The organism is Citrobacter sp. W9, from assembly GCF_026719375.1.
GTDB lineage: Bacteria > Pseudomonadota > Gammaproteobacteria > Enterobacterales > Enterobacteriaceae > Citrobacter > Citrobacter werkmanii.
Map to the genome: position 1 here is coordinate 1 of NZ_JAPPTE010000012.1, position 53654 is coordinate 53654.

Genomic DNA, 53654 nt, shown 5'->3' on the forward strand with positions numbered 1-53654 from the left:
TGCAGGACTTTAATTTCCATACGAATCTCAAAAGTGATCATAAGCTCCCCTGTATTCAGAGGAGCAGATTAACCCCTGGATCAATTTTCAACCGCTGGGGTGGATCAGTTTTGCACCGTTGGTAACACTCAGCGGCCTCTCGGGTTAGGTGTGCGTTAACGTGCTGCCATTCCTTGCGAGTTCCGCACACAGTGTGATTATCGAGGTCTGCAAGAAAGTCCCACTGCTCACTCTCTTCGCAGTCAAGAAAATCCTTCTCCCACATGTCATTCGCCATGCAGTTGAGTTCATCGCGCTTATCGTCTTCGGCGTCATCCCAATATTCCTTCGGGGAGTTCCATTCGCATTCATCGAAATGGACTATCTTCGCTTCGCCGTACTCTTCGGCCAGGCCATAAATGGTTACCTGCTTCTGAACCATGAAAATAGGATCGGCGGTGGCATGACGATTTACGCCATCACCGCGATGGTGATACTTCAAGCGCTCAACAAAATCAGCGAATGTTTCAGTCGTAAGTTTTGCTCCATCTGCGATTGATTTGCTCATAGCACGGCTCCTTTGCACAAGTCGTGCATTTCCTGAAGTGTCTGCATATCAACGAGGTCACGGTCTGGCATCTGCGTGTCGTTGTACTTGCTGTAAACCAGGCTTGCTTCGCATACCAGTTCCATTGCTTTTGATGACAGCTCCCTGCACTTGCTCTCGGTGTTAGCGAGCTGTACTGCAAGGTCTGTGAGCTTTTTCTCGAGTTCTATATTTTTCTCTTCTGCCTCAACTGCTTTCGTAAACAATTTTTTCAGTTCTCCAGCAGATGCCAGAATCCCATTGTGCTTAATGGTTTCTACTAATTGCTTAGTGATCATAATCCTACCCTCATAAAAAAGGCCCGCATTCGGACCTGTTAATCGATTATTTGTGATTCGAACTTTCCGCAGTGAGCGCATTGCAGTCGCAAAATAAACTTAATTTTGTATGGCCTCGTACTGGATGAATATTCGTAGTAGTGCTGCTCTTGCTTCTCTTTTAGCTGCCATTGGTGCATGCCGAAGAAGCATTTCCAGTTTCGTGTATCGCTCACAATTTTCTCCAGCCATAAAAAAGGCCGACTATCACGGCCACGCTTGCAGATAGCTCTGCTATGTAAGGTTCAGTCATGCTCGTCTCCCGTAAACCATCATCAGCCGCTTGTGTGCATCGCTCTGCATAAACTCAGCGACAACTCCGTTATTCGCCGGGTTGTACGGTTCGAACATCTTCGGATCGTCGCGGTTACGCGGCTTTTTCATCCCCTTCGCTTCCTGGCTGCTCAGATTAACCTCGACAGCACGACGCCGAATTTCTTCGTATCCGCCACTTTTCAGCCAGCGCTGATAGTCATCTTCACCAGTGAATACGCCGATGCCCGGTACACTGCGCAACTTGCCCATAAAGCGGAGTTGCTTAGCCTCTTCGTAATACCGGTTACGACAGATACCAAGCTCCTTGTAAATCAGATCAACTTTGGCGGGCTGGTTAGCTGATACGTAGTCGAGAATGCGTTGCTTTAAGCTGTCCATCGTTTTCACCTGATAAGGCCAGCGGCCTTCCCTTTGAGGTATTCATCCCATAGCCACTGCGCTGGAGTAAGCGCACCAAGAGTTGCAGCATTAGGCATGCAGCCAAATGTTTTTCCTTCAGGGTGGTAACCGATGCTTCTGCTCTCATGGGTTACTGGAATGACGTCGGAGTTACATTCAATAGCCATAACTGGTGATGGAATCTGCTCACCGCCAGCTACTTTTAACGCCCACTCTTCCAGCTTTTTAGCTGCAAACTTTTCAGTCTCAACCTCACTAAGTTGCCGTTGGTACATGGCCCGGCGCGTATCTGTGATAATCCAGTACATGACGGGATGAGACCATGGGAACCTTTCTGCACCGCCTGTGTGGACGCCTTTTTCTCTGCTGTAGCGATGAAACTCATTCATCACATCTGCCAGGTTAATACCAAGAACGGTGCTACTGTCCTTGCACCACTTGATGAATTGCCCAGGAGAAGGCCAGAAAGGCGACTCACTGGCTCTGGCATGTCTTACTCCTGCAGAAAGCTGTTCTCTGCTGCGTATCCCGTTTTCAGAAAATGCAGCGATCCATTGTCGCTTTGCGGTTTTTTCATCAGAGTCAGTCTTGAGATTTGTTTGGGTTGCCGCAGGAAAGATTTGCTTTAGCTGGCGAAATAGTGAGTCGACCAAGCTCTCGGCTTCGATGTTGATTACGTTTTTCGGATCGTGGCTTCCGGACATCCGGGCCATTGCTTCGCCATCACGGTTCTGAATGGCTGTCATCAGTTTCATTGTCACAGGAAGTCCTCCCAGCCCTCGCGGCTGTTCCAGTGTGGAGTTTCAGGCTCACTACGCTGCTTTCTGGTGAGCGGGTTAACACGCGCGTTTCTGATCCAGACGCGGAAAGCTGAATTCCAGTCAAGAAGCATGGTGCCTCTCGCAGTGTGGTAATCCTTGAAGTTGAGCAGTTCAGTTTCAATGCTCACCCCCTTCTCTCTCGCCATCGCTATGTGTTCTTCATTTGGCTTGAACATCTGAGGAAGAGGAATTTCTCCTCCAGGTGATATCCCAATACGACGCTTTGCAGCTTCGCTAATAAATCCCTCGCGCCCAGAGAGAGAGTTAGGTTCATTGACTGGTTCAAAAGAGTGACTGATTCTGGGTGCAGCTCCTGCACTACCCCCTAGTGAATCTCCTGCACTAGGTAGTGAATCTCCTGCACTAGGTAAGGTGAGGATGTAGATATTTGTAGAATTGCCTTTCGTCCCCTTCCTGAAGACTTTTTTCAGCAATCCTGACTGACAAAGATCATCAATGTGGCTCATTACTGATCGCTTGCTAATTTCGCACTGGTCAGCGATATATTGGTAGCTAGGCCAGCACTCACCCTGATCGCTCGCGTTATCAGCAAGCTTCAGGAGAACGAGCTTGCGTAATGGGTTGCCGACCTTAATTTGCATGGCTTTCACCATTAACATCATGCTCACTATGAGTTCTCCTGTTCTGCTTGAAGATAATTTCCACACACAAACAAACGCACTCATCACAGATGCATACGCCATCTCCTGTGATGAGAGTTGCAACGTCGTTATTGGTTTTCCCGCAAAATGAGCATTTGTGAGTGGGATGTGGATTTGCTTTTCCTAGTTGGTTTGGCATAATTAACCCCGCAAATAGTTGTTAAAAATCCATCGTGATTTGGTCTGATCGCTCGGTTGCCGCCGGGCGATTTTTCTTTGTAAGTACCGCAGCAACTTCTCTTGCCAGCCGAGCCATATCGTCATCAACGACACCCCATTCCAGAACTGCCAGCAGCATTGCCATCTTCGGCAGCCAGCTTTCTTTCCAGCGGGTTATCTGCGCTTTATCGACGCCGATCTCTTTAGCTACGTTGTTGCCACCTTTCATGGCGATACGGTTTAGCAACCAGGACTCAATGCGACGGGCATTGACCTTGTTGCGGTTAATTGTGTTGATTTCCATATATATTTTCCTTGGTGTTTAAATAGTGAATTGATAAATCTTTTGTTCTTTTTATCGTGCACCATTGACAGTCATCCATGACCACGCCGGGCACCCGACCATATACCGGGCCGTTCGGTACTAAAAGTACATTTTTATTACATGACTAATTGCTGCTTACCGATACGGCGAATCTGTGCTGCTGAATACTTGCCGCCTGATGCTTTGGCGATCTTGTCCGCGTACTCGGTTTCTCCTGTAAACTCGGTACGCGGCAGAGAACCTCGCTCAATCCATTTGTAAATGGCCTTGGGCGTAAGTCCGCAAACCTCAGCCACAACAGATACACGAACGGATTTAATGACGTGTCCAAACGTAACTTCGTTCATTTGCATCTCCAGTGGTGAACTTGTAGTTCATATTATGACGGAACTGATAGTACAGTCAAGTACAGATATAGTTGAACTGATGGTTCAACAAAATGAGCGTGAAAAATTCTCGCTAAGGCTTGCGCTGGCCTGTGATAAGGCGGGACTTCCACAACATGGCAGGCAGGCTGATCTAGCTGCTAGAATGAAACTTACACCGAAGGCCGTAAGTAAGTGGTTCAATGGCGAAGCGGTGCCGAGAAAGGAGAAAATGGAGTTGCTGGCGTCAGTGCTGGGGACTACAGCTGCATACCTGCATGGATATGCTTCAGAGGACGGTATAACACCTAACCACGCCTCTAAGGTGTCCGACTCTTATCGAGTGGACGTATTAGATGTTCAAGCGAGTGCTGGGCCGGGGACTATGATTTCCAATGAGTTCATTGAGAAAGTCAGGGCTATTGAGTACACAAATGAGCATGCCAGAACGCTATTTAATGGCAGACCTCAAGACCATATAAAAGTCATCACGGTTAGTGGAGACAGTATGGAGGGAACAATCAATCCTGGTGATGAGATCTTCGTTGATGTCTCGGTTAACCATTTTGATGCTGACGGAATTTATGTTTTTGTCTATGGCAGAACCCTTCATGTTAAACGCCTACAGATGCAAAAAGACAAGCTCGTTGTCATCTCTGACAATCCAATATACGAGCGCTGGCACATCGAAGAGGCTGATGAAGACCAGCTTCACGTGGTAGCCAAAGTCTTACTCCGCCAGTCGATAGATTATCGTCGATTCGGATAAAAATAAATTACCTTAAAGTTCATTATGTTATGACAAAATGGACTTTTTTTACCTTAAATATGTACTATTGGTACTTTACATGAATGAACTTTCAGTACATTATAAGTCCATCGAAACAACACAGCGTTTCGGTCAGTCGAACGGCGCGACAGTAAACCATGCGTCGGACGCCCGGCGGGCTCAGGGAGAGCGGCAATGGTGCGTAACTGGAATGTTTTTGGGTGTGGTGGCGGTGTCCTCAAGCGAGGTGCAACGCTAGCAGTGTGATAAGACCTGAAAACCGGCTGGGCAGATTGTTGTTTGCCAATACAGAAACAGGGCGCTCAGGAAGTAAGTGAGAGTGGCGACTCAGTGCCAGTCCACCACACCGACCAAAGCATTTCTCCCGCATCAGCGGGTAACTTAATGGAGAGTACGTATGCACAAGTGTCAATTCTGTGGGTACTTTCTGGCATCTGAACAGATGCAGAGAATATCTCTAAACATGGTTGGCAGGCCTTACAACATCTGCATTCCATGCTCAGAAAAGTACAAAAGAAAAGGTCTGTGGGATTCTGCAAAGAACGATATCGACTGGAAATCTCTTCCATGCGTCGATGAGACATAACCGCATCAGCGGGTAACGACAGAGGAAAATTTCATGTCTTACATCACCGAAAACATCCACCTACTTTCAAACTTCAACCCTGACCCGGCAACTATCGCAAACATTAAATCGCTGGTGCTGCCATGGGCTAAAAAGCGCTTAAGTGAGTATCAAGAACTATACGCATTGTGCCCAGAAGCAATATTCAGCGACGAAATTGAAACGCTAAAAGCTGGCATAACAGTTTGCGAACAGAGATTACAAGCCGCCTAACCAGCGGCTTTTTTATCGGCCACATAAAACAGGAGGATCGGTATGGGCTCGGCAGCTACCGACATCATTCTTGAGAGCAAGAGAAGCCGAAAGAAAAATAAGGGGCCTGTCCACGGAGTTGGGATTATTGATGTTCCATTCAGTGTGCGCGGAACAGTAGATGGGAAAAAGATATACCACCGAGCCTTTAAGGTTTGGAACAGCATTTTGCAGCGATGCTATTACCCACCTATTCAAGCCAAGTATCCATCATACATAGGCTGCTCTGTTTCCCCTGAATGGCTGCTCTTCTCTGGTTTCCTTAAGTGGTGGAAAGCGAATTTTCATGAGGGCTGGGAAATCGATAAAGACCTCCTATTTCCTGGCAACAAGATCTACTCACCAGATAAATGCCTTTTCGTTCCATGCGATCTGAATAGTTTTGTAATCAGCCGAGAAGCAAAGCGCGGACCTTCTCCTATCGGAAGTACGTTTGATGCTCGTTATGGCGTTTATAGGACAACTATCAGTCTTGGGAAAGGCCAAAAGCATTACTTGGGGTCGTTCGTTTGTCCAGACGAGGCATACGCCGCCTGGCTCAGTGCAAAGTTGAAGCTTGCTGAGCGATTCAAACCAATCTGCGACGAGATACACCCTCAACTTTACGACAGCCTACTCACGAAAATTCGCTCGATTAAATGAATTGCTAAACCGACACATGTGGTCGGTTTTTTTATGACAACCGGCGGCCATCCACCGCCCATTGAAACACTGAATAAATGCGTTGAAGTCTTGTATTAACCGTTCCGTTCGCCGCGATAAGGCCAAGAGGATTTATGACAATTGATTTTGAAGTGAAAGCTACAGGTATTGATGTTTCAACAAGTGGTTACCGCGACCACGTCAATTTAGAAGTTCGTGGTGTGGAACTCTCAGACCTTGTCTCTGAAATTGAAGGCAAGGCGCTCTTTCAGGAAATTGATCTTGATGACTACATAGACTGGGCTGAGGCCGCTGGTCACATCGAAGACATCCTTGAACGGCTTGATGTAGATGAAGTTATCGCATGGTTGCGCAGCAACGGACACCTGGAGACTGAATCATGACAGTCACCCACAACGGCAAGCAGTACATCGCCAAAAAGCTCAACGATAACGAGTGGCAACTGACGTCGGTATCGGCACCGCGTGAAAAACTGGTGCTTAACCGCTGGCAGATGCATGTTGCTGGCCTCCTGAAACAGGTTGAGGTGAAGGCATGATCAACCACTACGGCACCACGCCGCTCATTCGCCAGTGCGTTACGCCCGGCATGATGGCAATGCATGAAGGCCGCACCTATCGCGTCTCAGCAGTCATTCAAGAGCGTAAATGGGTCTACCTGCACACCGATGCAGAAATAATCCGCCTCAGTGACTGCGTGATTGACGTCCTTCTCGATGGCACAGGTCTTCCAATTCAGCGCGGAGGTGAGCATGCAATGGGTTAAATACTCTGAACGCAAGCCAGATGCCGCCGGTGTTTATATGTGGCGGATGGGCAGCCGAAAAGTAAAAGGGCTTGTCGTTATAGCCCGAGCTAAGTTTCGCCTTCGTGGCGCTGGTTACGAAGATGTTCTTTCACCTGAATTTGATCGTTGGGACGGATATTCGGTTATTGTGCCAGGCGAACTTCAATGGGCTGAAGATGATGGCTCATTGCCGGACACTTCTTTCGAAAATCTCCCTGACGCAACAGAGTGCCCATTTTGCAAACGACAGCCCGTAATTAAGGCGTTCGAATGGGATCGCGGTTGCAGGATAGGTCCAGAGCCATACATCCTCAATCAGTTCCAACTGAAGTGCTGCGGATGGATCGCTCCTGTTACCTTCGACTCACCAATTTCAGCCATAGAGTCCTGGAACTCAAAACTTTCTAAGTAACCACCCTATTCAACCGATCGGCCTGGCTAAAAGCGGGCGGGATCTGCACATCCAAATTTCAGGAGAAACCATGAGCGAAGTAACGGATTTAGTCGTCATTGAGAAACGGAACGCAATGGCGGTATTCACCACCAAAGAGCAGCTCGACCCGATTATTGAGGCGATCGAGAAAGAGGCTCGCAGCCTGGTGCCGGATGTGTCGACCCGTAAAGGCCGCGACGCTATCGCATCCATGGCGCATAAGGTTGCCCGTTCCAAAACCTACATCGACAACGCCGGTAAAGATCTGGTTGCCGAGCTTAAAGCCCTGCCGAAGCAGATCGACGAAAGCCGCCGCATTGTACGTGAGCGGCTGGACGCGCTGAAGGATGAAGTGCGCAAACCTCTCACTGACTGGGAAAACGCCGAGTCGGCAAGAAAGGAAGCACTGCAGCAGAGACTCGTTGATTTGCGGGCCCTTGCTGATGTTATTGATAGCGTGGGTAACTACCTGCCGTCAGTTGAAATCCAGCAGCGCATTGAGTCAGCAAAAGCTGTTGCACTTGATGAAAGCTGGCAGGAAGTAGCAGCTGAAGCTGGCGCGGCTAAAGACACCACCATCCAACAACTCGAAGCTGCCCTAATCGTAGCAAAGCAGCGTGAGCATGAAGCTGCAGAGCTTGAGCGCCTTCGTAATGAAGCGGAAGAAAAATCTCGCCTGGAACGTGAGGAAAATATTCGCCGGGAAGCGGCAGAACAGGCTCGTCGTGATGCAGAGCAAAATGCGAAGGCTGAACTCGAAGCCGCAGCACGCCGCGAAGCTGAGGAGAAAGCGCGTGCTGAAGCTGCGGAGCGCCAGCGCATTGAAACGGAGCAGCGTGCAGCACGTGAGAAGCGGGAAGCGGAAGCTCGGGCAGAACGCGAAAAAGCTGCGGCAGTGGAAGCCGAGCGCCTTAAGGCAAAGCAGGCAGAAGATGCCCGCCTGGCTGAAGAGAAGCGCATCGCCGATGAACAGGCAAAGCGCGAAGCTGACGTTAAGCACCGCAAGACAGTCGGCACCAACATCGTTAACGCGCTCACCAGCCACACCAGCTTAACCCGCGAACAGGCTATCGAAGTGCTTACCGCCCTGAAAGATGACCTGATCCCCTGCGCAAAAATTCATTACTGAGGCAACCATGAACGCATACCTCACTTACGACCGCATCGAAGATCGGCGCTGGGCTGAGCAGCAGATAACCGACGAGAAAGAGAAGTGGATCGACGACCGGGCGCAGCAAATTATCGACATGATGCCAAAAGAGCCGTCCGGCCTCTTCCACTTCACGGTCCCGATCGACACCAGCCCATACGAAGGACTTCGCAGCGATAAAGCTGGCGAGGCCTACAACGATTTCATTTCGGCAGTTGCTTACGCCCAGGCGGAATACGACTGGGAACACCGTACCGGCTGCCCGTTTTAATTTTTGAGGGGATTAACGATGGCAAACGAATTAACAATCACAGCGAGCGCGCTGGCGGAAAAAGGTATCGACGTAGCTACCTGGAGCGCGCTGAAGAACAGCATCTACCCTGGCGCCAAAGACGAATCTGTGATGATGGCGCTCGATTATTGCCGAGCCCGCCAACTTGATCCACTACTGAAGCCTGTCCACCTCGTGCCGATGAGCGTCAAAGACTCGAGAACAGGTAAAAGCGAATGGCGCGATGTGGTCATGCCGGGCATCGGGCTTTACCGCATTCAAGCAGACCGTTCCGGCGATTATGCCGGGGCGCGGGAACCAGAATTCGGTCCCGACGTAACTCAGACGCTTACTGGTGTCGATGTTACCTTCCCTCAGTGGTGCAAATACACCGTTTTCAAGCGCATGCCCAGCGGCGAGATCGTCGAGTTCAGCGCCAAAGAATACTGGATTGAGAACTATGCAACCGGCGGCCGCGACACCACGGCGCCGAACGCGATGTGGAAAAAACGCCCATATGGACAGCTGGCGAAATGCGCTGAGGCTCAGGCGTTGCGTAAGGCATGGCCTGAGATTGGACAGCAGCCTACCGCCGAAGAAATGGAAGGGAAATCTCTGGACGTTGATATGCGGGACGTAACGCCGCGCAGCGCCACAGAAGCTCTTCCACCAGCAGCAAGCGATGAAACTCTACAGGCGATCACCGATCTCTTAACCGCCCTGAATAAAGACTGGGAACAAGACTTCCTCCCTCTGTGTAGTGACATCTTCAAGCGGCAAATTCTTGAGGCGTCAGAGCTTACGGAAGAAGAGGCGCAGAAAGGGTTTGGATTCCTTCAAAAAAGAGCTAAGGCGGCAGCATGACACCTTCCCTCCTTTCATTGTTGCGAAGCGGAAAACACAGCATTCGCGATATGGCAAAGATTTTAGGCATTACAAGGTCTCGCGTTTCATGGTTTATCGCCGAGCTTGAACGGCGTAAATGGATAGAAGTCACCAGGTGCGCGATATGGTTTCACGATGGGACCCGTTCAAATAAGCAGAACGTATACAGGGTAAAACTATGACACCAGAAATTATCCTTTCCCGGACCGGCATTGACGTCACCACTATCCAACAGGGCGATGAGGCGTGGCACCGGCTACGCCTCGGAGTCATCACAGCCTCAGAAGTACACAACGTAATTTCCAAGCCGCGATCCGGCACGAAATGGACGGGAATGAAGATGTCCTACTTCCACACATTGCTCGCCGAGGTGTGTACCGGCGTTGCTCCAGAGGTTAACGCTAAGGCGTTGGCTTGGGGCAAGCAGTACGAGGAAGACGCCCGCACTCTCTTCGAGTTCACCACTGACGTGAAAGTCACGGAGTCTCCGATCTTGTTCCGTGACGAGAGCATGCGTACTGCCTGTTCCCCTGACGGTCTTTGCAGTAACAATTTCGGCCTTGAGCTGAAATGCCCGTTCACCTCCCGCGACTTCATGAAATTCCGCCTCGGCGGTTTCGAAGCCATTAAGTCAGAGTACATGGCCCAGGTGCAGTACAGCATGTGGGTTACCGGAAAAGACGCCTGGTTCTTTGCCAACTACGACCCGCGCATGAAACGCGAAGGCATTCACCATGTCGTCGTTGAGCGGGATCCTCAGTACATGACTGATTTCAACGAAATGGTGCCGGAGTTCATCGAGAAGATGGACGAGGCGCTGGCGGAGATCGGCTTTAAATTCGGAGAGCAATGGAGGTAGCGATGAGCGAACTTTGGCAACCGTGGGAAAACCTATTCCTGCATGAAGTTGGCAGAACTATGCCGGTTCAGGTTATCGCAGAAAAGCTTGAGCGTTCCGAATCTGCAGTCACTCGCCAGGCATCACGTATCGGCGCACCACTTATCAGCAGGATGACCGGTAAGCCATGGACGGCAGCCGAGCTGTATCTGTTCGGTCGATTCTCAGTGGAAGAGATAGCAACGGCAACAGGTCGCTCCATTTACTCAGTCAGAAGCAAGCGTAACTCGCTGGCCCGCTCCGGAGGATTAACTATGCGTGAATGGACCGCATGTGAACTGGCTGCACTCATGCGCTACACCAACGCAGAAGTCGCAAAGATTACCGGTCGGAGTATCGAAGAGGTCGGAGATAAGCGGCTGCAGGTGAATATTGAGCGGAATGGATGGGATGTAAATAACCCGGAGCGGGAGGATTCATGACCGATTATACCGGTAGCAAGACGCCAGCGGATCAGCGTGATTTGTGGCGCACTCCACCTGTATTGTTCGCCGCACTGGATGCTGAGTTCTGCTTTCAACTGGATGCAGCCGCAGCATCGCATAACGCGCTTTGCCGCAAGTTCATCACAGCTGAGCAGAACACGCTGGAAACTCCGTGGGCTGATTACCTCACCATCCCCGGCTATGCCTGGCTCAACCCGCCCTACAGCGACATTACGCCATTCGTGAAGAAAGCCGCGGCTGAGAGCAAGAACCAGATCGGCACCGTCATGCTGGTTCCGGCTGATACGTCCGTCGGCTGGTTCCGTGAGGCAATCCAGACAGCCAGCGAGGTGCGCTTCATCACCGCCGGGCGGCTGGCATTCATTAACCCGGTCACCGGTAAGCCAGTATCTGGAAATAACAAAGGATCGATGCTCATCATTTGGCGCCCGTACCCGCGTACACACTGCCACTTCGCAACTGTGGACCGGGACGAGCTTATGGCTTTCGGGGCAAAACGTCTCGCCCGCAGGGAGGCAGCATGACGCCAGAGCAAGACAACGCTGTACGCGCACAGGGACGTAAATGCGTGGCAGAGATTCAGCAGGCAATGAAATGCAGGCCTAAGCCGAAATGGAATGCAGTAGTGCCGCCAATCATCAAAAAGCATCACCAGAAAATCGCGCCTCTGGGTATTAGCCTGGTGGCATTCGTTAGCAGCATCGGTCGCATGCAAGGCCGATACGGAGTCGAATCATGACGCTAACCAAACGAATCACAAGGTCGCTATGTCGGCCTTTTTTATTGCTGGCGTTCACCTTCAACCGAATTAACCGACAGTTTATGGAGAACTGATGAAGCATTTAACAACCACAATAGCTCTTATCGGCGTATCCATGGCGTCAATAAAATCATGGAGTTTAGCTGAAATATCTCCAGCTTTTCACATGGATGCTAGCTATCCAGTTTGCGGAAGGAAAACGGGTATTGCAGCAGCTCTCCGGGCAGCAAAAAAACGCAGGAGAAGTCGCAAATGACACCAGAAATCATCGATCAGGCCAGCGCTCTCGAAGAGATGATGCGCGAAAACGCTATTCAGGCTCACAGACTCAACCACTCAGCAGTATCAGCAACGCACTGTGAGGAATGCGGTGACAGTTTGCCGGAGGCTCGCCGGAGGCTCGCCGGAAAGCGTATCCGGGATGCACGATGTGCGTGAGCTGTCAGCAGGATGAAGAAAATCGTAATCGGAGGGTGTGATGAATAATCGCAAAGCAAGGCGGTTGCTTGGTGTTCATATCAGAGACACCTATCGAATAAGCAACAGGCGCTGGCTGGTTTGGGGAAGCAATTACCATTTTGTTTGGGAGCACGCAAAACCATCACCTCGGCAAAAGAGAAAAGCTAAAGAGGTTGCTGCATACCGAGAGGAATTAAAGCGCAATCAGGAGCCAGCCAATGTTCCAACTAATTCAACGGGGTCAGATATACGCTGACAATGCCGGGTGGCCGGTAATAATTCATTCCGTCACATCAGATATAGTCCGCTACTGGCGACAGGGCCGGATAAACACCGCTTCAATCGACCGATTTAATTCAGACTTCGAGCACCTCGATCACCGTGAGGCGGCACAGATACGCGCCGAACTGGAGACGAGCGAGCACATCAAATCGCTGCGCGCCCAGCGTGCGGCATGAGGAGATATTATGCGCATTGAAGAGTTACCGAAGCTACCGAAGCTGTTCCGCGTTATCGAGGTTGATCTTGACGTGCTGCGCAACGGGATTGGTTCTGGTTGGGGAGTGATTTTCGACCAAGACGCCGTCGTTAAGCGAAAGGTCCGCCGAGTGAAGCATGACGGAGGCTGGAAGTGGCAACTGGTTCGGGAATGGCACGATCAGGAGTTGTGGGATTACTGCTTCGAGCAGGACCGAGAATGTCTTGAAAACCTCAACTATGACCTGGGGCTGTTGCATTGACGCAACTTATAGCCAGTTATGAGCTGTAAATATCAGTTACATTAACTTTTTGATGGTAGGATTTTATACATGAAACGACATCAATCATTCAAATTTCAGTTAATAACTGGAGTTGGTATCGAGAGAAACCTTAGATCTTTCTCTGGGGCGTGTCGTTTCGTGTACAACAAGGCGCTGTCTATTCAGAATGAAGCTTATTCTTCCGGAGGGAAATACACTTCATACAACAAAATGGCATCTTGGCTGAAGGAGTGGAAATCCAACCCAGAAACGGAATGGCTTAACGATGCGCCATCACAGGCTCTGCAGCAGTCTCTTATCGATTTGGATAAAGCACATAAAAACTTCTTTGAAGGTCGATCCTTGCCACCTAAATTCAAAAAGAGAGGAAGTCATGACTCTTTTCGAGTTCCGCAAAAATTCAAGATAGATCAAGAAAACAATCGCATATCACTACCAAAGCTTGGATGGATACGCTACAGGGGAAGTAGAAAGGTTACTGGTGAAGTTAAAAATGTAACGGTTAGCCAAACTTGCGGGAAATGGTACGTCTGCATCCAGACAGAGGTTGAAGTTGAAATTAATCCGCATCCATCACGCTCAATGGTAGGTCTTGATGTTGGCGTTGCAAGGCTAGTAACTCTATCCGACGGAACATTTTACAGCCCTGTAAATAGCTACAAGAGCCGGATGAAAAATCTAGCACGGCTTCAAAAAACGTTAAGCAGAAAGGTTAAATTCAGTAGCAACTGGAGGAAGCAAAAAAGGAAGATACAGCTACTCCATTTCAAGATATTTAATATACGCAATGACTACCTGAACAAAATAACTACAACGATCAGCAAAAACCACGCAATGATCGTTATAGAAGACTTGCACGTGAAAAACATGTCCAAATCCTCCTCTTGCTCTAAAAGCAATCCAGGGAGGAACATTAATGCCAAGTCAGGACTAAATCGCTCAATATTAGACCAGGGATGGGGAGAGCTTCGCAGAAAACTTGAGTATAAACAGGCTTGGCTTGGCGGTAATTTGCTGGCAATACCTCCAGCATATACAAGCCAGCGATGTGCTTGTTGTGGCTATACATCCAAGGACAATCGAATATCTCAAAGTAAATTCATGTGCAAGGAATGTGGATACGAAGAAAATGCTGACACCAATGGTGCACGCAACATTTTAGCGGCGGGGCACGCCGTTTTAGCCTGTGGAGAGACGGTGCTATAAGACCTCTCGTTGAATCAGGAACCCACCGAGACGACTCATTGAATTAATAGAGCGTTGTAGGATTGCTCGCTTCCTAGCGGGTAGGATGCCAAGAGCTGGCTATTGGGTGTTACAAAATCCCAAAACATCACTGCCACGTTATCCCTTTTGCCCGGCCCCGCGTCGGGCTTCTTTTTGCCTGGAGAAAACCATGATCAGTACACAGATGGCAATCCCGCCAGTCATCATCAATCGCGAAACCGTTCAGCAGATGCTTGGTGGTATCTCGCGTACTACGTTTTATCGCAAGCGTATCCAGTGGGAAGCTGCAGGAACACCATTCCCGCCAAAAGCGCCTGGCACTAACGCGGGTCGAGGCGGTGAGCAGTATCGTTACTGCGACGTGATGCGCTTCATGGAGGCTCAAGGTTTAGTTGAGTCTACGCATGACTGAATATGGGCAGCAAGGATGTCTAGCGCCTCCTGCTGCTCTCTCACGTAGCTGTGCTGGTCATAAATGGCGAGAACCCCTCCGAGTTTGTGACCAAGCACTTTCTCTGATATGTGTGGTGGCACGCCAAGTTCTGCCATTTTCGTCTTTGCCGTCCGGCGCAGGTCGTGAATAGACCAGTGATCGATGGTCATATCCTCACGAATCTGAATAGCAAGGTTGAGTATCACGCTTGCCGCCATTGGCCTGTCTTCTTTCTTTATCGCTGGCGGGAATACCTGCTGGAAGTTTGGGTAAAGGTCAAAAGCCTCTTTCAACAATTCGACAGCCTTAGCCGATAACCCCCTTTCAAAAGGCTCCCTTGTTTTTGAGTTTTCATCAGGGACGCGCCAAACTCTCCCCTCTAAATCAAAATCAGCCTTTTTCGCCAGGCGAAGTTCTACGCCACGGCATCCGGTTAGCAATAGTAATTTTAAAAGCAGCTTGCTCTGGTAAGTAATAGTTGAGGCGTCAACGGCGTGCCAGAACGCTCCGATCTCCTTGTCGTTGAAATTTCTGTGTCCTTTTTTCGGATGCTTACCAACGTCAATAACACGCAAATCCCGAACAGGGTTTCTCTTAATCAATTCTGTACGTATGCAGTATGAGAAGATCGTCTTCATCCTCGACAGAAGTTCTCCGGCATACGTCTCAGCACCGTTATCCCGCATTCTTTTAAAGACAGGCTGCCAGTGAGAAATCGCCATTTCGTCTACTATCATACTCCCGACATAGGGAACCACATGACGATTAAGCGCCCTTTCCCATTCATCTCGCCTTACCAGCTTGTTGGCTCCTGCACTCACAAGCCACGCCTTGATGCAGTCGCTTACCGTTGCTGCTTTAATATTGGCTTCCAGTTCCATGCTCCTGAACGTTATCGGGTCTTTCCCGTTCGCCAGTAGCTTCTTATATTCACCAACCAGTTGTCTAGCCTCTTTCAAAGACATACGGTCATACTGACCAAGCGTCATTCGCCGAGGCTTACCGTCAAAGTTATACCGGTACTGAAATGCGATTACTCCGGTTGGCGTGACACGAATCGACAGTCCGTTAGCATCGGCAATCTCCATTCTCTTCTCGATAGGCTTGCCATTCATTTTGCGAAGTTTGGTGTCAGTAAGCATTTAGTGTACATCCGCCAACTGTGTACACAGGTGTGTACATAATATCAGTGGCACAAAGTGGAATCATGTAAAACAGAGTGAAACACTCAAAGGTGGTTTAGTCAATGCTGGCAATGGGTTGGATAGAGGTGATGAAACGGAGATAAACAGAAGGGAACGGCACTGGCGGCCTACACGTAAGAGCACATACAAAGATTCAATATTTAAAATTATCAAAAAGGTGTGGGCTGATTCCCGCTTCACTCTGCGAAATATGTCACGGGTTGCCTTGGTGGCGACGCTGGACCTACGCCCTTTTTTTGATAACACCGTTGACAGTGTACACGGTGTTACGAGCCGATCAAAGCAGCAATCAACGCGCACTGTATGATGTAAATCAATTCACTGACACCCTGAGGTCTTTGTTACACTTGCCGAAAGTCATCGAATATGAGCGGGAAAGAACTATGCCAACAAATCGCTTTGCGAAGAAACACTGGAAAATAGTTGTGATTCTGCTTGTTATTTGTGCGGCCATGCTGATGCTGCGTTGGGCCGCAATGATCTGGGGTTAAATTATTAGCACCGGCAGTACGGTTCCGTTTATTTATCTATTAAATAGAATTTACCTGAAAAATAGCGCGTTATTGGTACGTGGTAAAAATAAAACGTAGAGTAAATATTAAATAAACTTAACTTTAACTGGGAAAACCGGGCCAATTATTTGACCCGGCTTGTCATTACATACGATAACCGAGCGAAACAGTCGTTCGACGATCGGTATGCTCCGGCGCCGTTGCCGGCGGTTCAGAGTTCCAGGTCACGTTGTAAGCCACCTTTAACCCGAAGTGTTCATTGATGGCAACGTTCAAAGCCGTTTCAGAGTTGAGTGTCGTATCGTCAGCACCGAATACCGATACACCCTGAGTAAATTTGGTGTTATCCGTCATCTGCCACGCATACGCCCCGGACGCATAGCCCAACGGCTGCGTTTCGGTGGTGCCATCAGTGTGCTCGTCATAACGAACACCAGGACCGAATTCAAAACGGAAGCTGTGCACCGGCCCATTAAGGAACTGACGACCGTAACCTGCGGTCAGTACGTCACGCTCGCGATAACCGTTGTAGCGGTCGGTCAACCAGCTTGCCTGCCCAAAGAGATAGTCATAGTCGGTCATGTTGTAACGACTACGGCCCCCTACGGCATATTTCTCTGATGAACGCTCATCATTTGAGGAGGTGTTGCTGGCATTTCCCCACAGAGACCACGCCGTAGTTTGACCATACCAGGTCATGTTGGTGTCTGCAGTTAAAGAAGAACTTTTTGTGTTGCCTGACTGGGCGAGATATCCCGCGTTCAGGTTACCTTCAAAGGGTTTTTTCGCGCTGGAAGGATCATCCATGACAGTAAAAACGGAATCATCGGCGGCAGCATGCATTGACGCAAGCAGGCCTCCCATCAGCATGAATGCTGTGGGCACTGTCTTCAAAAGCTTCATTTATTAAGAGTCCGTACAACAAAAAAAGAGACCATAACGGTCTCGGAAACTTTCATATGGATCAATGACAAAAGACCCTTGAAAGGTAACAAATTATAAAAAGACTCGAATAACATAGCAATAAATTCTTATTTCATTTTTTGAATAAGAGCGTTCTTAAATCGATATTTTATTTATATAACTTTGACCCGATAATTTTAAATAAAGATATGAAAAATCATGTTGTTAATTACTTCACTTTCGGGATGTTAAGTGCCAGACTGAAGGCAGCCTAACAGGAGGTAAAGATGGTACGTATCTATACGTTAACACTTGCGCCCTCTCTCGATAGCGCAACAATTACTCCGCAAATCTACCCTGAGGGTAAACTTCGCTGTACCTCGCCGGTTTTTGAACCCGGTGGCGGCGGCATCAATGTCGCTCGTGCAATAGCACATCTTGGCGGTACTGCGACGGCTATCTTCCCCGCGGGCGGGGCCACGGGAGAGCATCTTGTTGCATTGCTCGCCGACGAAAATGTTCCCGTCTCTACAGTCGAAGCCAAAGACTGGACCCGCCAAAATCTGCACGTCCACGTTGAGTCCAGCGGTGAGCAGTATCGCTTTGTTATGCCCGGGGCTGCGCTGACCGATGATGAGTTCTATCAACTTCAGGATCAGGTGCTGGAAATTGAGTCCGGCGCGCTGCTGGTGATTAGCGGCAGTTTGCCGCCTGGCGTACAACTTGAGAAGCTGACCCGACTCGTTACCTCAGCACAAAAACAGGGTATTCGCTGCATCGTCGATAGCTCAGGCGAGGCGCTAACGGCGGCGTTAGCCATCGGCAATATCGAACTGGTCAAACCCAACCTTAAAGAACTGAGCGCGCTGGTGAACCGCGAACTCACCCAACCTGATGACGTGCGTAAAGCCGCACAGGAGATTGTGCAATCGGGTAAAGCACATCGCGTCGTGGTCTCTCTTGGGCCACAAGGGGCGCTGGGCGTTGATCGCGACACCTGCGTCCAGGTGGTTCCACCACCGGTGAAAAGTCAAAGTACCGTAGGCGCAGGCGACAGCATGGTCGGCGCCATGACGCTTAAACTGGCTGAGAACGCACCTTTTGACGATATTGTTCGTTTCGGGGTTGCCGCCGGTAGCGCAGCAACCCTGAATCAGGGGACGCGTCTGTGCGCTTTGGACGATACGCAAAAAATATATGCATACCTTGCGCAGTAATGCCACCGTCCCCTTCTTACCAGGAAGGGGGATTTTCCGGTAAAACTGTCGGCATGGTTGTTATACGTCTATGATAAAAAATCACGTGATTACAAAGAAGTGAATCATGTGCAAACAGACGTCTCCACAACTGTGCGAGATGAAGAAGAACGACAAACATTAAGTGCCTTTCCAGCGATGACGCGTCCGTGGTGTGCGTCAGTTCGTGTTTTTTAACCGCATTCTTGCGCTAACCTTATGATCTGGCAGACAACATGGGGAGAGACATCATGTGGCAGGCTATCAGTCGTCTTTTAAGCGAGCAATTAGGTGAAGGCGAAATCGAACTGCGTAATGAACTGCCCGGCGGAGAGATCCACGCCGCATGGCATTTACGCTATGCGGGGCGCGATTTTTTCGTCAAATGCGATGAAAGAGAGCTGTTGACCGGCTTTACGGCGGAAGCCGATCAACTGGAGCTACTTTCCCGCAGTCAAACCGTATCTGTACCGAAAGTTTGGGCGGTAGGCGCAGACAGAGATTACAGTTTCCTGGTGATGGACTTCCTCCCTCCCCGTCCGCTTGACGCGCACAATGCATTTATCCTCGGCCAACAGCTTGCGCATTTGCATGAATGGAGCGATCAGCCGCAGTTCGGACTCGACTTCGACAATGCGCTCTCGACCACGCCGCAACCCAATGCCTGGCAACGTCGCTGGTCAACTTTTTTTGCCGAGCAGCGCATTGGCTGGCAACTGGAACTCGCCGCTGAAAAAGGTATTGCGTTTGGCAATATTGACGCCATTGTCGAGCATGTTCAGCGACGCCTCTCGTCCCATCAGCCGCAGCCGTCTCTCCTGCATGGGGATTTGTGGTCGGGAAACTGCGCGCTCGGCCCGAACGGTCCTTACATCTTCGACCCTGCCTGCTACTGGGGAGACAGAGAGTGCGATCTGGCAATGCTGCCGTTACATACCGAGCAGCCGCCGCAAATTTATGATGGTTATCAGTCCGTCTCGCCGCTCCCCCTGGATTTTCTTGACAGACAGCCTGTCTACCAGCTCTATACGCTGCTGAATCGGGCTATTCTGTTCGGAGGGCAGCATCTGGTTGTGGCGCAGAAAGCGATGGATAGGTTACTGGCGGCTTAACAACGCGCTTATCAGGCCTGACGTTACACAATGCGGCAGGCCTGATGTTTCAACGCTTACAAAAAGCCCAGTAATGAGAAGAAGAAGTAGCCGATGACGATAACGATCACCGGCAATATATACAGCGGAAAAATTTGTAAAAAGATCGTATGGTGCGGTACCACGATACGTGATTCAATTTGTGCGCGTGATAACCCTTCACTGCCTTTGGCCTGTTCCAGAATCAGTTGATCCTCAACACCTTCGCGTAAAAAACGCGCCTGACGGCTCATTCTTGCACCTGAATCCTGCAACGCTAAGCCGACAAAAATCAGGATGAAAATCAGCCAAAAAACGAAATTGAGTCCACTTTGAAAATCGGGTGTCGGCGAGTTATACCAAAATACGTTAAGAAAGGGGGTGTTCACCCGCATCATGTCGATCATTACATGGGCAAAATCGAGCATCACCGCATTAATCCCCTCCTGCTTTTCGCTGTGCGCATACATAAACTTCAGTACAGAAACCAGTGTTGAAATCAGCGCGGGAATGAAAATCACCCATCCCACCAGCCTTTTCAAGACGGCAATGCGTCCAGCTTGTTGATACGTCATGAGTTCCCCTTGATAAAGACGTGTCATTTTGGCCTAAGTTTACCCGTTGATAACCGTTTTCGCCTGATCTTTAAAGGCGGTATAATAGAGAATTAGCCATAATGAACGCTCAGAGCCTGTTATGACTGGCTCGAAATCCCTTTTATCACCCTAAAGGAGAGGTTGTGATGTCAACCCCGCGTCAAATTCTTGCTGCAATTTTCGATATGGATGGATTACTGGTCGATTCAGAACCGCTCTGGGATCAGGCCGAACTGGATGTGATGGCAAGTTTAGGCGTTGATATCACTCGCCGCCATGAGCTTCCCGATACCCTTGGCTTACGCATCGACATGGTGGTTGATTTGTGGTTTGCGCAGCAACCGTGGAATGGCCCCACACGTCAGGAAGTGACTGAACGTATCATCACGCGGGCTATTGCGTTAGTTGAAGAAACAAGACCGCTGCTGCCTGGCGTACGTGAAGCCGTGGCGTTGTGCAAATCGCAGGGACTTTTGGTCGGGCTGGCATCCGCATCACCGTTGCATATGCTGGAAAAAGTGCTGACCATGTTTGGTTTACGCGACAGCTTCGATGCACTGGCCTCCGCAGAGAAACTTCCCTACAGCAAACCGCACCCGCAGGTGTATCTCGATTGCGCAGCGAAACTGGGCATTGATCCTTTGAGTTGCGTTGCCCTGGAAGATTCAGTCAACGGCATGATCGCCTCGAAAGCGGCTCGCATGCGCTCTATCGTGGTGCCTGCACATGAAAATCAGGACGATCCTCGCTATGTACTGGCCGACGTAAAACTGTCCTCGCTCACCGAACTTACAGCCGTTCATCTGCGCGGCTAATCCTCTCACGGGCAATGCGAATCATTGTCCGTGACATTGTTTTTTAAAACAGTGTTTCATTTTTATTGTATTTCTGCTCAGCCTCTCCTATTCTTTCCGCATGGTAAAGTGTGAATGGAATGAATAATTGAGGTGAATATGATTCAGGATGCTTTTCGTCTCGCAGGTAAAGTTGCCATCGTCACCGGATGTGATACCGGCCTTGGACAAGGTATGGCACTGGCGCTGGCTGAAGCTGGCTGTGATGTGGTCGGAGTGAATCGTAAAACCCCGCATGATACCGCAGAGAAAATTAACGCGCTCGGTCGACGTTTTATGGCGATTCAGGCCGATCTCAGCCAACAGGACGTACTCGCCAGTATTGTGACACAAACGGTGAAGGCATTTGGTCGGTTCGATATTCTGGTCAATAATGCGGGCACCATACGTCGCCAGGATGCGCTGGACTTCAGCGAAAAAGACTGGGATGACGTGATGAACCTGAATCTCAAATCCGTGTTCTTTCTGTCGCAGGCCGTGGCGCGCCAGTTTGTGGCGCAGGGTAACGGTGGGAAAATAATTAATATTGCCTCAATGCTCTCATTTCAGGGCGGGATCCGCGTTCCTTCCTATACCGCATCGAAAAGCGGTGTACTGGGTATCACCCGCCTGCTGGCTAATGAATGGGCTGCACAAGGTATTAATGTCAACGCTATTGCGCCCGGCTATATGGCGACCAATAACACGCAGCAACTACGTGAAGACAGCGAGCGCAATCAGGAGATTATCGATCGTATTCCAGCCGGACGCTGGGGAAAGCCAGACGATCTGAAAGGCCCGGTCGTTTTCCTCGCAAGTTCAGCCTCTGACTATATTCATGGTTATACGCTGGCCGTGGATGGTGGTTGGCTGGCGCGGTAATGTCGCACTTGTGACAAAGGGTTACAACGTCACCTCTTCCGCCTACTGTATAAAACCCCTATACTGTATGAATCGACAGTTTATTGGGTTTTATCATGACGGCGGAAGGCCACCTTCTTTTTTCTATTGCCTGTGCGGTATTTGCCAAAAATGCCGAGCTAACGCCCGTTCTTGCGCAGGGTGACTGGTGGCATATTGTTCCTTCAGCCATTTTGACATGTCTGCTACCGGATATCGATCATCCAAAATCTCTGCTCGGACAGCGTCTGAAGTGGATATCGAAACCCATTGCCCGCGCATTTGGCCATCGCGGGTTTACGCATAGCCTGCTGGCAGTCTTTGCCCTGCTGGCCACGTTTTACCTGAAAGTCCCTGATACCTGGATAATTCCAGCTGATGCCTTACAGGGCATGGTTCTCGGTTATCTCAGCCACATTCTGGCCGACATGCTGACCCCGGCAGGCGTCCCCCTGCTTTGGCCCTGTCGCTGGCGCTTTCGCCTGCCGATCCTTGTGCCGCAAAAAGGGAATCAACTGGAGCGATTCCTGTGTATGGCGCTGTTTGCCTGGGCGATCTGGATGCCGCAGACCGTACAAGAAAACAGTGCAGTACGCTGGTCATCGCAAATGATAAATACGCTACAAATGCAGTTTAATCGATTCATAACGCACCAGGTTGACTAATAAATCAGCCGAAATGTCATTTTTGGCATAAACAATTCCATTTGAATATAAGAGGCATGTCACAGTTCTGCTAATCTTGCGCCAACTGAATCACCATCGTACGGTGATCCGCATAATAAGATCAGGAGAACGGGGATGAACTTTCCATTAATCGCGAACATTATCGTGTTCGTAGTGCTGCTGTTCGTGCTGGCGCAAGCCCGTCACAAACAGTGGAGTCTGGCAAAAAAAGTACTGGTCGGTCTGGTCATGGGTGTGGTGTTCGGCCTCGCGCTGCACACCATTTATGGCTCCGACAGCCAGGTTCTTAAAGATTCCGTACAGTGGTTCAACATTGTCGGCAACGGTTACGTCCAGTTGCTGCAAATGATTGTTATGCCGCTGGTCTTTGCCTCTATTCTCAGTGCCGTTGCGCGTCTGCACAACGCCTCTCAGTTAGGTAAAATTAGCTTCCTGACCATCGGCACGCTGCTGTTTACCACGCTGATTGCCGCGCTGGTAGGTGTTCTGGTGACCAACCTGTTCGGCCTGACCGCCGAAGGTCTGGTACAAGGCGGGGCTGAAACCGCACGCCTGAATGCCATTGAAACCAATTATGTTGGCAAAGTAGCCGACCTCAGCGTTCCGCAACTGGTGCTGTCGTTCATCCCGAAAAACCCGTTTGCCGATCTGACCGGAGCGAACCCGACGTCAATTATCAGCGTGGTTATCTTCGCAGCATTCCTCGGTGTAGCCGCACTGAAACTGCTGAAAGATGACGCCCCAAAAGGCGAGCGTGTTCTGGTCGCTATCGATACCCTGCAAAGCTGGGTGATGAAGCTGGTTCGTCTGGTTATGCAGTTAACGCCGTACGGTGTTCTGGCGCTGATGACTAAAGTGGTTGCAGGCTCCAACCTGCAGGACATCATCAAGCTTGGCAGCTTCGTCGTCGCTTCGTATCTCGGTCTGGGCATTATGTTTGTGGTACACGGGATCCTGCTGGGAGTTAACGGCGTTAGCCCGCTGAAATACTTCCGCAAAGTCTGGCCTGTCCTGACTTTCGCTTTCACCAGCCGTTCCAGCGCCGCGTCCATCCCGCTGAACGTTGAAGCACAAACCCGTCGTCTGGGCGTACCTGAATCCATTGCCAGTTTTGCCGCCTCTTTTGGCGCCACGATCGGTCAGAACGGCTGTGCCGGCCTGTACCCGGCCATGCTGGCGGTGATGGTCGCCCCAACTGTCGGTATTAACCCGCTGGATCCCATGTGGATTGCCACGCTGGTAGGTATCGTGACCGTGAGTTCCGCAGGCGTTGCAGGTGTGGGCGGTGGCGCGACCTTTGCCGCGCTGATCGTTCTGCCTGCCATGGGTCTGCCGGTAACGCTGGTCGCGCTGCTGATCTCCGTTGAACCGCTGATTGATATGGGTCGTACGGCGCTGAACGTTAGCGGCTCCATGACTGCCGGTACGCTGACCAGCCAGTGGCTGAAGCAGACCGACAAAACGATTCTGGACAGCGACGATAACGCCGAACTGGCGCATCGCTAAGCCTGTTTGCTGATAAAAAAACCGCCGGCGTGTCATGCTCCGGCGGTTTTTTTATATCCAGTTAATCGCTCAGTTCATTTTCCTGGCGAATCTGATTAGCCCAGCGTTGCGCTGATTCCGGAACCGTAAATGCAGGCGAACGCTGAAACGACTCCCCCATTAAGACAAAAGCGACATATTTACCGCGCAGTATCCATACGTCACGAAACGCATCCATTTTAACCGCATGCTCTGGCGGAGCAGGCTCCACACGGGGCACGTAGCTAATAACCGGACGATTTTGTTGGCGAAGAGGTTTCATAATCAGTTGTTTCACTAAAGACAAATTCTAAAAATCAGAAAACCGCTATCTTAGCCGATTTTCCCCTCCCGCGTCCTGCCTTGCGTGCGCGGTTTGCCTGTCTCATGCGCTTTACTTCCCCGGTATATTCCTGCAGGGCTGAGTGAGTGGTCTATAGTTAAAGCTTTTGACAGCAACAACGACCCTTTCAGCGATGAATACAGGAGACGAGTTTAATGTCACAGAAAGATAAGCATCCGCTCCATCACACTGCGCCGGTTCATGATGCCAGCGAGTCCAAACCCGGTCTTGATTCCCTGGCGCCAGCAGACGGTTCACATCGTCCAACGCCTGAACCCACGCCTCCGGGCATGCAACCCACCACGTCCGGCAGCTTAAAAGCGCCTGACATCAGAAGTGACAAACTCAACGCGCTGGACAGTTTTCGCAAAGGAAGCGAAGAATTTGCCCTGACCACCAATCAGGGCGTACGCATTGCAGACGATCAAAACTCGCTGCGCGCCGGAAATCGCGGGCCAACATTACTGGAAGATTTTATCCTGCGAGAAAAAATCACCCATTTTGATCACGAACGTATACCAGAACGTATCGTTCACGCTCGAGGGTCAGCCGCGCACGGTTACTTTCAGTCCTATACCGATTTAAGCGCAACGACAAAAGCCGATTTCTTGTCCGAAGAAAACAAGATAACACCCGTTTTTGTCCGTTTCTCAACAGTCCAGGGCGGCGCAGGCTCAGCGGATACGGTCAGGGATATTCGGGGATTTGCGACAAAATTTTATACTGAAGAGGGCATCTTTGATCTGGTAGGAAATAACACGCCGATCTTTTTTATTCAGGATGCACATAAATTCCCGGATTTCGTCCACGCCGTAAAACCGGAGCCACATTGGGCCATCCCACAGGGCCAAAGCGCGCATGATACCTTCTGGGATTATGTCTCATTGCAGCCTGAAACCCTGCACAACGTGATGTGGGCGATGTCTGACCGGGGGATCCCGCGCAGTTATCGCACGATGGAAGGTTTTGGCATCCATACTTTTCGGCTGATTAATGCGCAGGGGAAAGCCACTTTCGTCCGCTTCCACTGGAAACCGCTGGCTGGCAAAGCTTCTTTGGTATGGGATGAAGCACAGAAACTGACGGGTCGCGATCCTGATTTCCATCGCCGCGATCTGTGGGAGGCAATTGAAGCCGGCGATTACCCGGAATACGAACTTGGCCTGCAGTTAATTCCGGAGGAAGATGAGTTTAAATTCGATTTTGACCTGCTCGACCCGACAAAACTCATCCCGGAAGAGCTGGTTCCAGTTCAGCGCGTCGGTAAAATGGTACTAAACCGCAACCCGGACAATTTCTTCGCGGAAAACGAACAGGCGGCATTTCATCCCGGTCACATCGTTCCGGGCATCGATTTTACCAATGACCCTCTGTTACAGGGCAGACTGTTCTCCTATACGGACACACAGATCAGTCGCCTGGGTGGGCCCAACTTCCATGAAATCCCGATCAATCGCCCTACCTGCCCGTACCATAACTTCCAGCGCGACGGTATGCATCGCATGGATATTGATACCAATCCCGCCAACTATGAGCCTAATTCCATCAATGACAACTGGCCACGAGAGACGCCGCCGGGGCCAAAACGTGGTGGATTTGAGTCGTATCAGGAGCGCATTGACGGGAATAAAATTCGTGAGCGTAGCCCCTCTTTCGGCGAATACTATGCCCACCCTCGCCTGTTCTGGCTAAGCCAGACACCAATAGAGCAACAGCATATTATTGGCGGATTCAGTTTCGAACTCAGCAAAGTGACCCGGCCTTATATTCGCGAAAGAGTGGTCGATCATTTGGCGCATATTGATACCACTCTGGCGCAGTCCGTGGCCAGCAACCTCGGTTTTGAACTGACCGAAGAGCAAACCCAGATCTCCCCTCCACCGGACGTCAACGGGTTAACCAATGCGCCTTCGCTTAGTTTATATGCGGGATCAAAAGGTGATATCAAAGGCCGCGTGGTCGCCATTCTGCTCAATGATCAGGTAAAGGCAGACGATCTGCTCACCATTATGCAGGCCCTGCAGTCGAAAGGCGTTCATGCCAGGTTGCTCTATTCCAGAATGGGTAATGTGGTTGCCGACGATGGCTCCGTCCTGACGATCGCGGGTACCTTTGCCGGCTCGCCGTCGCTGACGGTCGATGCGGTTATCGTTCCGGGTGGGAATATCGCGGATATCGCCATGAATGGCGATGCGAAATATTACTTACTGGAAGCGTATAAGCACCTGAAACCTATCGCCCTGGCAGGAGATGCTCGCCAGCTTAAAGCTGCATTGAATATCACAAATCAGAGTGAGGAAGGCGTGGTAGAAGCGGACAGTGCAGACGCACAGTTTATGGATACCTTACTGACACTGATGACTGCGCATCGTGTCTGGTCGCGAGCCGGAAAAATCGACGCGATCCCTGCCTAAAAAAATGCGGCGCATAATTGCGCCGCAAACTCAGGAATTACACGTTCAGAAAACTGCCAAGACGATAACCGCGCTCCGCAATAGCATATTTCAGTGACGAAGACGTCAGTACGTCAAGCTCAGTTAAGCGGGGGTAACAGTAGGCACTTTGACGAATAGTGTCATCGATAAAGGCTGGATGGCACATGACTTCCAGTGAGGACTCTCCCCGGTCTGCTGAGGCATCCAGCGTTTGTAAAAACAGCGCCTCAGAAATCGCTTCGCCATAAAACTCGCTGCTGAATCCCTGGGAAGAACGCAACGTGTCGGGTAAATCAGACGACTGGCACACCGCCTGACGATCGATACGCAACGCAATCCCTCGTTCGGCTGCAAAGCTCGCGACAATGGGGAAAATCTGCGGGAACATATGCACATGGTGATGGCTATCCAGATGCGTCGGTTCCCGCCCAAACAGGTCTATAAAACGCTGATACTGCGCGGCCAGCTCTTGCGAAATTTCATCCAGCGGCAAAGCATCTTCTTCTGCCATTTGCCAGATCCATTTCCCCAGCAATCCGTCACGCGTAAGGCCTGGCATTGGCGTCAACGGTCTGCCCAGCGTCAGAACAAAGTGCATCCCGACGGCAAGTGCAGGTATGTCACGACTCAGTTGTACCGCATGGTCAATCGCCGCGCCATTTACCAACGCCGTCGTCGAGGTGACCACGCCATTGCGGCAGGCTTCAACAATGCCGTAGTTTTGGCCTTTACTCAGGCCAAAATCATCCGCATTCACAATCAGTACGCGTTCCATAGCCGACCTCAGTTAGTGTTGTTCGCTTTTCAGTTTCTCAATACACCCGGCGAAATTTGGCAGCCATTGTTCATGCGCCAGAATCAATTCACGCGCCAGGACTTCAGCGTCGCGGTCAGAATGCACCAGCGGGCTAAGGTTCAGCGCCAGCAGCACATCATTTAGCTCTCCGCTCAATGCCGCATTGCTCGCCGCCACTTCAAAGCCTTTAATGGTATAGATAAGACCGAGGACTTTCTCATCAAAATGAGTAATACGTGGGTGTGGCGTGGCGCCGTTGCGTCCCAACGTGCAGGTCATTTCTACCGCCCAGTCCGCAGGAATGTTATCGACATGCCCATGGTGCGGAATGTTGACATAATGTTCGGTCTGCTTATCGTTGTAGATAGCGTTGATCACTTCACAGGCCGCGTCGGAGTAATAAGCGCCACCGCGCTGTTCCAGTTCCTTCGGCTTAACGTTCAGCTCAGGATTTTTATAGAGATCAAAAAGTTGTTTCTCAACTTTCTGTACCACCTGAGCGCGTGCCCCGCCCTTATAGTATTCACCCATCTCAATTGCCAGCATCTCTTTTGGCTTGAAGTAGTAGAGCAAGTAAGAGCACGGCAGTAGTTTCAGCGAACGAATCAGTCCTTCACTAAACGGCAGGTCAAAGATGTTCTTCACGGTAGACGCTTTCAACTCGCCCGATGCGACGCCGTCCAGCAGTTCATCAAAACGTGACACGCCGTTCACCAGCACATCTTTGATAAAGACCATATGGTTCAGACCGAACAGATCGATAGATAAATCATCGCTCTCTTTCAGCGCCAGCACATCGCTAATGAACATTTTCATGCCGACGGGAATATTACACACGCCGATGAATTTCTTAAAATTCGTATGGCGATAGACCGCTTCAGTCACCATCCCTGCCGGGTTAGTAAAGTTAATCACCCACGCATTCGGGCACAGTTCTTCCACATCTTTTACAATGTCAAAAATAACCGGAATGGTACGCAAACCTTTGAACAGACCGCCCGCACCGTTCGTTTCCTGTCCCAGATAACCGTGGCTCAGCGGGATACGCTCATCCTTCTCACGGGCTTTAAGTTGTCCTACACGCAGTTGGGTGGTAACGAAATCAGCATCTTTCAACGCTTCGCGGCGATCCAGCGTTTTATACAACTTCATCGGAACGCCAGCTTTGTCGATCATCCGCTGGCAAAGGTCAAAAATAATGTCCAGCTTCTCTTTACCACCCTCTACATCAACCAGCCACAATTCAGAAACCGGTAATTCATGATAGCGCTTAATAAAGCCTTCAAGTAACTCAGGGGTGTAGCTGCTCCCGCCACCGATAGTGACGACTTTTAATTTCTGGCTCATACGTTCTCCCTTCAGTGTCAAAACACTGACATGTATTATGCTCAACCCGTTTGTCAGGTATAGCGTGGCTGTCCCGACGCTATTTAGGGCAAGCTATAAAAAATGAGTTATTGGAAAATAATATCTACTGATTAAATTCAGTTAATTTCTTACGATAGCTATTTGGCGTAAACGACGTCAGCTTTTTAAATGTTTTAATAAACAGGCTTGGACTACTGTAACCAGACTCATAAGCAATATCCGTTACAGAATAGTTAGTCATTTCCAGCTGTTTTTTAGCAAAATTAATGCGAATTTCATTAATGATCTGCATCGGCGTTTTGCTGTAATAACGCTGGGTCGCGCGGGTCAGATACTCCTGGGATTTCGCGGACAGGTGTACCATATTTTCCAGCGCATTCTCGCTAAACTGCCGTTTATCATGCATGGTCTCGACGGTGGTTTTGAGCCACTGAGGAATATCATCCAGCACCTGCTCTTCGCGATGATGGCGCAGCCGATTAATAATATAGAAGGTGACCACTTCTACAAATTCATCGAGTCCGCTCTCACGAAAGTTCAGTGATGCAATAACCGTTTCAATGTAGGTAAGAAACGAGTTATTCGCCCGATAGACCTGCGATGCAACGAAACAAAACGGCAGCAGCGGGTGGTAGTGCTGTTCAAAAAAACGTTTACTGATACCGACGTTGAGGATCCTTGTCGCACCGAAATCATAGAAACTCTGGTGATGCGATCCCAACGGGATAAAAACAAAGTCCCCGCGCTCAAGCAATACGCGTTTACCGTTGATTTCCTGATAATAGCGTCCGGTTAAAACCAGCGTAAATTCATAGTAGTCATGTTGATGCAGCCCACTGATGCTCTCAGTTTTGTTATAGATGAACACATGGAAATTTTTGCCATTAAACAGCTGCTGTTCATAGACGGTTTTGATTTCCGGTGCGTTAATCTGTAGCTGCATTTTGCACTCCTCGCTATTTCAGCTTCTCGTGAAGTTCAATCAGTTCAGTGACCAACTCGCGCGCCAGCATCGAGGTCATCAGATGATCCTGTGCGTGGACCAGCACCAGGCTGACTTTCATTTTACCTTCGCCCTGATCGCCTTCAATCAGTTTTGTTTGCACGAGGTGCGCTTCGTTCAGCGCCAGGCGAGACTGGTCCATCATGGTCTTCGCTGCTTCAAAATCCCCCTGCTTGGCCATTTTGAGTGCGCCGTATGCCAGGCTACGCGCCTGACCAGAATTAATGATGAGCCCCATCACCACTTCTTCAAGTTCTTCTGCTTCTGACTGCGTGTCGACGATATTCTCGATATCCAACATACTTTTTTCCTCTGGTTCAGTCTGGCATGACCGCGAAGCCACGCCGGATTAAATTTAGAATTTCAATGCGTTAGCGATATCTTCTTCGCTTTCTTCTTGATCAATAACGTTCTGAGCTTTGTTGGCTACTACCACGAACGGCAGGTAAACCAGCGTTGCAATACCGAGGTTGAACAGCGCGACCAGCAGAGCGGCGACGCTACCGTTGGTGTTAAAGAACGCGCCCAAACCGGTTGGCATAGTCCACGGCGCGATGTTGGTAATCGGTGGAATAATGCCTGAGTAGTAAGCTGCCAGCGTAATCGCCGCCAGAATCGGCTGAACCAGAATGAACGGAATAAACATAACCGGGTTCATGATGATCGGCAGACCGAACAGGATAGGTTCGTTAATCTGGAAGAGACCTGACGGCAGTGCCAGCTTAGCAACCTGACGATAGTCAGGACGACGCGATGCCAGGAAGATAGCGATAATCAGACCCAGCGTTGCCCCGCTACCCCCAAGGAAAATATAGGAGTCGAGCATCGGTTTCGCCCAGACGTGGAACGTCTTACCGGCTTCCAGCGCAGCGTCTACGGAACCAAACTGTTGGTAGATAGAGATGTTTTCCAGCGCCCATGGCGTCATGATTCCGCTGTCCAGCGCGGTCAGCGCCAAAGAACCGTGAATACCAAAGAACCACAGCAGCGGAACAAAAATCACATAGGCCCAACCCACTACGCTACCCAGCGATGCCAGCGGCGTTGAAATGGAATCCATAATGATCTGATGGAAGTTGGTACCCCAGGTGTTCAGCGCCCAGGCGATGATCCCCATAATGGAGAGAATAAGAAAGCCAGGAATCAGCGCAGAGAAGGAACGCGATACGGATGTCGGTACGCTATCAGGTAATTTGATCACCCAATTACGATGGACCACAAAAGTGAACATTTCCGCGACCACCAGGCCGATAATAATACCGGAAATAATATTCGCGCCGCCCAGCCAGTTAGCGCCAACCGCATAAGCTTCACCCACGCTGTATGGCGTGACGGTCATAAATGCGGCGACAGATAACAACCCGGCAGCCAGTGAGTCGACCTTGCGTTCTTCTGCCAGCGCCATGCCGATAAAAAACGGCGCCATCAATGACATGATACCCAGCGTACCGTTATAGACGTTTCCACCAATGCCTTTCAAGCTATTCAGCGTTTCAATAGTTGAAGCATCAAGTCGAATGCCCATCGAATAAAAAAACGACCCCTCCCCAAAGCTCAGGAAAACGTTATTAATTAATACAAACATTGCCCCTGCGAGGGTTAACGGCATTAAACGAATAAAACCGTTTTTGATTGCATTAACGTGCGGCTGCTTTCCAATTTTTACAGCAAAAGGAAGGAGTACCTTTTCAAGTGAAGCAATAGCGTTACTCATAGAAAAATACCCTTAAATACCGCAATTAATAATTGCGGTGAATGTTAATGAAATAACTCTTTGACGGGAAAAATTAAAATAAAATAATTAATTTGCTGCGGCTTTTTTAATTGCTGCAACAGCAGCCTTAAGCACGCCTAAACCATCGACTTTGCCATACAGCAGCGAGTCAATCACTTCCACAGGCTTGTTGGGTAACAAACGCTGAATTTCGGGCAACATATAAGCAATTTGCGGACCTAATAACACAACATCGGCCGCTGGACCTTTTTCTCCGGCCAGCGTTTCAGGAAACGCTTCAATAATAACCGGCACTTCGTATTTTTCGGCCTGAGCACGCATCTTCGATACCAACAATGAAGTCGACATGCCCGCAGAACAAAACAGATAAATGTGTTTCTTTTCCATTAAAACGATCCTCATGTGCGATTATCTGTCAACCAGACACTCCGCAAGCCATAACCTGCATCCATGCTCTGGGTAACCTGCGTCAGCTAAATTACTTTTTTAGGTGGCTGAAACGAGTATACGGGATTGTACCGATGGATGGTATTTCCTTGACCAACTAAATTGTCTCTCCTTGACCTGTCGTTATGACCCCCCTCACATTTTATGCAAATAATTCGCGGCAATAAATAAGATCGTGCGGCACAAAAAAACCGGCGCGATGGCCGGTTGTTCAGAGTGCTCAGGCAATAAACAGTTGTTACTACTTCGCTGCCTGCGGGTCGGTGTCGTATTCTGCGCAGGTCTGGTAGCCAGAGTTAATCACATGACCAGTATCGTCTAAAGCAACGAAATAGGTTTCAGCTTTACCATCTCGTTGACCCAGGATGTAGGTCTGACAGGTCCCGCGCGCATGGATCATGCTCACTTCTGAAGAAGGCTTACCGGCAATCTGCGCGACCTGCGCCCTGCTCATCCCTTTCTTCACATCTTTCACTACGGGCTGAACAAATTGGTCTTTGGTACGATCATAGGCCGTACACCCCGCCAGCATAGTCAAAACAGCCGCTGCACCCAGAATTCCTGCTAGATTCTTGTTCATTTTTTCGTCCTCTTGTTTTTCAGCGTGTTATGTAAGCCTGGAGCACAACAACGCATTTTTCAAGCAATCAGATGATACTTAGGCCGTTTCGGAAAATTCTATTAAAACAAAATGATGTTATATCAGGCCTGCATCCCTTGTCGTTTGGGCCTCAACGCGTTAGCTTTAACATATCATTTTATTTTTCACAGGGGGTTGCATGACTCTGCAGCAAGAGATAATCAAAGCGCTTGGCGCAAAACCGCACATTAATGCAGAAGAGGAAATTCGTCGCAGCGTAGATTTCCTGAAATCATACCTGCAAACCTACCCCTTTCTGAAATCACTGGTGTTGGGCATTAGCGGCGGACAAGACTCCACCCTCGCCGGAAAACTCTGCCAAATGGCCGTTTCCGAGCTCCGCCAGGAAACGGGGAATGACGCGCTACAATTTATTGCGGTGCGTTTACCGTATGGCGTTCAGGCTGATGAACAGGATTGCCAGGACGCCATTGCTTTTATACAACCGGACCGCGTACTTACCGTCAATATTAAAGGTGCAGTGCTGGCCAGCGAGCAGGCGCTGCGCGAGGCGGGTATTGAGCTGAGTGATTTTGTGCGTGGCAATGAAAAAGCCCGTGAACGTATGAAGGCGCAATACAGTATCGCGGGCATGACCAGCGGCGTTGTCGTGGGTACCGATCATGCAGCAGAAGCGATCACCGGTTTCTTCACTAAATATGGCGATGGCGGTACTGACATCAACCCAATATTCCGTCTGAACAAGCGCCAGGGTAAACAGCTGCTTGCTGCGCTGGGTTGCCCGGAGCATTTATATAAGAAAGCTCCCACCGCCGACCTTGAAGACGATCGCCCTTCTCTGCCGGATGAAGCCGCATTGGGCGTGAGCTATGACAACATCGACGATTATCTGGAAGGAAAAACGCTGGATGCTGAAATAGCTAAAAAAATCGAAGGTTGGTATCTGAAGACTGAGCACAAACGTCGCCCACCCATCACCGTGTTTGATGATTTCTGGAAAAAAGCATAATTTTTTCTGCCTAAGGCCGGGTAGCGCCCCTATTGCTGCTCTCCGGCCTTAGCAGCCTGATCATGCCGCTTTTTTAATCGCCCCTCAGCTGTTATACTGGATGGATAACCAGCATCGGAGTGAAAAGTGGTACGGCGTCAATCAGCCCCTCGCCTGACATTAGAGGCAGCAGCAATTTATGAATACCCCGAGCATCTGCGCCCATTTTTGAGTGCGCTTCCCGCGGTGCCCGGCGTCTATCTGTTTCATAGCGAAAGCGACACCCTGCCGCTTTATATAGGCAAAAGCGTCAATATTCGCAGCCGCGTGTTGTCACACCTGCGTACCACGGACGAAGCGGCAATGCTGCGCCAGTCCAAACGCATTAGCTGGATTTGTACGGCTGGAGAAATTGGCGCCCTACTGTTAGAAGCGCGGCTTATCAAAGAGCAGCAGCCTCTGTTTAATAAACGGTTGCGACGCAATCGTCAGCTTTGCGCCCTGCAGCTTACCGACCAGACTGTTCAGGTTGTTTACGCACGAGATATTGATTTCTCCCATGCCCCCAATCTGTTTGGTTTGTTTGCCAATCGCCGTGCCGCGCTACAAACATTGCAAAGCATCGCCGATGAACAGCAACTGTGCTACGGCCTGTTGGGGTTGGAACCCCTGAGTCGCGGGCGCGCCTGCTTTCGCTCAGCGCTAAAGCGCTGCGCCGGAGCGTGCTGTGGGAAAGAGAGCCCGCAGGCGCATCATTCGCGCCTGCTTGAGGCGCTGGAAAGAGTGCGCGTCATCTGCTGGCCATGGAACAATGCCATTGCGCTGCAAGAAACCCGCGCTGAAATGACTCAGTACCATATCATCAATAACTGGTTTTGGCTGGGCGCCGTTGCAACGCTGGATGAGGCGACAACCCTGGCGAGAATGCCGGCTGGCTTTGACCATGATGGTTACAAAATTCTCTGCCGGCCTGTTTTGTCTGGCAAATATGACATTATTGAACTGAATCCGGAGAGTATCCCGGCATCCAGTTAATCTCGCTGAACAGCAGTTTCCCCTCGCGCTCCAACAGGCGCAGGGTGTGTTTACCGTCGTGCCAGCTCGCGCCCTGATCGGCCGTCAGCAGCTTCTCACCCAATTGCCAGGCGCCACTGATAACAAACACGACGCCGCCACGAGAACCAAAGGTCGTAAAAGTGCGATCGGCAACTCTGACTTTCGCCTGGCAAACATCTCGTCGGGTCATGATATTAAAATCCATCGACATCCGTCCTTCCGTCAGCTTTGCTTTTACTACCTTGTCACCAGCAAAAGTAAAAGGTTGATGCTGCTTCAGGGTGTGAGTGAAGATGTTCGCCTCTTCCAGGGTCACTTCACCTCCTTCCAGCAAGGTAATCACGCGTTCTACGCCCGGGAAAAGAGAAAACTCTCCGTTTGCTGCAAGAGAGGCGATACTCGCCCGCCAGTGAAAATCGCGTGTTGCTGGCGGAAAACAGCAAATCTCTCGCGTTTCTCCCGCCCCATTGCGCCACAGACTGACCGGCATTTTGCGGATATCGAAATATTCCATCACCCCTCCAGAAAGGCGTAGCACGTCAACCTGCCGTGAACAGCCAGCCATAAATCATCATTGTGATATTTACCCTGCAGAGTATCGTTATCGGCAACAGGGTTGATTTGCCTTAGTGCTGAATAGGGTATTTTGCAAAAAAATTAACGCTTCTCCTGGCGGGAAAGAAAAAACCGCCGATCCTGCCCACATCGTTAAACGTGTTGTGGACAAGAGCGGCGGTCTTGAGTTTGTTGCACACTGTGCGGCGCTGAACGCCGACACAGCATGACTGATTTAGTGTAGACGACTGGCGATTACTCGGCAGCTTCTGGCATTTTACCTTTCTGCGCCGGACGTTCTGTCAGACGCTTCTCAAAATTGGCATTAAACTGCTTTTTCTGTTCCGGCGTCAGAATGTTGTAAATCTTGTTCTGCGTTTCCATGTGCGCCAGCATGTTGGCTTTACGCTGTTCTTCCATCTTCGCAATTTGCGCTTCGGCTTTCGCTTTATCGAAGCTATCGCTGGCAATGATATCGTGCATGGCGCGGCGTTCTTCCAGCGGCGGACGTTTCATCTGATCGCGCTGGCCTTTCATAATTTCGCGAATCTGCTGTTTCTGCGCGTCGGTCAGGTTCAGGTCTTTGAACATCATGTCGTGATGCGGGGCGAACTTCCCGTTGTGATGCATCATTGGTTTGGCATCCGCTGGCGCAGTTGTTGTGGTGTCAGCAGCATGGGCCAGGTTTGCAGCGCCCAGCGCCAGGGTAGAGGCAACAAACAGAGCAGTCAGTTTACGCATAATTTCTATCCTTTCTTTCAGTTATTTTTACGACATTCATGCGATTCTTATGCAATGTGATGTCGTGTTGACGAGATTAACTTTACCGGCTTAAGCGTCAATTAATCAGAGCAACGGTAAAACAATGAAAGTGTAAAAAACAAACATTCATCAATTATGGAGAAAAAAAGAATAAATTGCGCAGAGTTGAAATGAAAAATTACAACAAGATGATTTTGAAAGGATTATGAAGAACTATACCTGAACTGTGATTATTAAGAAAGCAACTTACCAGGAATAATCTGTAATAAATCTAAAGCGCACGTAAAAATAAGCCCTCAGAAATAAATCTGAGGGCGATTATATTTATCAAAATCTTTCGAGCATCAATCCGGCACGTAAACCACAGGCCACATTTGGGTTCGGAAAAAGAACGTATTCAACGTCATGGGTGACGATAAAACGTTCATTTCCATCCTGCGCCAGCAAAGTGCCCTCGGTAAAGGGGGTAAAATTGAGCGTCTGGTTATCCATGTGGAGAATAAAATCGTCGCTACGCCGCGTAATCTGCGAGACCACACGGTAGCGCAACGGAGATGTTTCTACCGTAGGCACTCGCTCGCCCCGCAGCAGCTGCGCCATCGCATCTGCTGTGTGTGCAAACTGGGTCAGATCGTTTTGCCCGAACGGCAGCGCTTTACCCAGTTCCAGCGTACAGGCCAGCGTGCCAAAATGTTCAGCGCTAAAATGGGTGAACGTACCGCCTGGGGTCTGATGGAAAACCAATGCCTCCAGCCCCGCATCCCCCAGCCAACCCAGAAAATTTTCGTCCCAGGCAACATTGCGTTGTGGCAACACGCCAAAGCGCAAATGCTGTGAGCCGCGAATGGCGGTGTGAAGATCCAGATGCCAGCGCACAGGCTCTTTCGCGCGCGAGTAAAAATCTGCCAGACACAGTTCAAGCTCATGGGCTCTGTGCGTTTCTTCACTCTCGGCAAAACTCTGCCACCGGCCACCAAACATCCGGTTCAGATCGCTATGACAATAACGTTTTCCCGCGGCCAGCGCCTGCGGGTTACCGAGAATGACCAGCAGCCGCCATGTTAGCGCCAGCTCACCGTTAAACAGCCTGGTCAGCAATGAATCAAGTATTTCTACCGGCGCGGTTTCATTGCCATGAATTCCCGCAGAAAGCACCAGCGACTGTTCAACCGGCGCAGTTGGTGTCAGTTCCAGTACCCCGTGACCAAGCCATTGCCAGACAAAACCGTGAATTGTGCCCTGCGTTTTCTCAGGTGCGCTACCTGCAAGCGTCAGGGCCAGAAAATTATCCATGGCTCGTTCTCTCCTGCTGGAAGGGATAAACAGAGCCGAGATTGAGCAATTGCGTCAGCGTATCCAACGCTTCACGCCCTTCGCGCAACAACTGCGGATCCGCGAGGTCCGTTGCGACAAGGCGATCGCGATAGTAGCGGTCAACCCAGTTATTCAGCGTATTGAACAGCGTGTCGTTCATGATAACCGCCGGATTCACGGCCTGCAGCTCCTGTGGGGTAAGCACCACTCGCAGGCGTAAACAGGCCGGGCCGCCGCCGTTGGACATGCTTTCGCGCAAATCAAAGACCCGCAGGTCATCGATCGGATTGTCATCTGCAAGCAAGCGGCTCAGATATCGCCACACGCCAGCATGCTCCCGACATTCCTGCGGTAAAACCAGCATCATCGAACCGTCGTCACGACTCAGTAATTGGCTGTTAAACAGATAGGTCGTTACCGCATCCTGCACCGACACCTCCGCGGCCGGGACTTCCAGCGCGGTAAAACCGTCCACCTGGCGGCGTAGTTGCTCTAACAACGTTTGCTGTCTGACAAACGCCTGCTGATGACAAAACAGCACCTGACGATTCGACACCGCAATCACATCGTTATGAAACACGCCAAGATCGATAACGTCCGGGTTTTGCTGAGCAAAAACAAGCTGATGTGGATTGACCTGATTCAGCCGGGCTACGGCCTCGCTGGCTTCACGAGATTGTCTCGCCGGATAGCGCCTCGGCTGTGACGCATTCCCCTCTTCACGACCGTAAATAAACAGTTGTAAGCCGGGATCGCCATAATCCCCACCAAGGCGGTTATGGTTTGCCGCCCCTTCATCACCGAACAACGCAACCTGAGGCAATGCGCCATGAATCGCAAAGGTATTTTCATCACGAAAAATCGAGCGTAACAGCGCTTCGGTCGTCGGCGCTTCCAGCGAACGGTGGAACTTATTATTCAGATTCGCCACCGTTAAATGCACTTTCCCGTCCAGTGAATCTGCCGAAGGACAGACCGTTGCCGCATTCGCCACCCACATAGGAGATGCGGAGCTGGCGCTGGAGAGCCAGTGCGGCGCCTGACGCGCCACCTTGTCCAGAATCTGCTCATCACTGCCGCAAAAGCCCAACTGACGCAGCGCCGGGAGATAGGGACGTTCATGAGGCGGGATCACCGCCTGAGGGAATCCCGCATCCGCCAGCGCTTTCATTTTTAACAAACCCTGCTTTGCCGCCAGACGAGGGTTCGACACCTGAAAACGGTGGCTGGTCGAAGCCTCATTACCAAATGACAGTCCCGCATAGTGGTGGGTGAGTCCCACCAGACCATCGAAATTGACCTCACGCGCTTTCATCGTTTATCCCCGCAAGAGAAATCCAGACCGGGGCTGAGCGCCGACGGCAGGGTTAAGGCCGGAGATTCCAGGCTCGCCATCGGCCAGGCGCAATAATCTGCGGCATACCACGCGCTGGCGCGATGGTTACCGGACGCGCCCACACCACCAAACGGTGCGGTGCTTGCCGCGCCGGTTAACGGTTTATTCCAGTTAACAATCCCGGCCCGCGCCTCCAGCAGGAGCTGATCAAACTGGCTGCGATCGGGTGAAACCAGCCCGCATGACAACCCAAAGCGGGTGTTGTTCGCCATACGAATCGCGTCATCAAAGCTGTCATAGCGCCAGACGCCGAGCAGAGGACCAAAAACCTCTTCATCGGGTACGTTTGCCACGTCGGTCAGTTCAATAATACCGGGGGTCAGCAGCGACGTTCCGGCTTTCACCATGCGTGGCGCCAGCAGCGTGCGCCCCCCCAACGACGCAAGACGTTGCCAGGCATCACAAACGTGCTGTGCGGCCTGTTCAGAAATCAGCCCGCCTAAAAACGGCTGCGGTTCCGCATCCCAGTGAGCTGGCATTAGTCGTTGGCTGACTTCCACCAGACGCGCGAGGAACGCGTCTCCCTGCGCGCCGTTTTTAATCAACAGGCGACGGGCGCAGGTACAACGCTGCCCGGCGGTAACAAATGCGGATTGAATGGTCAGATGTACTGCCGCATCAATATCTTCCGGGTTCTCAATGATCAGCGGGTTGTTGCCGCCCATCTCCAGCGCAAGGATTTTTTCCGGCTGGCCGGATAACTGTCGATGCAGCTGATAACCGGTATTGGCACTGCCGGTAAACAGCAGACCATCCAGATCATCCAACGCGCTCAGCGCCTGCCCCGTTTCGCGTCCGCCCTGCACCAGATTCAGCACGCCCGGCGGCAATCCCGCCTGTTCCCACAGCTTTGTCACGGCTTCACCGGTCCACGGCGTCAGCTCGCTGGGCTTGAAAATCAACGTGTTGCCCGCCAGCAGAGCCGGAACAATATGGCCATTGGGCAAATGGCCAGGGAAGTTATACGGGCCAAATACCGCCAGCACGCCGTGCGGCCGATGGCGCAACGTCGCCGCGCCATCCGGTAGTTCACTGTGCTGCTCCCCGGTACGGGCATGGTAAGCTTTCACGGAAATAGCAATTTTATTGATCATCGCCGTCAGTTCAGTGGCGGCTTCCCAGCGCGGCTTGCCGGTTTCCCGGGCGATAATCTGGGTTAGCTCGGCTTTATTGCTTTCCAGCAATGAAGCAAATTTTTCGACAATAGCCTGACGCGCGCTAAAGGGGTGTTTAGCCCAACCGGCAAAGGCGGTGCGCGCAGCACGGCAAGCCTGCATCACCTGAGTCGCGTCGGCATCATTACCTTGCCACAGCACATCACCGCTTACCGGATTCGTTTTCACCCGACGCTCGCCAAGCCCCGTCACCCAGTCGCCGTTTATCCATAATGTCATGCTGTTTTCTCCTCTGCACAAAGACGCACAAAACGTACATGGTCGCCCGCGTGGCATTTCAGGGCGTCCAGTTGCGCCGCCGTCAGTACCAGACGTTGGGTATCCGGGTCAGCGCGAACCAACATGACGCGGAAGTTTTGATAGTTTTCATTAGCGACCAGACAGGCCGGGTAATCGCCGATCGCTGGCTGGCCTTCCGCCACTTCCACCAGCCTGCTTTTACGGATAGCGCGAACGCGGTCGATATCGCATTCCAGCGTCGGCCCGCCATCGAAAATGTCGACATAGTTACGGTAGCGAAATCCTTCTTTCTCCAGCACCGCCCGCGCCGGAGCGGTTTGCGGATGTACCTGACCAATTACGCTTTGCGCTTCCTCAGACAGGAAATGGGTATAAATAGGATGCTTGGGCATCAGTTCAGCAATAAAGGCTTTTTGTCCGGTGCCGCAGAGAAAATCCGCACGGCTGAATTCCATGGAGAAAAAGCGTTTGCCGAGGCTTTCCCAGAAGGGAGAGTAACCGTGCTCATCGATTACACCGCGCATCTCGGCCACGACCTTTTCATTAAACCGGTCACGAAATGCCGCCATAAACATAAAGCGCGATTTAGACAACAAATAGCCGTTGCCCTCTTTACGCCAGTCGGGATCGAGAAACAGAGAGCAAAGCTCGCTGCTGCCCGTGTGATCGTTACTCAGAAACAGCGTCGGCAGCGCGTTATATACGTTCAGCTCTTTCGAGGCGTGCACCAGCGTGCCAACCCGATAGTTGTACCAGGGATCGTTAAGCCCTACCGCCACCTCGATGGCGCAAATCCCTGCCACGGTTCCGCTGGCGCTGTCTTCAAGTACAAAAACATAGCCTTGCTCACTTTTCGGCAACTCACCGCGCCAGGTTTGTAGCGAGCGTTCGATACGCGCCATCAGCGTGGCTTCATTGGCCGGTAGCGAAGTCAACCCACCGCCGGTCTTACCGGCCAGTTGCATCAGCGCGGTGATATCAGCACGTTCAATAGGACGAATCACCATCATGATGAACCTCCTGCTTTAATGCGTTCGCAGGCCAGCGCAAAGCGATCCAGTCCGCTAGCAACCTCTTCTTCGCTGACGTTTAACGCTGGCGCAAAGCGCACCACGTTAGCGCCAGCGATCAGCACCATCACTCCGGCATTGGCCGCCTCTTGCGAGATGAGTTTCGCTTTCCCGGCAAATTCCGCGTTCAGTACGCAGCCGATCAGCAGGCCGAGCCCACGAATTTCACTAAACAGTCCAAAACGTTCGTTAATAGCGTTAATACGCTCCACAAACCAGTCGTGACGCTGCTTAACACCGTTGAGCATATCCGGGGTGTTAACAATCTCCAGCAGTTTGCCCGCCACCGCCGTGGCCAGCGGGTTTCCGCCGTATGTTGTACCGTGCGTACCAACCGTCATCACGCTGGCACAGTCTGCTGTCGCCAATAACGCGCCGATGGGGAAACCGCCGCCCAACGCTTTGGCTGTCGTCAGCAGGTCTGGCGTAACGCCATAGTGCATATAGGCATACAGTTCGCCGGTACGACCCACACCGGTCTGGACTTCGTCAAAAATCAGCAGCGCATTGTGGCGATCGCATAATTCACGCAGCCCCTGTAAGAAGTCATTTGTTGCTGGTACGACGCCGCCTTCCCCCTGCACCGGTTCAACGATGACCGCACAGGTGGTGTCATCAATCAGTTGGCGGGCGGAGTCGAGATCGTTATAGACGGCATGGCGGATATCCGGCGGCAGCGGCGCGAAATCTTGTGAATAAGCGGGCTGCCCTCCGGCGCTGACGGTGAACAGCGTGCGGCCATGGAAAGCATTTTTAAACGCCACGATGCCGCTCTTCTGGCTGCCAAAACGATCGTGAGCATATTTACGCGCCAGCTTTAATGCCGCTTCGTTAGCCTCCGCGCCGGAGTTACAGAAGAAAACACGCTCGGCGAAGGTGGCATCAATCAGCTTTTTCGCCAGACGCAGCACCGGCTCGTTGGTGTAGCCATTTCCCGTGTGCCAGAATTTGCTCGCCTGGTCGTTTAATGCCTCGCGCAATGCCGGATGGGCGTGCCCCAGCGCGTTAACCGCAATGCCTCCCGCGAAATCGATATACTCTTTACCCTGCTGATCCCACAGACGTGAACCTTCACCACGCACCGGAATAAAAGGAGCCGGGGCATATACGGGCATCATCCATTCATCAAAATTTTCACGCGTAATTGACAGAGACATAGCGACCTCAACGGTAAATAAAAGGTTATTTATATGTTAATAAATATAGTATTTGCGGTGTAAATGTAGATTGCAGGGTTCGTGCCAGCCAGCAAAAAAAGTGCATAAACAAAGGTCGGTGACGGAATATCAACAGGTTACAACGTGGCGATATTCACTTAATGTGCATATAAAGTGAATATGTTTGCGCACCAGGCGACTAAATAGAGGAAAAACCGCAGTTTTATTCAGTTGCCAAATATAATTCTGGAATTGTGATCGTATACGAAATTTATCGGAAATTATTGCTCTGTTCTGACGCGCTTCGCGCCAAAACGGTGCAGTTTTTGCTCCATCGTTAACACCATTGGCAATCATTGTTGGAATCAGGTGACAAGAAGCAGTCAGCCAGCGGAAATTCTGCTACCATCCTTGCACTATTCATCTTGCAAAACGGCAGCGACTATGAAATTTGTCTCTTTTAATATCAACGGCCTGCGTGCCCGTCCTCATCAACTGGCAGCCATTGTCGAAAAACACCAACCGGATGTGATTGGCTTACAGGAGACAAAAGTCCACGACGACATGTTCCCTCTCGAAGAGGTAGCAAAGCTGGGTTACAACGTCTTTTACCATGGTCAGAAAGGTCATTACGGCGTGGCGCTGCTAACGAAAGAAACGCCAATCGCAGTGCGTCGTGGCTTCCCGGACGATGGCGAAGAAGCGCAGCGTCGTATCATCATGGCGGAAATCCCATCCCCACTGGGCAGCATTACCGTGATCAACGGCTATTTCCCGCAGGGCGAAAGCCGTGACCACGAAACCAAATTTCCGGCCAAGGCCGCGTTTTACCAGAATCTACAAAACTATCTGGAGACTGAACTGAAACGCGACAATCCGGTCTTGATCATGGGCGATATGAACATCAGCCCAACCGATCTCGATATCGGCATTGGCGAAGAAAACCGTAAACGCTGGCTGCGTACCGGTAAATGTTCCTTCCTGCCGGAAGAGCGCGAGTGGATGGAGCGCCTGCTGGGCTGGGGCCTGGTGGACACCTATCGTCATGCTTATCCTGAAAAAAATGACCAGTTCTCGTGGTTTGATTACCGCTCCAAAGGCTTTGATGATAACCGTGGCCTGCGTATCGATCTGCTGTTAGCGAGCAACCCACTGGCGGAGCGCTGCGAAGAAACCGGCATCGACTATGAGATCCGCAGCATGGAAAAACCGTCCGATCATGCGCCGGTATGGGCTAAATTCCGCGTCTGACCTCCTGCGATTTGTCACTCTCCGGGCCTCGCCTGGAGAGTCTGTTTATTCTGTGTAAAATCAATAAATCGACGGTAATACATTGTTGTGTCCGGGAATTTATTATATCTTCGCGCGCACTTTTCGCTGACGAAAACGCTGCATTACACTCGGTTTTACAGGAGAACCCCCATGAAAAAGAAGTTCGCATAACGCAGAATATCGACTGCTGATTGTCACAGTCCTGTTCTGCGTTCTGGCGGGAGTTTTCCATTATTTCGGCCTGACCGACCTGATAACCAATTTCCATCATTTACAAAACGTCATCCGCCAAAGCGGTATGTTCGGCTATACGCTTTACATCTTGCTGTTTATCATCGCTGCGCTGTGTCTGATCCCCGGCAGTATTCTGGTGATCGTCGGCGGTGTGCTGTTTGGCCCTGTGGCAGGGACGCTTGTCTCGTTAGTGGCGGCAACCGTCGCCTCGGCGCTGTCGTTTTTGCTGGCTCGCTGGCTTGGTCGGGAACTACTGCTGAAATACGTTGGGCACACGGCGACTTTTCAGGCAATCGAGAAAGGCATTGCCCATAGCGGATTGGACTTTCTGATCCTGACCCGACTCGTACCATTGTTCCCCTATAATATTCAAAATTACGCCTATGGACTGACGGCGATTCCGTTCTGGTCATTTACGGTGATATCTGCGGTAACCATCTTGCCCGGCATCTTTATCTATACGCTGATGTCGCACGAACTGGCCAGCGAAGGCATGACTCTGGCATTTATCGGCAAACTCAGCGTTGCGGGCCTGGCGTTATTCATTCTTATTCAGGCGGCAAAAGCCTGGGCCAGATATAAACATATCGATCCGTCGTCCAGCCACGAGTGTGCAGGTAAATGACAAAGCTGAACAAAGCGCGATTAACCCACTATTACCGGGCAGGATTGATAGTTGTGCTGCTGCTCGCGCTGATGGCATGGGCGTGGATACCTGGCGTCAGTGATTTTCTCCGGGGCAGCCTGGCGGCGTTTACTACGCTGGATCAACACGCGCTCGAGAACTTCATTCGTTCGTATGGGACCCAGGCTGCGGTTGTATCGTTCTTCCTGATGATCTTACAGGCCATCGTCGCGCCGCTTCCCGCCTTTGTGATTACGTTTGCCAATGCCTCGCTGTTTGGCGCGTTTTGGGGCGGTGTACTGTCCTGGAGCAGCGCGATGGTCGGCGCAGCGCTGTGTTTTTTTATTGCCCGCGTTTTGGGTCGCAGTGCGGTGGAAAAGCTGACCGGGAAAACGGTGCTGAACAACATGGACGCTTTTTTCGAACGTTATGGCAAGCACACTATTCTCATCTGTCGCCTGTTACCTTTTGTGCCCTTCGACCCGGTAAGCTATGCCGCGGGCCTGACCTCGATTCGTTTTCGCCACTTTCTCCTCGCCACCGGCTTCGGTCAGTTACCCGCCACGATTGTCTATTCGTGGGCCGGTAGCCTGTTAACCGGCGGTACATTTTGGTTTGTTACCGGCCTGTTCATCCTGTTTGCCCTGAGCGTGGTGATTTCAGGAGCAAGAAGCCTTTACCTTGAGCGTCAACGGAAGAAAACCTGAGACATACGCCATTTTTAGCAATGGAGATATTATGCGTTACTGCTTATTGTGCCTGAGTTTGCTGCTCTGCCCGCTGGCGGCTTTTTCCCAGGACGCCAGCTGGCAGCAAATCAAAAATGACGCCCGCGGTCAGACGGTATGGTTCAATGCCTGGAGTGGCGATAACGCCATTAACCAGTATCTCGACTGGGTTAGCGGTGAGATGAAAACGCACTATGCCATTAACCTGAAAATTGTGCGGCTGGCGGATGCCGCCGACGCCGTTAAACGCATCCAGACCGAGGCGGCGTCCGGGCGAACAACCGGCGGATCTGTCGACTTATTGTGGGTAAACGGTGAAAACTTCCGCACATTAAAAGAAGCGGGTCTGCTGCAAACCCAGTGGGCGCAGGCGTTACCTAACTGGCGCTATGTTGATACCCGGAAACCGGTCAGTGAAGACTTTGCCATCCCCACGGAAGGGGCAGAATCGCCATGGGGCGGCGCACAGCTAACCTTCATTGCCCGGCGCGATCTCACCGCCCAGCCGCCGCAATCCCCGCATGCGTTGCTTGAATTTGCGCAGGCACACCCTGGCACAGTTACCTACCCGCGCCCGCCAGACTTTACCGGCACGGCTTTTCTCGAGCAGTTATTGATTATGCTCACCACGGAACCGCAAGCATTGAAAGTTGCGCCCGATTCCGCCACATTCGCCAACGTTACCGCTCCGTTATGGCATTATCTTGACGCTCTACACCCTTCACTATGGCGTGAAGGCAAAGATTTTCCTCCCACGCCTGCGCGGATGGATGCGTTGCTGAATACCGGTACGTTGCGCTTATCATTGACCTTTAACCCAGCCCACGCGCAGCAAAAAATGGCCAGCGGCGAATTGCCTAAAACCAGCTATAGTTTTGGTTTCTCACAGGGCATGATCGGCAACGTGCATTTTGTCACTATTCCGGCGAATGCTCGCGCCAGCGCCGGAGCAAAAGTCGTGGCAAACTTCCTGCTTTCTCCCGAAGCGCAGTTGCGTAAAGCTGACCCTGCTATCTGGGGAGACCCTTCGGTACTTGATCCGCAAAAACTGCCCAACGAACAGCGTAACGCACTGCTGGCGTACACCCCGCAAGGACTCCCTGCCGTACTGCCGGAACCACATGCTGCCTGGATAAATGCACTGGAACAAGAATGGCTACGCCGCTACGGTACGCATTAATTCTGTTGCTGTGGGGCATCATGACGGCAGTTTATCTGCCGCTGGTGCCAGCAACGTTCTCTCTGCTAGCCCCAGCGCTTCGCACCACGCACTGGCTGGCGCTCTTTGACGATCCTCAACTCTGGCAGGCGTTGCTGGCAACGCTGGTTTCCGTAAGCCTCGCGGCTCTGGGTGCCCTGACCATTACGCTGTTGGCGATCCTCTTTTTGTGGCCTGGCGCTGGCTGGGCGCGATTGTGCACGCGCCTGCCCTTGCTGCTGGCGATCCCGCACGTCGCATTCGCGACCAGCATGCTGTTGATTTTTGCCGAAGGCGGTATGCTTTGGCAGTGGCTGCCCTTTCTCAACGCGCAACCGGACCGCTATGGAGTTGGGCTTGGCATCACGCTGGCGGTGAAAGAGAGCGCCTTTTTGTTGTGGATCCTCTCAGCCCTGTTGAGTGAAAAACAACTTTCACAGCAGGTTATCGTCCTGGATTCGCTGGGTTACAGCCGTTTGCAATGCCTGAACTGGCTGGTTCTGCCCTCCATCGCCCCTGCGTTAGGCAAAGCCATGCTGGCCGTCGTGGCCTGGTCACTCTCCGTTGTGGATGTGGCCATCGTCCTTGGCCCCGGCAATCCGCCCACGCTTGCTGTGCTTAGCTGGCAATGGCTCAGCCAGGGCGATGCCGAACAACAGGCCAAAGGCGCACTCGCCAGCCTGCTGCTGGTGTTGCTGCTATTAATCTTCGCGCTGGTGGGCTATCTGTTCTGGCGTGGCTGGCAGCGCACAATTCCGGCAGTAAACGGAATACGCCTGCGTTTTTCGTCCACAACAATCGCACAGCCGCTGGTACAACTTTTGCCCATCAGCGGAGTAGTATGCACCCTGGTGCTGGCGCTTTCCGCCAACTCTTCATCGCTCAACAGTGAGGCGCTCAGCAATAGTCTGCAACTGGGGCTCATCTCCAGCGTGCTGGGGTTACTGATGCTCTTTGCGTGGCTGGAATGGGGACCGCAAACCGGACACCGTTGGGTCTGGCTGCCCATTATCCTGCCCGCGCTGCCGCTGGTCACCGGACAGTATCTGTTGGCGTTATATACCGGACAAGATGGGCTGATGACGACCATCATCTGGGGCCACCTGCTGTGGGTGATGCCGTGGATGCTGTTTGTGCTCAAACCGGCGTGGCAACGCATTGACCCACGATTGATTTTGATTGCACAAACGCTGGGCTGGACACGAGGTCGCATATTTTGGCGGGTAAAATGCCCGCTGCTGTTACGCCCGGCACTGGTCGCCTTCGCGGTTGGCTTCTCGGTCAGTATTGCCCAATATATGCCAACGCTATGGTTAGGGGCCGGACGCTATCCCACCCTGACCATCGAGGCGGTGGCATTAAGCAGCGGCGGCAGCACGGCTGTTTTAGCGACACAGGCGCTATGGCAGCTTCTGTTACCGCTATTCGTTTTCGTACTGGCGGCGCTTTTCGCCGCGTGGCTTGGCCGCTTTCGACAAGGACTCCGTTAATGCTCATCGTTCAAAGCCTTTCAGTGTACCGGGGCGCGACAACGCTACTGAAAGATGTGAACTTCCAGGTTAGCAAAAGTGACATTGTCACTATTATGGGACCTTCCGGTAGCGGTAAGTCTTCGCTTTTTTCGTGGATGGTCGGCGCATTGTCTCCTCAGTTTCAGGCTTCAGGCGAACTGTGGCTCAACGAACGACGTATAGACACGCTGCCCACCGCGCAGCGCCAGATTGGCATTCTGTTCCAGGATGCGTTGTTGTTTGACCATTTCAGCGTTGGGCAGAATTTACTGCTAGCCTTACCCGCCAGCCTGCAAGGATCCGCCAGACGCCATACTGTTGAAAACGCCCTTACGCGCGCGGACCTGGCTGGATTTTATCATCGCGATCCGGCCTCGCTCTCCGGCGGCCAACGATCGCGTGTCGCCCTGCTGCGCGCCCTGCTGGCTCAGCCTCAAGCGCTACTGCTCGATGAACCCTTTAGCAGACTGGATGCGTCGCTACGCGATACCTTTCGCCAGTGGGTCTTTACCGAGGTGCGCAAGCTGAATATTCCGGTGGTACAGGTTACGCATGACGCGCAGGATGTCCCGTCAGCAGGCCGTGTATTACAGATGGAAAACTGGGCGTGAATGTGGCGATATGCTGCGTTAACGCAAGGTTTTTACTTAACCGGCGGCACAGAATGTCGTCTTCTTTTTTCAACGTCGGGCTATTCGATGAAACGTGTTTCTCAAATGACCGCGCTGGCACTGGCTTTAGGGCTCGCTTGCGCTTCTTCCTGGGCTGCTGAAACAGCACAGACGCTCACCCTCAACCAGTTACAGCAAAAGCAAGGCGCGGCGATCGATACCCGTCAGAGCGCTTTTTACAACGGCTGGCCACAATCGCTCAATGGTCCTTCCGGACACGAACCCTCCGCACTGAATCTGTCTGCCGCCTGGCTCGACAAAATGAATGATGAACAACTCAATGCCTGGGTGAAGGCGCATCAGCTAAAAACCGATGCGCCGGTGGCGTTGTATGGTAGCGATAGCGAGATGCAGGCCGTTAAATCCCGCCTGCAGAAAGTCGGTTTTAGCCATATTTCAACCCTCAGCGACGCCCTTGCGGATCCTGGCCGCCTGCAACGTCTGCCGCACTTCGAACAACTGGTTTACCCGCAGTGGCTGCACGACCTGCAGCAGGGAAAAGAAGTGACCGCCAAACCTTCGGGTGACTGGAAAGTGATTGAAGCCGCCTGGGGCGCGCCGAAGCTGTATCTGCTCAGTCATATTCCCGGTGCAGGATACATTGATACCAACGAAGTCGAGAGCGAACCACTGTGGAATAAAGTTTCCGACGCGCAACTCAAAGCCATGCTGGCAAAACATGGTATTCGCCACGACACCACGGTGATTTTATACGGTCGTGATGTCTATGCCGCCGCGCGCGTGGCGCAAATCATGTTGTATGCAGGCGTGAAAGATGTGCGTCTGCTCGACGGCGGGTGGCAAACCTGGTCAGATTCAGGTTTACCGGTGGAACGCGGAACGCCGCCGACGGTGAAAGCGGCTCCTGATTTTGGCGTTGCTATCCCTGCCCAACCACAACTAATGCTGAATACGGAACAGGCTCGCGGCCTGCTGCATCGCCAGGATGCGTCGCTGGTCAGCATCCGCTCGTGGCCTGAGTTTATTGGTACCACCAGCGGCTATAGCTACATCAAGCCAAAAGGTGAGATCGCAGGCGCACGCTGGGGCCACGCGGGGAGTGATTCCACGCATATGGAAGATTTTCATAACCCGGACGGCACCATGCGCAGCGCGGATGATATCGCCGCCATGTGGAAACAGTGGAATATCACGCCAGACCAGCAGGTTTCTTTCTACTGCGGCACCGGCTGGCGTGCTTCAGAAACGTTTATGTATGCCCGCGCGATGGGCTGGAAAAACGTCTCTGTTTACGACGGTGGCTGGTATGAGTGGAGCAGCAATCCGAAAAACCCGGTCGCCAGCGGTGAACGGGGTCCGGACAGCAGCAAGTAATATGGTCACCCTTGCCGGATAAGCGCATCCGGCAACACAAGACGTTACGCCTGACGCTGAACCGCTTTCAGCGTCAGATATCCGCTCCAGATCCGAGTGAACGTCGTCATCCAGCACAGCGCGCCAAAGACCCACGCCAGCACGGCAAAAGATTCCGGGAACAAACAGCCCAAAACAAACAGCAAAATAGTCTCAGTGCCTTCGGTTAGCCCCCCCAGATAATAAAACGATTTATGCGCGTAGCCTGGGTTATCAATATCGTGTTTCGCTGCCAGGGCCGCGAAGGCGAGGAAGCTGCTGCCAGTGCCAATAAACGCAAATAACAGCCAGCCCCCAGCCAGTGCATTCTGCGCAGGTGCGGCAAGAATAAAACCAAACGGTACCAGGGCGTAAAACAGAAAATCGAGTGAGATATCGAGAAATCCTCCCGCGTCGGTTAGCCCTCTGCGCCGCGCCAGCGCCCCGTCCAGCCCGTCAAACAAGCGATTAAGCACAATGACCACCAGCGCCGCCAGATACCAGCCTAACGCCAGAAATGGCAGGGCCAACACGCCAATAGTAAAACCAACCAGCGTCAGGCCATCCGGGGTAATCGCAGGTTTATCAATAATGCCCACACAGCGATGCAACAGCGGTTTTAACCGTGGATGAAGATGACGGTCAAGCATGCGGGCGTCCTTTAAAACTGTCGCACAATCCTTGCGCAGGAATATCGAGGGCGGCATTAAAACGCGCCGAGAGATTTTGAAACGCAATCAGCGCGGTCATTTCAGTAATGACATCATCGGTAAAATGCTGCTTCATTTGCGTTTTCAGCGCATCGTCTACCTGTGGTGGCGTGGCGGTCACCGCATCCGCATAGGCCAGCGCTATGCGCTCTTCTGCGTTAAACAGCGCTGATTCTTGCCAGTTGGCAACCTGCAAGACTTTATCCAGCGCGCCACAGCGTTCCGCCAGCCGTAAGCTGTTGGCATCAACACAGAAGGCGCAATGACATACCTGAGAAACGCGGGTCATTAACAATGCGCGCATCACCGGCGTTAAGCGCGCCTTTTTACGCTCCAGAAACCCGACAAACAGCGCCACCAGCCAAAACAGAAACGGCATCCGCCCCCACCAGCGCGTGGGATGCAGCACATCGCCATAATGTTTTTTCTGCGTCGCGACGAGCGGTTGCAAACTGGAGGGAATACGCGTTAACGGACTTACCCACGAGTGAGGATCGTTCAACGATGACTCCTGAATACTTTAGATAACTCAAAGATAAATATAGTATGTCATTTTCTGCTGTTAGATCTTGATGAATATGATGAAAACCCTCGACGTGGTCGCCGCTATCATTGAACGTGATGGCAAAATTTTACTGGCTCAGCGTTCGCCGGAGGCGGATCAGCCAGGCATGTGGGAATTTGCTGGCGGTAAAGTTGAGTCGGGCGAAAGTCAGCCTCAGGCTCTGGTGCGTGAACTGCGTGAAGAATTAGGCATCGACGCAGTCGTTGGGCGCTATATCGCCAGCCATCAACGTGAGGTTTCGGGCCGGCTGATTCATTTACATGCCTGGCATGTACCGTCTTTTCAGGGAGAACTGAATGCGTATGAACACCAGAATATGGTCTGGTGTTCACCCGAAGAGGCGCGGCGTTATCCGCTGGCGCCTGCCGATATCCCGCTGTTAGAAGCCTTTATTCTTTTACGCGCCGCCAGACCAGCGGATTCGTGCTGATCGTTTTATCATCGCGTTGGCACTGAAGCAGCACACCATCCGCTTTGATCACCGCCCCTTCGGAATAGTTTTGATCCTGATAAATACAGCACTGACTACAAGGCTGCGCTCGCTGCCCGCTGGAACTGAACACTTCCGGCGGCACATTCACCTGCACATCCGGGCGATAAAGCTGATTTGCCAGCGTCGCGCTGGACACCAGTACCAACGCTCCTGCCATGATTAAACGGCGCATATTCTTTCCTTTGTGACTGACAGTTATGCTCAGTATAACGGTATAAATCGGCAGAAACTTTAGTCCCGCCCGTCATCGTTTTTGGTTATGACCCACGCCGCGATATTAATTTACTTAGCGGGGTTAATTTTTTCTTGCATCCCGTCACGCTGCTGGTGGTATAGTCAAAAACTGCAAAACACTTAACACAAATATCAAAAATATAACCATATCAATACATAAGAGGTTTTTATATCTATGGATCAGACATGTTCTCTGGAGTCGTTTCTTAACCATGTACAAAAGCGCGACCCAAACCAAACCGAGTTCGCGCAAGCCGTTCGTGAAGTGATGACGACGCTGTGGCCCTTCCTTGAGCAAAACCCACGTTATCGCCAGATGTCGCTGCTGGAGCGTCTGGTTGAGCCGGAGCGCGTGATCCAGTTCCGCGTAGTCTGGCTCGACGATCGTAATCAGGTGCAGGTTAACCGTGCGTGGCGCGTGCAGTTTAGCTCCGCCATTGGCCCATACAAAGGCGGTATGCGTTTCCACCCTTCCGTAAACCTGTCGATCCTGAAATTCCTCGGTTTCGAGCAGACCTTTAAAAATGCCCTCACCACGCTGCCGATGGGCGGGGGTAAAGGCGGGAGTGACTTCGACCCGAAAGGTAAAAGCGAAGGTGAAGTGATGCGTTTCTGCCAGGCGCTGATGACCGAGCTGTTCCGCCATTTAGGTCCCGATACCGACGTTCCGGCGGGCGATATCGGCGTGGGTGGTCGTGAAGTCGGCTTTATGGCCGGGATGATGAAAAAACTGTCCAACAACAGCGCCTGCGTCTTTACCGGTAAAGGTCTCTCTTTCGGCGGCAGCCTGATCCGCCCGGAAGCGACCGGCTATGGCCTGGTGTACTTCACCGAAGCGATGCTTAAACGTCATGGCCTCAGCTTTGAAGGCATGCGCGTGGCGGTCTCTGGCTCCGGTAACGTTGCACAATTCGCCATTGAGAAAGCCATGGAATTTGGCGCCCGGGTGGTGACCGCTTCCGACTCCAGCGGCACTGTGGTCGACGAAAGTGGATTTACCAAAGAAAAACTGGCGCGTCTGTGCGCGATCAAAGACAGCCGTGACGGTCGCGTGGCGGATTACGCCCGGGAGTTTGGCCTGACCTATCTCGAAGGCAAGCAGCCGTGGTCGGTTCCGGTCGATATCGCCCTGCCGTGCGCCACCCAGAACGAACTTGATGTCGACGCGGCGCGCGTACTGATCGCCAACGGCGTGAAAGCTGTCGCCGAAGGGGCCAACATGCCGACCACCATCGAAGCCACCGACCTGTTCCTCGAAGCGGGCGTTCTGTTCGCGCCGGGTAAAGCCGCCAACGCCGGTGGCGTAGCGACCTCCGGTCTGGAAATGGCGCAAAACGCCGCACGTC

At 51.6% G+C, this 53654-nt stretch carries 69 protein-coding genes and 1 pseudogene (1 of these 70 running past the window's edge); 41 read left to right on the forward strand and 29 right to left on the reverse strand.

What is annotated here, in order from left to right; translation table 11 throughout:
- Positions 1-55 precede the first annotated feature (55 nt).
- The 8 genes from OOJ59_RS16690 to OOJ59_RS16725 all read right to left on the reverse strand — a co-directional run bounded on the left by OOJ59_RS16690 (position 56) and on the right by OOJ59_RS16725 (position 3892).
- Positions 56-547 (reverse strand): hypothetical protein, encoded by a 492-nt coding sequence (locus tag OOJ59_RS16690; protein WP_268063439.1) that lies wholly within the window; start codon positions 545-547, stop codon positions 56-58.
- Positions 544-864 (reverse strand): hypothetical protein, encoded by a 321-nt coding sequence (locus OOJ59_RS16695; protein ID WP_160956005.1) that lies wholly within the window; start codon positions 862-864, stop codon positions 544-546. The genes OOJ59_RS16690 and OOJ59_RS16695 overlap by 4 nt, the downstream gene beginning before the upstream one ends.
- A 288-nt stretch (positions 865-1152) precedes the next feature.
- Positions 1153-1557, reverse strand: coding sequence for a hypothetical protein (locus tag OOJ59_RS16700; RefSeq protein WP_160956008.1), 405 nt, complete (start codon positions 1555-1557; stop codon positions 1153-1155).
- A gap of 5 nt (positions 1558-1562) precedes the next feature.
- The gene (locus tag OOJ59_RS16705; protein ID WP_268063442.1) at positions 1563-2333 is read right to left on the reverse strand and encodes a replication protein P; all 771 of its coding nucleotides are present in this window, start codon (positions 2331-2333) and stop codon (positions 1563-1565) included.
- A gap of 2 nt (positions 2334-2335) precedes the next feature.
- Entirely contained in the window at positions 2336-3022 is a 687-nt protein-coding gene (locus OOJ59_RS16710) for a helix-turn-helix domain-containing protein (RefSeq protein ID WP_268063443.1), read from the reverse strand.
- On the reverse strand, positions 2991-3200 hold the full coding sequence (locus tag OOJ59_RS16715) for a ClpX C4-type zinc finger protein (protein ID WP_160956438.1): 210 nt from the start codon (positions 3198-3200) through the stop codon (positions 2991-2993). Before OOJ59_RS16715 ends, OOJ59_RS16710 begins: the two co-directional genes overlap by 32 nt.
- A 21-nt stretch (positions 3201-3221) precedes the next feature.
- Complete coding sequence (locus OOJ59_RS16720) at positions 3222-3524, reverse strand: CII family transcriptional regulator (protein WP_160956439.1); 303 nt, start codon at positions 3522-3524, stop codon at positions 3222-3224.
- A gap of 137 nt (positions 3525-3661) precedes the next feature.
- Entirely contained in the window at positions 3662-3892 is a 231-nt protein-coding gene (locus tag OOJ59_RS16725; RefSeq protein WP_052928615.1) for a hypothetical protein, read from the reverse strand.
- A gap of 79 nt (positions 3893-3971) precedes the next feature.
- Between OOJ59_RS16725 and OOJ59_RS16730 the strand changes: the two genes are divergently transcribed.
- The 22 genes and pseudogenes from OOJ59_RS16730 to OOJ59_RS16835 all read left to right on the forward strand — a co-directional run bounded on the left by OOJ59_RS16730 (position 3972) and on the right by OOJ59_RS16835 (position 14728).
- The gene (locus OOJ59_RS16730; RefSeq protein ID WP_201442659.1) at positions 3972-4679 is read left to right on the forward strand and encodes a LexA family transcriptional regulator; all 708 of its coding nucleotides are present in this window, start codon (positions 3972-3974) and stop codon (positions 4677-4679) included.
- 640 nt (positions 4680-5319) lie between these two features.
- Positions 5320-5538 carry a hypothetical protein gene (locus OOJ59_RS16735; RefSeq protein WP_160956406.1) on the forward strand — a complete coding sequence of 73 codons (219 nt, stop codon included), beginning with the start codon at positions 5320-5322 and terminating at the stop codon, positions 5536-5538.
- Positions 5539-5580: 42 nt separating this feature from the next.
- The gene (locus OOJ59_RS16740; protein ID WP_160956407.1) at positions 5581-6219 is read left to right on the forward strand and encodes an AP2 domain-containing protein; all 639 of its coding nucleotides are present in this window, start codon (positions 5581-5583) and stop codon (positions 6217-6219) included.
- A 134-nt stretch (positions 6220-6353) separates the two neighbouring features.
- Positions 6354-6623: a hypothetical protein gene (locus OOJ59_RS16745; protein WP_001752702.1), complete on the forward strand. Its 270-nt coding sequence runs from the start codon at positions 6354-6356 to the stop codon at positions 6621-6623.
- On the forward strand, positions 6620-6778 hold the full coding sequence (locus OOJ59_RS16750) for a hypothetical protein (protein WP_202416152.1): 159 nt from the start codon (positions 6620-6622) through the stop codon (positions 6776-6778). The genes OOJ59_RS16745 and OOJ59_RS16750 overlap by 4 nt, the downstream gene beginning before the upstream one ends.
- Positions 6775-7005, forward strand: coding sequence for a cell division protein FtsZ (locus tag OOJ59_RS16755; protein ID WP_063963191.1), 231 nt, complete (start codon positions 6775-6777; stop codon positions 7003-7005). The genes OOJ59_RS16750 and OOJ59_RS16755 overlap by 4 nt, the downstream gene beginning before the upstream one ends.
- On the forward strand, positions 6992-7438 hold the full coding sequence (locus OOJ59_RS16760) for a hypothetical protein (protein ID WP_063963190.1): 447 nt from the start codon (positions 6992-6994) through the stop codon (positions 7436-7438). Before OOJ59_RS16755 ends, OOJ59_RS16760 begins: the two co-directional genes overlap by 14 nt.
- A gap of 70 nt (positions 7439-7508) precedes the next feature.
- Positions 7509-8588, forward strand: a complete 1080-nt coding sequence (locus tag OOJ59_RS16765; protein WP_160956409.1) for a hypothetical protein — start codon at positions 7509-7511, stop codon at positions 8586-8588.
- A 7-nt stretch (positions 8589-8595) separates the two neighbouring features.
- Positions 8596-8880: a host nuclease inhibitor GamL gene (gene gamL, locus OOJ59_RS16770; protein ID WP_100397633.1), complete on the forward strand. Its 285-nt coding sequence runs from the start codon at positions 8596-8598 to the stop codon at positions 8878-8880.
- 18 nt (positions 8881-8898) lie between these two features.
- On the forward strand, positions 8899-9744 hold the full coding sequence (gene bet / locus OOJ59_RS16775; protein WP_160956410.1) for a phage recombination protein Bet: 846 nt from the start codon (positions 8899-8901) through the stop codon (positions 9742-9744).
- Positions 9741-9947 carry a winged helix-turn-helix transcriptional regulator gene (locus OOJ59_RS16780; protein WP_074165348.1) on the forward strand — a complete coding sequence of 69 codons (207 nt, stop codon included), beginning with the start codon at positions 9741-9743 and terminating at the stop codon, positions 9945-9947. The genes bet and OOJ59_RS16780 overlap by 4 nt, the downstream gene beginning before the upstream one ends.
- Complete coding sequence (locus tag OOJ59_RS16785) at positions 9944-10624, forward strand: lambda exonuclease family protein (RefSeq protein ID WP_103856784.1); 681 nt, start codon at positions 9944-9946, stop codon at positions 10622-10624. Before OOJ59_RS16780 ends, OOJ59_RS16785 begins: the two co-directional genes overlap by 4 nt.
- Before the next feature lie 2 nt (positions 10625-10626).
- On the forward strand, positions 10627-11085 hold the full coding sequence (locus tag OOJ59_RS16790; RefSeq protein WP_268063444.1) for a hypothetical protein: 459 nt from the start codon (positions 10627-10629) through the stop codon (positions 11083-11085).
- The gene (locus OOJ59_RS16795; protein WP_160956411.1) at positions 11082-11633 is read left to right on the forward strand and encodes a phage N-6-adenine-methyltransferase; all 552 of its coding nucleotides are present in this window, start codon (positions 11082-11084) and stop codon (positions 11631-11633) included. Before OOJ59_RS16790 ends, OOJ59_RS16795 begins: the two co-directional genes overlap by 4 nt.
- Positions 11630-11848 carry a hypothetical protein gene (locus tag OOJ59_RS16800; protein ID WP_121567097.1) on the forward strand — a complete coding sequence of 73 codons (219 nt, stop codon included), beginning with the start codon at positions 11630-11632 and terminating at the stop codon, positions 11846-11848. The genes OOJ59_RS16795 and OOJ59_RS16800 overlap by 4 nt, the downstream gene beginning before the upstream one ends.
- 94 nt (positions 11849-11942) lie before the next feature.
- The gene (locus OOJ59_RS16805) at positions 11943-12125 is read left to right on the forward strand and encodes a hypothetical protein (protein WP_160956412.1); all 183 of its coding nucleotides are present in this window, start codon (positions 11943-11945) and stop codon (positions 12123-12125) included.
- Entirely contained in the window at positions 12122-12307 is a 186-nt protein-coding gene (locus OOJ59_RS16810; protein WP_268063440.1) for a TraR/DksA family transcriptional regulator, read from the forward strand. The genes OOJ59_RS16805 and OOJ59_RS16810 overlap by 4 nt, the downstream gene beginning before the upstream one ends.
- Positions 12292-12348: pseudogene (locus OOJ59_RS16815) on the forward strand (hypothetical protein); the annotation flags it as partial. The gene OOJ59_RS16810 and the pseudogene OOJ59_RS16815, both read left to right, overlap by 16 nt.
- A 198-nt stretch (positions 12349-12546) precedes the next feature.
- Positions 12547-12786, forward strand: coding sequence for a DUF4222 domain-containing protein (locus OOJ59_RS16820; RefSeq protein ID WP_160956414.1), 240 nt, complete (start codon positions 12547-12549; stop codon positions 12784-12786).
- Positions 12787-12795: 9 nt separating this feature from the next.
- Positions 12796-13068, forward strand: a complete 273-nt coding sequence (locus OOJ59_RS16825) for a hypothetical protein (protein ID WP_160956415.1) — start codon at positions 12796-12798, stop codon at positions 13066-13068.
- A 69-nt stretch (positions 13069-13137) separates the two neighbouring features.
- Positions 13138-14295, forward strand: coding sequence for an RNA-guided endonuclease InsQ/TnpB family protein (locus OOJ59_RS16830; protein ID WP_160956416.1), 1158 nt, complete (start codon positions 13138-13140; stop codon positions 14293-14295).
- 190 nt (positions 14296-14485) lie between these two features.
- Positions 14486-14728, forward strand: coding sequence for a hypothetical protein (locus OOJ59_RS16835; protein WP_085049496.1), 243 nt, complete (start codon positions 14486-14488; stop codon positions 14726-14728).
- Here OOJ59_RS16835 and OOJ59_RS16840 read toward each other — a convergent pair.
- A complete protein-coding gene (locus tag OOJ59_RS16840) occupies positions 14698-15891 on the reverse strand; it encodes a tyrosine-type recombinase/integrase (protein WP_160956417.1) in 1194 nt (397 codons plus the stop codon). The two genes, OOJ59_RS16835 and OOJ59_RS16840, sit on opposite strands and share 31 nt — an antisense overlap.
- A gap of 446 nt (positions 15892-16337) precedes the next feature.
- Between OOJ59_RS16840 and yniD the strand changes: the two genes are divergently transcribed.
- Positions 16338-16445, forward strand: coding sequence for a small membrane protein YniD (gene yniD, locus OOJ59_RS16845; protein ID WP_087856702.1), 108 nt, complete (start codon positions 16338-16340; stop codon positions 16443-16445).
- A gap of 165 nt (positions 16446-16610) precedes the next feature.
- On the opposite strand, the gene OOJ59_RS16850 is transcribed toward yniD, so the two are convergent.
- Positions 16611-17369 carry a DUF481 domain-containing protein gene (locus OOJ59_RS16850; protein ID WP_038640176.1) on the reverse strand — a complete coding sequence of 253 codons (759 nt, stop codon included), beginning with the start codon at positions 17367-17369 and terminating at the stop codon, positions 16611-16613.
- A 287-nt stretch (positions 17370-17656) separates the two neighbouring features.
- On the opposite strand from OOJ59_RS16850, the gene pfkB reads away from it, so the two are divergent.
- Both pfkB and OOJ59_RS16860 read left to right on the forward strand, forming a co-directional pair.
- Positions 17657-18586, forward strand: coding sequence for a 6-phosphofructokinase II (gene pfkB / locus OOJ59_RS16855; protein ID WP_061381454.1), 930 nt, complete (start codon positions 17657-17659; stop codon positions 18584-18586).
- A gap of 269 nt (positions 18587-18855) precedes the next feature.
- On the forward strand, positions 18856-19716 hold the full coding sequence (locus OOJ59_RS16860) for a fructosamine kinase family protein (RefSeq protein WP_160955914.1): 861 nt from the start codon (positions 18856-18858) through the stop codon (positions 19714-19716).
- 56 nt (positions 19717-19772) lie between these two features.
- Here OOJ59_RS16860 and OOJ59_RS16865 read toward each other — a convergent pair whose 3' ends face one another.
- Positions 19773-20309, reverse strand: coding sequence for a YniB family protein (locus OOJ59_RS16865; protein ID WP_087856703.1), 537 nt, complete (start codon positions 20307-20309; stop codon positions 19773-19775).
- A gap of 167 nt (positions 20310-20476) precedes the next feature.
- On the opposite strand from OOJ59_RS16865, the gene hxpB reads away from it, so the two are divergent.
- From hxpB to tcyP, 4 genes are all read left to right on the forward strand, one after another.
- Positions 20477-21145 carry a hexitol phosphatase HxpB gene (hxpB, locus tag OOJ59_RS16870; protein WP_069324269.1) on the forward strand — a complete coding sequence of 223 codons (669 nt, stop codon included), beginning with the start codon at positions 20477-20479 and terminating at the stop codon, positions 21143-21145.
- Positions 21146-21283: 138 nt separating this feature from the next.
- Entirely contained in the window at positions 21284-22045 is a 762-nt protein-coding gene (gene kduD, locus OOJ59_RS16875) for a 2-dehydro-3-deoxy-D-gluconate 5-dehydrogenase KduD (RefSeq protein ID WP_268063441.1), read from the forward strand.
- 83 nt (positions 22046-22128) lie between these two features.
- Complete coding sequence (locus tag OOJ59_RS16880) at positions 22129-22728, forward strand: metal-dependent hydrolase (RefSeq protein WP_087050648.1); 600 nt, start codon at positions 22129-22131, stop codon at positions 22726-22728.
- 135 nt (positions 22729-22863) lie between these two features.
- Complete coding sequence (gene tcyP / locus OOJ59_RS16885) at positions 22864-24255, forward strand: cystine/sulfocysteine:cation symporter (protein ID WP_006684833.1); 1392 nt, start codon at positions 22864-22866, stop codon at positions 24253-24255.
- 61 nt (positions 24256-24316) lie between these two features.
- On the opposite strand, the gene cedA is transcribed toward tcyP, so the two are convergent.
- Positions 24317-24580 carry a cell division activator CedA gene (gene cedA / locus OOJ59_RS16890; protein ID WP_071600734.1) on the reverse strand — a complete coding sequence of 88 codons (264 nt, stop codon included), beginning with the start codon at positions 24578-24580 and terminating at the stop codon, positions 24317-24319.
- 191 nt (positions 24581-24771) lie between these two features.
- On the opposite strand from cedA, the gene katE reads away from it, so the two are divergent.
- The gene (gene katE, locus OOJ59_RS16895) at positions 24772-27030 is read left to right on the forward strand and encodes a catalase HPII (protein ID WP_085049498.1); all 2259 of its coding nucleotides are present in this window, start codon (positions 24772-24774) and stop codon (positions 27028-27030) included.
- Between the two features lie 37 nt (positions 27031-27067).
- Here the strand turns inward: katE and chbG are convergent, their stop codons facing one another.
- From chbG to osmE, 7 genes are all read right to left on the reverse strand, one after another.
- Complete coding sequence (chbG, locus tag OOJ59_RS16900; protein WP_038640162.1) at positions 27068-27826, reverse strand: chitin disaccharide deacetylase; 759 nt, start codon at positions 27824-27826, stop codon at positions 27068-27070.
- A 12-nt stretch (positions 27827-27838) separates the two neighbouring features.
- On the reverse strand, positions 27839-29194 hold the full coding sequence (locus OOJ59_RS16905; RefSeq protein WP_038640160.1) for a 6-phospho-beta-glucosidase: 1356 nt from the start codon (positions 29192-29194) through the stop codon (positions 27839-27841).
- Between the two features lie 124 nt (positions 29195-29318).
- The gene (gene chbR, locus OOJ59_RS16910) at positions 29319-30158 is read right to left on the reverse strand and encodes a transcriptional regulator ChbR (protein WP_003030617.1); all 840 of its coding nucleotides are present in this window, start codon (positions 30156-30158) and stop codon (positions 29319-29321) included.
- Positions 30159-30171: 13 nt separating this feature from the next.
- Entirely contained in the window at positions 30172-30519 is a 348-nt protein-coding gene (gene chbA / locus OOJ59_RS16915) for a PTS N,N'-diacetylchitobiose transporter subunit IIA (RefSeq protein ID WP_038640158.1), read from the reverse strand.
- A gap of 54 nt (positions 30520-30573) precedes the next feature.
- Positions 30574-31932: a PTS N,N'-diacetylchitobiose transporter subunit IIC gene (gene chbC / locus OOJ59_RS16920; RefSeq protein WP_006684840.1), complete on the reverse strand. Its 1359-nt coding sequence runs from the start codon at positions 31930-31932 to the stop codon at positions 30574-30576.
- 87 nt (positions 31933-32019) lie between these two features.
- Positions 32020-32340: a PTS N,N'-diacetylchitobiose transporter subunit IIB gene (chbB, locus tag OOJ59_RS16925; RefSeq protein WP_003030620.1), complete on the reverse strand. Its 321-nt coding sequence runs from the start codon at positions 32338-32340 to the stop codon at positions 32020-32022.
- A gap of 301 nt (positions 32341-32641) precedes the next feature.
- Positions 32642-32980, reverse strand: a complete 339-nt coding sequence (osmE, locus tag OOJ59_RS16930) for an osmotically-inducible lipoprotein OsmE (protein ID WP_087856706.1) — start codon at positions 32978-32980, stop codon at positions 32642-32644.
- A gap of 199 nt (positions 32981-33179) precedes the next feature.
- Here osmE and nadE point away from each other — a divergent pair, with 199 nt between their 5' ends.
- Both nadE and cho read left to right on the forward strand, forming a co-directional pair.
- Entirely contained in the window at positions 33180-34010 is an 831-nt protein-coding gene (gene nadE / locus OOJ59_RS16935; protein WP_038640152.1) for an ammonia-dependent NAD(+) synthetase, read from the forward strand.
- Positions 34011-34136: 126 nt separating this feature from the next.
- Positions 34137-35024 carry an excinuclease Cho gene (gene cho / locus OOJ59_RS16940; RefSeq protein ID WP_069324271.1) on the forward strand — a complete coding sequence of 296 codons (888 nt, stop codon included), beginning with the start codon at positions 34137-34139 and terminating at the stop codon, positions 35022-35024.
- Here cho and ves read toward each other — a convergent pair.
- From ves to astC, 7 genes are all read right to left on the reverse strand, one after another.
- Complete coding sequence (ves, locus tag OOJ59_RS16945; RefSeq protein ID WP_069324272.1) at positions 34984-35559, reverse strand: environmental stress-induced protein Ves; 576 nt, start codon at positions 35557-35559, stop codon at positions 34984-34986. The genes cho and ves overlap by 41 nt on opposite strands.
- A 296-nt stretch (positions 35560-35855) precedes the next feature.
- The gene (spy, locus tag OOJ59_RS16950; RefSeq protein WP_085049500.1) at positions 35856-36341 is read right to left on the reverse strand and encodes an ATP-independent periplasmic protein-refolding chaperone Spy; all 486 of its coding nucleotides are present in this window, start codon (positions 36339-36341) and stop codon (positions 35856-35858) included.
- A 348-nt stretch (positions 36342-36689) separates the two neighbouring features.
- Positions 36690-37655 (reverse strand): succinylglutamate desuccinylase, encoded by a 966-nt coding sequence (astE, locus tag OOJ59_RS16955; protein WP_160956209.1) that lies wholly within the window; start codon positions 37653-37655, stop codon positions 36690-36692.
- Entirely contained in the window at positions 37648-38991 is a 1344-nt protein-coding gene (gene astB / locus OOJ59_RS16960) for an N-succinylarginine dihydrolase (RefSeq protein WP_160956208.1), read from the reverse strand. The genes astE and astB overlap by 8 nt, the downstream gene beginning before the upstream one ends.
- Positions 38988-40466: a succinylglutamate-semialdehyde dehydrogenase gene (gene astD / locus OOJ59_RS16965; protein ID WP_160956207.1), complete on the reverse strand. Its 1479-nt coding sequence runs from the start codon at positions 40464-40466 to the stop codon at positions 38988-38990. Before astD ends, astB begins: the two co-directional genes overlap by 4 nt.
- Positions 40463-41497, reverse strand: coding sequence for an arginine N-succinyltransferase (gene astA, locus OOJ59_RS16970; protein ID WP_038640139.1), 1035 nt, complete (start codon positions 41495-41497; stop codon positions 40463-40465). Before astA ends, astD begins: the two co-directional genes overlap by 4 nt.
- A complete protein-coding gene (astC, locus tag OOJ59_RS16975) occupies positions 41494-42714 on the reverse strand; it encodes a succinylornithine/acetylornithine transaminase (protein WP_085049504.1) in 1221 nt (406 codons plus the stop codon). The genes astA and astC overlap by 4 nt, the downstream gene beginning before the upstream one ends.
- Before the next feature lie 444 nt (positions 42715-43158).
- On the opposite strand from astC, the gene xthA reads away from it, so the two are divergent.
- The 7 genes from xthA (at position 43159) to OOJ59_RS17010 (ending at position 50288) form a co-directional block, all read left to right on the forward strand.
- Entirely contained in the window at positions 43159-43965 is an 807-nt protein-coding gene (xthA, locus tag OOJ59_RS16980; RefSeq protein WP_038640136.1) for an exodeoxyribonuclease III, read from the forward strand.
- 223 nt (positions 43966-44188) lie between these two features.
- On the forward strand, positions 44189-44845 hold the full coding sequence (locus OOJ59_RS16985; RefSeq protein ID WP_193157166.1) for a TVP38/TMEM64 family protein: 657 nt from the start codon (positions 44189-44191) through the stop codon (positions 44843-44845).
- Positions 44842-45552 carry a TVP38/TMEM64 family protein gene (locus OOJ59_RS16990; RefSeq protein ID WP_137347190.1) on the forward strand — a complete coding sequence of 237 codons (711 nt, stop codon included), beginning with the start codon at positions 44842-44844 and terminating at the stop codon, positions 45550-45552. Before OOJ59_RS16985 ends, OOJ59_RS16990 begins: the two co-directional genes overlap by 4 nt.
- A gap of 31 nt (positions 45553-45583) precedes the next feature.
- Positions 45584-46753, forward strand: coding sequence for an ABC transporter substrate-binding protein (locus tag OOJ59_RS16995; protein WP_160956205.1), 1170 nt, complete (start codon positions 45584-45586; stop codon positions 46751-46753).
- Complete coding sequence (locus OOJ59_RS17000; RefSeq protein WP_160956204.1) at positions 46726-48261, forward strand: thiamine ABC transporter permease; 1536 nt, start codon at positions 46726-46728, stop codon at positions 48259-48261. The genes OOJ59_RS16995 and OOJ59_RS17000 overlap by 28 nt, the downstream gene beginning before the upstream one ends.
- A complete protein-coding gene (locus tag OOJ59_RS17005; protein ID WP_085049508.1) occupies positions 48261-48893 on the forward strand; it encodes an ATP-binding cassette domain-containing protein in 633 nt (210 codons plus the stop codon). Before OOJ59_RS17000 ends, OOJ59_RS17005 begins: the two co-directional genes overlap by 1 nt.
- Before the next feature lie 87 nt (positions 48894-48980).
- Positions 48981-50288 (forward strand): sulfurtransferase, encoded by a 1308-nt coding sequence (locus tag OOJ59_RS17010; RefSeq protein WP_110498830.1) that lies wholly within the window; start codon positions 48981-48983, stop codon positions 50286-50288.
- A 44-nt stretch (positions 50289-50332) separates the two neighbouring features.
- Here the strand turns inward: OOJ59_RS17010 and OOJ59_RS17015 are convergent, their stop codons facing one another.
- The gene (locus OOJ59_RS17015; RefSeq protein WP_160956203.1) at positions 50333-50956 is read right to left on the reverse strand and encodes a CDP-alcohol phosphatidyltransferase family protein; all 624 of its coding nucleotides are present in this window, start codon (positions 50954-50956) and stop codon (positions 50333-50335) included.
- Entirely contained in the window at positions 50949-51518 is a 570-nt protein-coding gene (locus OOJ59_RS17020; RefSeq protein ID WP_069324284.1) for a carboxymuconolactone decarboxylase family protein, read from the reverse strand. The genes OOJ59_RS17015 and OOJ59_RS17020 overlap by 8 nt, the downstream gene beginning before the upstream one ends.
- Positions 51519-51597: 79 nt before the next feature.
- On the opposite strand from OOJ59_RS17020, the gene OOJ59_RS17025 reads away from it, so the two are divergent.
- A complete protein-coding gene (locus OOJ59_RS17025) occupies positions 51598-52011 on the forward strand; it encodes a pyrimidine (deoxy)nucleoside triphosphate diphosphatase (protein WP_193157165.1) in 414 nt (137 codons plus the stop codon).
- Here the strand turns inward: OOJ59_RS17025 and OOJ59_RS17030 are convergent.
- On the reverse strand, positions 51971-52231 hold the full coding sequence (locus OOJ59_RS17030) for a YnjH family protein (RefSeq protein ID WP_170973239.1): 261 nt from the start codon (positions 52229-52231) through the stop codon (positions 51971-51973). The two genes, OOJ59_RS17025 and OOJ59_RS17030, sit on opposite strands and share 41 nt — an antisense overlap.
- Before the next feature lie 252 nt (positions 52232-52483).
- Here OOJ59_RS17030 and gdhA point away from each other — a divergent pair, with 252 nt between their 5' ends.
- On the forward strand, positions 52484-53654 hold the 5' portion of the coding sequence (gdhA, locus tag OOJ59_RS17035; RefSeq protein ID WP_160956201.1) for an NADP-specific glutamate dehydrogenase. 173 nt of this gene lie beyond the right edge of the window; only the first 1171 of its 1344 coding nucleotides appear in the window; its start codon is at positions 52484-52486; its stop codon lies off the right edge, out of view.

Excerpts from the sequence above, each read along its gene's own strand:
- OOJ59_RS16690 (WP_268063439.1), bottom strand. The coding sequence starts at position 547 with ATGAGCAAATCAATCGCAGATGGAGCAAAACTTACGACTGAAACATTC.
- OOJ59_RS16695 (WP_160956005.1), bottom strand. The coding sequence starts at position 864 with ATGATCACTAAGCAATTAGTAGAAACCATTAAGCACAATGGGATTCTG.
- OOJ59_RS16700 (WP_160956008.1), bottom strand. The coding sequence starts at position 1,557 with ATGGACAGCTTAAAGCAACGCATTCTCGACTACGTATCAGCTAACCAG.
- OOJ59_RS16705 (WP_268063442.1), bottom strand. The coding sequence starts at position 2,333 with ATGAAACTGATGACAGCCATTCAGAACCGTGATGGCGAAGCAATGGCC.
- OOJ59_RS16710 (WP_268063443.1), bottom strand. The coding sequence starts at position 3,022 with ATGATGTTAATGGTGAAAGCCATGCAAATTAAGGTCGGCAACCCATTA.
- OOJ59_RS16715 (WP_160956438.1), bottom strand. The coding sequence starts at position 3,200 with ATGCCAAACCAACTAGGAAAAGCAAATCCACATCCCACTCACAAATGC.
- OOJ59_RS16720 (WP_160956439.1), bottom strand. The coding sequence starts at position 3,524 with ATGGAAATCAACACAATTAACCGCAACAAGGTCAATGCCCGTCGCATT.
- OOJ59_RS16725 (WP_052928615.1), bottom strand. The coding sequence starts at position 3,892 with ATGAACGAAGTTACGTTTGGACACGTCATTAAATCCGTTCGTGTATCT.
- OOJ59_RS16730 (WP_201442659.1), top strand. The coding sequence starts at position 3,972 with ATGGTTCAACAAAATGAGCGTGAAAAATTCTCGCTAAGGCTTGCGCTG.
- OOJ59_RS16735 (WP_160956406.1), top strand. The coding sequence starts at position 5,320 with ATGTCTTACATCACCGAAAACATCCACCTACTTTCAAACTTCAACCCT.
- OOJ59_RS16740 (WP_160956407.1), top strand. The coding sequence starts at position 5,581 with ATGGGCTCGGCAGCTACCGACATCATTCTTGAGAGCAAGAGAAGCCGA.
- OOJ59_RS16745 (WP_001752702.1), top strand. The coding sequence starts at position 6,354 with ATGACAATTGATTTTGAAGTGAAAGCTACAGGTATTGATGTTTCAACA.
- OOJ59_RS16750 (WP_202416152.1), top strand. The coding sequence starts at position 6,620 with ATGACAGTCACCCACAACGGCAAGCAGTACATCGCCAAAAAGCTCAAC.
- OOJ59_RS16755 (WP_063963191.1), top strand. The coding sequence starts at position 6,775 with ATGATCAACCACTACGGCACCACGCCGCTCATTCGCCAGTGCGTTACG.
- OOJ59_RS16760 (WP_063963190.1), top strand. The coding sequence starts at position 6,992 with ATGCAATGGGTTAAATACTCTGAACGCAAGCCAGATGCCGCCGGTGTT.
- OOJ59_RS16765 (WP_160956409.1), top strand. The coding sequence starts at position 7,509 with ATGAGCGAAGTAACGGATTTAGTCGTCATTGAGAAACGGAACGCAATG.
- gamL (WP_100397633.1), top strand. The coding sequence starts at position 8,596 with ATGAACGCATACCTCACTTACGACCGCATCGAAGATCGGCGCTGGGCT.
- bet (WP_160956410.1), top strand. The coding sequence starts at position 8,899 with ATGGCAAACGAATTAACAATCACAGCGAGCGCGCTGGCGGAAAAAGGT.
- OOJ59_RS16780 (WP_074165348.1), top strand. The coding sequence starts at position 9,741 with ATGACACCTTCCCTCCTTTCATTGTTGCGAAGCGGAAAACACAGCATT.
- OOJ59_RS16785 (WP_103856784.1), top strand. The coding sequence starts at position 9,944 with ATGACACCAGAAATTATCCTTTCCCGGACCGGCATTGACGTCACCACT.
- OOJ59_RS16790 (WP_268063444.1), top strand. The coding sequence starts at position 10,627 with ATGAGCGAACTTTGGCAACCGTGGGAAAACCTATTCCTGCATGAAGTT.
- OOJ59_RS16795 (WP_160956411.1), top strand. The coding sequence starts at position 11,082 with ATGACCGATTATACCGGTAGCAAGACGCCAGCGGATCAGCGTGATTTG.
- OOJ59_RS16800 (WP_121567097.1), top strand. The coding sequence starts at position 11,630 with ATGACGCCAGAGCAAGACAACGCTGTACGCGCACAGGGACGTAAATGC.
- OOJ59_RS16805 (WP_160956412.1), top strand. The coding sequence starts at position 11,943 with ATGAAGCATTTAACAACCACAATAGCTCTTATCGGCGTATCCATGGCG.
- OOJ59_RS16810 (WP_268063440.1), top strand. The coding sequence starts at position 12,122 with ATGACACCAGAAATCATCGATCAGGCCAGCGCTCTCGAAGAGATGATG.
- OOJ59_RS16820 (WP_160956414.1), top strand. The coding sequence starts at position 12,547 with ATGTTCCAACTAATTCAACGGGGTCAGATATACGCTGACAATGCCGGG.
- OOJ59_RS16825 (WP_160956415.1), top strand. The coding sequence starts at position 12,796 with ATGCGCATTGAAGAGTTACCGAAGCTACCGAAGCTGTTCCGCGTTATC.
- OOJ59_RS16830 (WP_160956416.1), top strand. The coding sequence starts at position 13,138 with ATGAAACGACATCAATCATTCAAATTTCAGTTAATAACTGGAGTTGGT.
- OOJ59_RS16835 (WP_085049496.1), top strand. The coding sequence starts at position 14,486 with ATGATCAGTACACAGATGGCAATCCCGCCAGTCATCATCAATCGCGAA.
- OOJ59_RS16840 (WP_160956417.1), bottom strand. The coding sequence starts at position 15,891 with ATGCTTACTGACACCAAACTTCGCAAAATGAATGGCAAGCCTATCGAG.
- yniD (WP_087856702.1), top strand. The coding sequence starts at position 16,338 with ATGCCAACAAATCGCTTTGCGAAGAAACACTGGAAAATAGTTGTGATT.
- OOJ59_RS16850 (WP_038640176.1), bottom strand. The coding sequence starts at position 17,369 with ATGAAGCTTTTGAAGACAGTGCCCACAGCATTCATGCTGATGGGAGGC.
- pfkB (WP_061381454.1), top strand. The coding sequence starts at position 17,657 with ATGGTACGTATCTATACGTTAACACTTGCGCCCTCTCTCGATAGCGCA.
- OOJ59_RS16860 (WP_160955914.1), top strand. The coding sequence starts at position 18,856 with ATGTGGCAGGCTATCAGTCGTCTTTTAAGCGAGCAATTAGGTGAAGGC.
- OOJ59_RS16865 (WP_087856703.1), bottom strand. The coding sequence starts at position 20,309 with ATGACGTATCAACAAGCTGGACGCATTGCCGTCTTGAAAAGGCTGGTG.
- hxpB (WP_069324269.1), top strand. The coding sequence starts at position 20,477 with ATGTCAACCCCGCGTCAAATTCTTGCTGCAATTTTCGATATGGATGGA.
- kduD (WP_268063441.1), top strand. The coding sequence starts at position 21,284 with ATGATTCAGGATGCTTTTCGTCTCGCAGGTAAAGTTGCCATCGTCACC.
- tcyP (WP_006684833.1), top strand. The coding sequence starts at position 22,864 with ATGAACTTTCCATTAATCGCGAACATTATCGTGTTCGTAGTGCTGCTG.
- katE (WP_085049498.1), top strand. The coding sequence starts at position 24,772 with ATGTCACAGAAAGATAAGCATCCGCTCCATCACACTGCGCCGGTTCAT.
- chbG (WP_038640162.1), bottom strand. The coding sequence starts at position 27,826 with ATGGAACGCGTACTGATTGTGAATGCGGATGATTTTGGCCTGAGTAAA.
- OOJ59_RS16905 (WP_038640160.1), bottom strand. The coding sequence starts at position 29,194 with ATGAGCCAGAAATTAAAAGTCGTCACTATCGGTGGCGGGAGCAGCTAC.
- chbR (WP_003030617.1), bottom strand. The coding sequence starts at position 30,158 with ATGCAGCTACAGATTAACGCACCGGAAATCAAAACCGTCTATGAACAG.
- chbA (WP_038640158.1), bottom strand. The coding sequence starts at position 30,519 with ATGTTGGATATCGAGAATATCGTCGACACGCAGTCAGAAGCAGAAGAA.
- chbC (WP_006684840.1), bottom strand. The coding sequence starts at position 31,932 with ATGAGTAACGCTATTGCTTCACTTGAAAAGGTACTCCTTCCTTTTGCT.
- chbB (WP_003030620.1), bottom strand. The coding sequence starts at position 32,340 with ATGGAAAAGAAACACATTTATCTGTTTTGTTCTGCGGGCATGTCGACT.
- osmE (WP_087856706.1), bottom strand. The coding sequence starts at position 32,980 with ATGAACAAGAATCTAGCAGGAATTCTGGGTGCAGCGGCTGTTTTGACT.
- nadE (WP_038640152.1), top strand. The coding sequence starts at position 33,180 with ATGACTCTGCAGCAAGAGATAATCAAAGCGCTTGGCGCAAAACCGCAC.
- ves (WP_069324272.1), bottom strand. The coding sequence starts at position 35,559 with ATGGAATATTTCGATATCCGCAAAATGCCGGTCAGTCTGTGGCGCAAT.
- spy (WP_085049500.1), bottom strand. The coding sequence starts at position 36,341 with ATGCGTAAACTGACTGCTCTGTTTGTTGCCTCTACCCTGGCGCTGGGC.
- astE (WP_160956209.1), bottom strand. The coding sequence starts at position 37,655 with ATGGATAATTTTCTGGCCCTGACGCTTGCAGGTAGCGCACCTGAGAAA.
- astB (WP_160956208.1), bottom strand. The coding sequence starts at position 38,991 with ATGAAAGCGCGTGAGGTCAATTTCGATGGTCTGGTGGGACTCACCCAC.
- astD (WP_160956207.1), bottom strand. The coding sequence starts at position 40,466 with ATGACATTATGGATAAACGGCGACTGGGTGACGGGGCTTGGCGAGCGT.
- astA (WP_038640139.1), bottom strand. The coding sequence starts at position 41,497 with ATGATGGTGATTCGTCCTATTGAACGTGCTGATATCACCGCGCTGATG.
- astC (WP_085049504.1), bottom strand. The coding sequence starts at position 42,714 with ATGTCTCTGTCAATTACGCGTGAAAATTTTGATGAATGGATGATGCCC.
- xthA (WP_038640136.1), top strand. The coding sequence starts at position 43,159 with ATGAAATTTGTCTCTTTTAATATCAACGGCCTGCGTGCCCGTCCTCAT.
- OOJ59_RS16990 (WP_137347190.1), top strand. The coding sequence starts at position 44,842 with ATGACAAAGCTGAACAAAGCGCGATTAACCCACTATTACCGGGCAGGA.
- OOJ59_RS16995 (WP_160956205.1), top strand. The coding sequence starts at position 45,584 with ATGCGTTACTGCTTATTGTGCCTGAGTTTGCTGCTCTGCCCGCTGGCG.
- OOJ59_RS17000 (WP_160956204.1), top strand. The coding sequence starts at position 46,726 with ATGGCTACGCCGCTACGGTACGCATTAATTCTGTTGCTGTGGGGCATC.
- OOJ59_RS17005 (WP_085049508.1), top strand. The coding sequence starts at position 48,261 with ATGCTCATCGTTCAAAGCCTTTCAGTGTACCGGGGCGCGACAACGCTA.
- OOJ59_RS17010 (WP_110498830.1), top strand. The coding sequence starts at position 48,981 with ATGAAACGTGTTTCTCAAATGACCGCGCTGGCACTGGCTTTAGGGCTC.
- OOJ59_RS17015 (WP_160956203.1), bottom strand. The coding sequence starts at position 50,956 with ATGCTTGACCGTCATCTTCATCCACGGTTAAAACCGCTGTTGCATCGC.
- OOJ59_RS17025 (WP_193157165.1), top strand. The coding sequence starts at position 51,598 with ATGAAAACCCTCGACGTGGTCGCCGCTATCATTGAACGTGATGGCAAA.
- OOJ59_RS17030 (WP_170973239.1), bottom strand. The coding sequence starts at position 52,231 with ATGGCAGGAGCGTTGGTACTGGTGTCCAGCGCGACGCTGGCAAATCAG.